The sequence below is a fragment of the Cytobacillus citreus genome (assembly GCF_018343665.1).
GTDB lineage: Bacteria > Bacillota > Bacilli > Bacillales > Cytobacillaceae > Cytobacillus > Cytobacillus citreus.
Window position 1 is genome coordinate 648,993 of the sequence record NZ_JAGYPM010000002.1, and the last position, 57,671, is coordinate 706,663.

43 protein-coding genes, 1 other RNA gene and 8 pseudogenes (2 of these 52 cut by a window edge) are annotated in these 57,671 nt (G+C 35.8%); 30 read left to right on the forward strand and 22 right to left on the reverse strand.

Going from position 1 to position 57,671, the window contains the following annotated elements; all coding sequences use genetic code 11:
* The 4 genes from KHA94_RS09220 to ssrA all read left to right on the forward strand — a co-directional run.
* A protein-coding gene (locus KHA94_RS09220) for an alpha/beta hydrolase (protein ID WP_213101837.1) crosses the window boundary here: on the forward strand, positions 1 to 421 show its 3' portion. 326 nt of this gene lie to the left of the window's left edge; 421 of the gene's 747 nt are visible here — the last part of the coding sequence; the start codon falls outside the window, past its left edge; it ends in the stop codon at positions 419 to 421.
* A 129-nt stretch (positions 422 to 550) separates the two neighbouring features.
* Positions 551 to 2,890, forward strand: coding sequence for a ribonuclease R (rnr, locus tag KHA94_RS09225; protein ID WP_213101838.1), 2,340 nt, complete (start codon positions 551 to 553; stop codon positions 2,888 to 2,890).
* Positions 2,891 to 3,416: 526 nt separating this feature from the next.
* Positions 3,417 to 3,884, forward strand: a complete 468-nt coding sequence (smpB, locus tag KHA94_RS09230) for an SsrA-binding protein SmpB (RefSeq protein ID WP_213101839.1) — start codon at positions 3,417 to 3,419, stop codon at positions 3,882 to 3,884.
* A 147-nt stretch (positions 3,885 to 4,031) separates the two neighbouring features.
* Positions 4,032 to 4,390: a transfer-messenger RNA gene (gene ssrA, locus KHA94_RS09235) on the forward strand.
* A 251-nt stretch (positions 4,391 to 4,641) separates the two neighbouring features.
* Here ssrA and KHA94_RS26485 read toward each other — a convergent pair.
* Together KHA94_RS26485 and KHA94_RS09245 are read right to left on the reverse strand one after the other, a co-directional pair.
* Positions 4,642 to 5,970: a sigma-E factor regulatory protein RseB domain-containing protein gene (locus tag KHA94_RS26485; RefSeq protein ID WP_213101840.1), complete on the reverse strand. Its 1,329-nt coding sequence runs from the start codon at positions 5,968 to 5,970 to the stop codon at positions 4,642 to 4,644.
* On the reverse strand, positions 5,960 to 6,520 hold the full coding sequence (locus tag KHA94_RS09245) for a sigma-70 family RNA polymerase sigma factor (protein WP_213101841.1): 561 nt from the start codon (positions 6,518 to 6,520) through the stop codon (positions 5,960 to 5,962). Before KHA94_RS09245 ends, KHA94_RS26485 begins: the two co-directional genes overlap by 11 nt.
* Positions 6,521 to 7,569: 1,049 nt before the next feature.
* Here KHA94_RS09245 and KHA94_RS09250 point away from each other — a divergent pair.
* From KHA94_RS09250 to KHA94_RS09260, 3 genes and pseudogenes are all read left to right on the forward strand, one after another.
* Positions 7,570 to 8,466, forward strand: a complete 897-nt coding sequence (locus tag KHA94_RS09250; RefSeq protein ID WP_213101842.1) for a DMT family transporter — start codon at positions 7,570 to 7,572, stop codon at positions 8,464 to 8,466.
* Between the two features lie 642 nt (positions 8,467 to 9,108).
* Positions 9,109 to 9,351 (forward strand): annotated as a pseudogene (locus tag KHA94_RS09255) (insertion element protein); the annotation flags it as partial.
* A gap of 146 nt (positions 9,352 to 9,497) precedes the next feature.
* Positions 9,498 to 9,977: a hypothetical protein gene (locus tag KHA94_RS09260; RefSeq protein WP_213101843.1), complete on the forward strand. Its 480-nt coding sequence runs from the start codon at positions 9,498 to 9,500 to the stop codon at positions 9,975 to 9,977.
* Positions 9,978 to 10,294: 317 nt separating this feature from the next.
* Here KHA94_RS09260 and KHA94_RS09265 read toward each other — a convergent pair whose 3' ends face one another.
* From KHA94_RS09265 to KHA94_RS09280, 4 genes are all read right to left on the reverse strand, one after another.
* Positions 10,295 to 10,990 carry a DUF3888 domain-containing protein gene (locus KHA94_RS09265; protein ID WP_213101844.1) on the reverse strand — a complete coding sequence of 232 codons (696 nt, stop codon included), beginning with the start codon at positions 10,988 to 10,990 and terminating at the stop codon, positions 10,295 to 10,297.
* A 293-nt stretch (positions 10,991 to 11,283) separates the two neighbouring features.
* The gene (istB, locus tag KHA94_RS09270; protein WP_213101845.1) at positions 11,284 to 12,048 is read right to left on the reverse strand and encodes an IS21-like element helper ATPase IstB; all 765 of its coding nucleotides are present in this window, start codon (positions 12,046 to 12,048) and stop codon (positions 11,284 to 11,286) included.
* Positions 12,045 to 13,631, reverse strand: coding sequence for an IS21 family transposase (istA, locus tag KHA94_RS09275; protein WP_213101846.1), 1,587 nt, complete (start codon positions 13,629 to 13,631; stop codon positions 12,045 to 12,047). The genes istB and istA overlap by 4 nt, the downstream gene beginning before the upstream one ends.
* A 373-nt stretch (positions 13,632 to 14,004) precedes the next feature.
* Positions 14,005 to 14,691: an ArsR/SmtB family transcription factor gene (locus KHA94_RS09280; RefSeq protein WP_213101847.1), complete on the reverse strand. Its 687-nt coding sequence runs from the start codon at positions 14,689 to 14,691 to the stop codon at positions 14,005 to 14,007.
* 90 nt (positions 14,692 to 14,781) lie between these two features.
* On the opposite strand from KHA94_RS09280, the gene KHA94_RS09285 reads away from it, so the two are divergent.
* Entirely contained in the window at positions 14,782 to 15,102 is a 321-nt protein-coding gene (locus KHA94_RS09285) for an antibiotic biosynthesis monooxygenase family protein (protein WP_213101848.1), read from the forward strand.
* A 996-nt stretch (positions 15,103 to 16,098) separates the two neighbouring features.
* Here KHA94_RS09285 and KHA94_RS09290 read toward each other — a convergent pair.
* Together KHA94_RS09290 and KHA94_RS09295 are read right to left on the reverse strand one after the other, a co-directional pair.
* Positions 16,099 to 16,794 (reverse strand): hypothetical protein, encoded by a 696-nt coding sequence (locus tag KHA94_RS09290; protein WP_213101849.1) that lies wholly within the window; start codon positions 16,792 to 16,794, stop codon positions 16,099 to 16,101.
* Positions 16,787 to 17,305: a sigma-70 family RNA polymerase sigma factor gene (locus KHA94_RS09295; RefSeq protein WP_249365409.1), complete on the reverse strand. Its 519-nt coding sequence runs from the start codon at positions 17,303 to 17,305 to the stop codon at positions 16,787 to 16,789. Before KHA94_RS09295 ends, KHA94_RS09290 begins: the two co-directional genes overlap by 8 nt.
* A gap of 639 nt (positions 17,306 to 17,944) precedes the next feature.
* On the opposite strand from KHA94_RS09295, the gene KHA94_RS09300 reads away from it, so the two are divergent.
* From KHA94_RS09300 to KHA94_RS09315, 4 genes are all read left to right on the forward strand, one after another.
* Entirely contained in the window at positions 17,945 to 18,766 is an 822-nt protein-coding gene (locus KHA94_RS09300; RefSeq protein ID WP_213101850.1) for a hypothetical protein, read from the forward strand.
* A gap of 223 nt (positions 18,767 to 18,989) precedes the next feature.
* Positions 18,990 to 21,305 (forward strand): xanthine dehydrogenase family protein molybdopterin-binding subunit, encoded by a 2,316-nt coding sequence (locus KHA94_RS09305; RefSeq protein ID WP_249365410.1) that lies wholly within the window; start codon positions 18,990 to 18,992, stop codon positions 21,303 to 21,305.
* Between the two features lie 887 nt (positions 21,306 to 22,192).
* Positions 22,193 to 23,248 (forward strand): Cfr family 23S rRNA (adenine(2503)-C(8))-methyltransferase, encoded by a 1,056-nt coding sequence (locus tag KHA94_RS09310; protein ID WP_213101851.1) that lies wholly within the window; start codon positions 22,193 to 22,195, stop codon positions 23,246 to 23,248.
* A 488-nt stretch (positions 23,249 to 23,736) separates the two neighbouring features.
* Entirely contained in the window at positions 23,737 to 25,215 is a 1,479-nt protein-coding gene (locus KHA94_RS09315) for an Lsa family ABC-F type ribosomal protection protein (RefSeq protein ID WP_213101852.1), read from the forward strand.
* A 553-nt stretch (positions 25,216 to 25,768) separates the two neighbouring features.
* Here KHA94_RS09315 and qoxD read toward each other — a convergent pair.
* The 4 genes from qoxD to qoxA form a co-directional block, all read right to left on the reverse strand.
* Complete coding sequence (qoxD, locus tag KHA94_RS09320) at positions 25,769 to 26,053, reverse strand: cytochrome aa3 quinol oxidase subunit IV (RefSeq protein ID WP_213101853.1); 285 nt, start codon at positions 26,051 to 26,053, stop codon at positions 25,769 to 25,771.
* A gap of 2 nt (positions 26,054 to 26,055) precedes the next feature.
* The gene (locus tag KHA94_RS09325; protein WP_213101854.1) at positions 26,056 to 26,652 is read right to left on the reverse strand and encodes a cytochrome (ubi)quinol oxidase subunit III; all 597 of its coding nucleotides are present in this window, start codon (positions 26,650 to 26,652) and stop codon (positions 26,056 to 26,058) included.
* 3 nt (positions 26,653 to 26,655) lie between these two features.
* Positions 26,656 to 28,596 carry a cytochrome aa3 quinol oxidase subunit I gene (qoxB, locus tag KHA94_RS09330; RefSeq protein WP_213101855.1) on the reverse strand — a complete coding sequence of 647 codons (1,941 nt, stop codon included), beginning with the start codon at positions 28,594 to 28,596 and terminating at the stop codon, positions 26,656 to 26,658.
* A 68-nt stretch (positions 28,597 to 28,664) separates the two neighbouring features.
* Positions 28,665 to 29,546 carry a cytochrome aa3 quinol oxidase subunit II gene (qoxA, locus tag KHA94_RS09335; protein ID WP_213101856.1) on the reverse strand — a complete coding sequence of 294 codons (882 nt, stop codon included), beginning with the start codon at positions 29,544 to 29,546 and terminating at the stop codon, positions 28,665 to 28,667.
* A 1,139-nt stretch (positions 29,547 to 30,685) separates the two neighbouring features.
* Here qoxA and deoC point away from each other — a divergent pair.
* Together deoC and KHA94_RS09345 are read left to right on the forward strand one after the other, a co-directional pair.
* Positions 30,686 to 31,333, forward strand: a pseudogene (gene deoC, locus KHA94_RS09340) (deoxyribose-phosphate aldolase).
* A 38-nt stretch (positions 31,334 to 31,371) separates the two neighbouring features.
* Positions 31,372 to 31,634, forward strand: a pseudogene (locus KHA94_RS09345) (nitrilase-related carbon-nitrogen hydrolase); the annotation flags it as partial.
* A 402-nt stretch (positions 31,635 to 32,036) separates the two neighbouring features.
* Here the strand turns inward: KHA94_RS09345 and KHA94_RS09350 are convergent.
* Complete coding sequence (locus KHA94_RS09350; protein WP_213101857.1) at positions 32,037 to 32,372, reverse strand: hypothetical protein; 336 nt, start codon at positions 32,370 to 32,372, stop codon at positions 32,037 to 32,039.
* Complete coding sequence (locus tag KHA94_RS09355; protein WP_213101858.1) at positions 32,353 to 32,955, reverse strand: SCO family protein; 603 nt, start codon at positions 32,953 to 32,955, stop codon at positions 32,353 to 32,355. Before KHA94_RS09355 ends, KHA94_RS09350 begins: the two co-directional genes overlap by 20 nt.
* 463 nt (positions 32,956 to 33,418) lie before the next feature.
* Between KHA94_RS09355 and KHA94_RS09360 the strand changes: the two genes are divergently transcribed.
* The 3 genes from KHA94_RS09360 (at position 33,419) to KHA94_RS09370 (ending at position 34,929) form a co-directional block, all read left to right on the forward strand.
* Complete coding sequence (locus KHA94_RS09360; protein WP_249365455.1) at positions 33,419 to 33,502, forward strand: MerR family DNA-binding transcriptional regulator; 84 nt, start codon at positions 33,419 to 33,421, stop codon at positions 33,500 to 33,502.
* Positions 33,496 to 34,071 carry an SDR family NAD(P)-dependent oxidoreductase gene (locus tag KHA94_RS09365; RefSeq protein WP_338030733.1) on the forward strand — a complete coding sequence of 192 codons (576 nt, stop codon included), beginning with the start codon at positions 33,496 to 33,498 and terminating at the stop codon, positions 34,069 to 34,071. The genes KHA94_RS09360 and KHA94_RS09365 overlap by 7 nt, the downstream gene beginning before the upstream one ends.
* Positions 34,072 to 34,221: 150 nt before the next feature.
* Positions 34,222 to 34,929, forward strand: coding sequence for a hypothetical protein (locus tag KHA94_RS09370; RefSeq protein ID WP_213101859.1), 708 nt, complete (start codon positions 34,222 to 34,224; stop codon positions 34,927 to 34,929).
* Between the two features lie 623 nt (positions 34,930 to 35,552).
* On the opposite strand, the pseudogene KHA94_RS26650 reads toward KHA94_RS09370, so the two are convergent.
* Positions 35,553 to 36,916 (reverse strand): annotated as a pseudogene (locus tag KHA94_RS26650) (IS4 family transposase).
* Between the two features lie 346 nt (positions 36,917 to 37,262).
* On the opposite strand from KHA94_RS26650, the pseudogene KHA94_RS26500 reads away from it, so the two are divergent.
* The 3 genes and pseudogenes from KHA94_RS26500 to KHA94_RS09385 form a co-directional block, all read left to right on the forward strand.
* Positions 37,263 to 37,361: pseudogene (locus KHA94_RS26500) on the forward strand (integrase); the annotation flags it as partial.
* 209 nt (positions 37,362 to 37,570) lie between these two features.
* The gene (locus tag KHA94_RS09380; RefSeq protein WP_213101860.1) at positions 37,571 to 38,323 is read left to right on the forward strand and encodes an SDR family NAD(P)-dependent oxidoreductase; all 753 of its coding nucleotides are present in this window, start codon (positions 37,571 to 37,573) and stop codon (positions 38,321 to 38,323) included.
* A 637-nt stretch (positions 38,324 to 38,960) separates the two neighbouring features.
* Positions 38,961 to 39,170, forward strand: coding sequence for a hypothetical protein (locus KHA94_RS09385; protein WP_249365411.1), 210 nt, complete (start codon positions 38,961 to 38,963; stop codon positions 39,168 to 39,170).
* Here KHA94_RS09385 and KHA94_RS26795 read toward each other — a convergent pair.
* The 4 genes and pseudogenes from KHA94_RS26795 to KHA94_RS09405 form a co-directional block, all read right to left on the reverse strand.
* Positions 39,099 to 39,341: a DUF8208 domain-containing protein gene (locus KHA94_RS26795; RefSeq protein WP_476695930.1), complete on the reverse strand. Its 243-nt coding sequence runs from the start codon at positions 39,339 to 39,341 to the stop codon at positions 39,099 to 39,101. The two genes, KHA94_RS09385 and KHA94_RS26795, sit on opposite strands and share 72 nt — an antisense overlap.
* Before the next feature lie 47 nt (positions 39,342 to 39,388).
* Complete coding sequence (locus tag KHA94_RS09390; RefSeq protein ID WP_213101861.1) at positions 39,389 to 40,291, reverse strand: pLS20_p028 family conjugation system transmembrane protein; 903 nt, start codon at positions 40,289 to 40,291, stop codon at positions 39,389 to 39,391.
* Positions 40,275 to 40,451 (reverse strand): hypothetical protein, encoded by a 177-nt coding sequence (locus KHA94_RS09395; protein ID WP_213101862.1) that lies wholly within the window; start codon positions 40,449 to 40,451, stop codon positions 40,275 to 40,277. The genes KHA94_RS09390 and KHA94_RS09395 overlap by 17 nt, the downstream gene beginning before the upstream one ends.
* Positions 40,452 to 41,423: 972 nt before the next feature.
* Positions 41,424 to 42,030, reverse strand: a pseudogene (locus KHA94_RS09405) (catalase); the annotation flags it as partial.
* A gap of 424 nt (positions 42,031 to 42,454) precedes the next feature.
* Between KHA94_RS09405 and KHA94_RS26505 the strand changes: the two are divergent.
* The 3 genes and pseudogenes from KHA94_RS26505 to KHA94_RS09415 form a co-directional block, all read left to right on the forward strand.
* A pseudogene (locus KHA94_RS26505) lies at positions 42,455 to 42,638 on the forward strand (nucleoside deaminase); the annotation flags it as partial.
* A 302-nt stretch (positions 42,639 to 42,940) separates the two neighbouring features.
* The gene (locus KHA94_RS09410) at positions 42,941 to 43,474 is read left to right on the forward strand and encodes a CueP family metal-binding protein (RefSeq protein ID WP_213101863.1); all 534 of its coding nucleotides are present in this window, start codon (positions 42,941 to 42,943) and stop codon (positions 43,472 to 43,474) included.
* A 474-nt stretch (positions 43,475 to 43,948) separates the two neighbouring features.
* Positions 43,949 to 44,779, forward strand: coding sequence for a glycerophosphodiester phosphodiesterase (locus KHA94_RS09415; protein WP_213101864.1), 831 nt, complete (start codon positions 43,949 to 43,951; stop codon positions 44,777 to 44,779).
* A gap of 86 nt (positions 44,780 to 44,865) precedes the next feature.
* Here the strand turns inward: KHA94_RS09415 and KHA94_RS09420 are convergent, their stop codons facing one another.
* Positions 44,866 to 45,594 carry an efflux RND transporter permease subunit gene (locus KHA94_RS09420; RefSeq protein ID WP_338030761.1) on the reverse strand — a complete coding sequence of 243 codons (729 nt, stop codon included), beginning with the start codon at positions 45,592 to 45,594 and terminating at the stop codon, positions 44,866 to 44,868.
* Positions 45,595 to 46,203: 609 nt separating this feature from the next.
* Between KHA94_RS09420 and pssA the strand changes: the two genes are divergently transcribed.
* The 3 genes and pseudogenes from pssA to KHA94_RS09435 all read left to right on the forward strand — a co-directional run bounded on the left by pssA (position 46,204) and on the right by KHA94_RS09435 (position 48,334).
* On the forward strand, positions 46,204 to 46,695 hold the full coding sequence (pssA, locus tag KHA94_RS09425) for a CDP-diacylglycerol--serine O-phosphatidyltransferase (protein WP_213101865.1): 492 nt from the start codon (positions 46,204 to 46,206) through the stop codon (positions 46,693 to 46,695).
* 253 nt (positions 46,696 to 46,948) lie between these two features.
* Positions 46,949 to 47,152: pseudogene (locus tag KHA94_RS09430) on the forward strand (ATP-binding protein); the annotation flags it as partial.
* A 255-nt stretch (positions 47,153 to 47,407) separates the two neighbouring features.
* Complete coding sequence (locus KHA94_RS09435) at positions 47,408 to 48,334, forward strand: MBL fold metallo-hydrolase (protein WP_213101866.1); 927 nt, start codon at positions 47,408 to 47,410, stop codon at positions 48,332 to 48,334.
* A 177-nt stretch (positions 48,335 to 48,511) separates the two neighbouring features.
* Here KHA94_RS09435 and KHA94_RS09440 read toward each other — a convergent pair whose 3' ends face one another.
* On the reverse strand, positions 48,512 to 49,069 hold the full coding sequence (locus KHA94_RS09440) for a cysteine hydrolase family protein (protein ID WP_213101867.1): 558 nt from the start codon (positions 49,067 to 49,069) through the stop codon (positions 48,512 to 48,514).
* 211 nt (positions 49,070 to 49,280) lie between these two features.
* Positions 49,281 to 49,499: a hypothetical protein gene (locus KHA94_RS09445; protein ID WP_213101868.1), complete on the reverse strand. Its 219-nt coding sequence runs from the start codon at positions 49,497 to 49,499 to the stop codon at positions 49,281 to 49,283.
* A 235-nt stretch (positions 49,500 to 49,734) separates the two neighbouring features.
* On the opposite strand from KHA94_RS09445, the gene KHA94_RS09450 reads away from it, so the two are divergent.
* The 4 genes from KHA94_RS09450 to KHA94_RS09465 form a co-directional block, all read left to right on the forward strand.
* Positions 49,735 to 51,540, forward strand: coding sequence for a LamG-like jellyroll fold domain-containing protein (locus KHA94_RS09450; RefSeq protein ID WP_249365412.1), 1,806 nt, complete (start codon positions 49,735 to 49,737; stop codon positions 51,538 to 51,540).
* An 844-nt stretch (positions 51,541 to 52,384) separates the two neighbouring features.
* A complete protein-coding gene (locus KHA94_RS09455; RefSeq protein WP_213101869.1) occupies positions 52,385 to 54,223 on the forward strand; it encodes a GAF domain-containing sensor histidine kinase in 1,839 nt (612 codons plus the stop codon).
* Positions 54,220 to 54,861, forward strand: a complete 642-nt coding sequence (locus tag KHA94_RS09460) for a response regulator (protein WP_213101870.1) — start codon at positions 54,220 to 54,222, stop codon at positions 54,859 to 54,861. Before KHA94_RS09455 ends, KHA94_RS09460 begins: the two co-directional genes overlap by 4 nt.
* Positions 54,862 to 55,040: 179 nt before the next feature.
* Positions 55,041 to 57,671, forward strand: the 5' portion of a protein-coding gene (locus KHA94_RS09465) for a S8 family serine peptidase (protein ID WP_213101871.1). Its footprint extends 903 nt past the window's final position; 2,631 of the gene's 3,534 nt are visible here — the first part of the coding sequence; it begins with the start codon at positions 55,041 to 55,043; the stop codon falls past the right edge of the window.

The window sequence follows — 57,671 nt, forward strand, 5'->3', positions numbered from 1 at the left end:
GGGGATTATTTCAATGTGTGCCCCTATGTATATTAAAAGCGAAGAAGTAATGTATGAGGGAATTTTGCAATATGCAAGTGATTATAAGAAGCTTGAAGGGAAAAGCGAAGAGGAAATCGAAAAAGAAATGATAGAATTCCGCAAGACGCCAATGAATACATTAAAGGCTCTTCAAGGTCTGATTGCAGATGTGCGAAAATCTGTAGATATGATTTATTCCCCGACCTTTGTCGTTCAGGCTCGTCACGATCATATGATTAATACGGATAGTGCCAATATTATTTATAACGAAGTAGAATCTGATTTGAAGGATTTAAAATGGTACGAAGAATCTGGCCATGTCATTACGCTTGATAAAGAGAGGGACCAGGTTTACGAAGATGTTTATCAATTTTTAGAGAAGCTTGATTGGGAAGTGTAATAGAATTTTTCGCAGATTACGTGGCGCTCTGAGCGTGATTAGTTCAATTAACAATAAGTGGGGGATGAAGGAACTCCCCACATACTGAGATTTTACAGAATAAACCTTCGAAAGGGAGGGAGATCGTTAATGGAAAATAATATTCAACAAATTATGGATAAGCTCCTCAATCATATGAAGGATGAGGCATACAAGCCCCTGACTGTACAGGAAATGGAGGAAGCATTCGGAATTGTGGATTCATCCGACTTTAAAGATTTTGTTAAAGCATTGGTTTTGATGGAGGAAAAAGGTCTTGTCGTGCGGACAAGAAGCAATCGTTATGGGTTGCCGGAAAAAATGAATTTAATCCGCGGAAAGCTATCAGGGCATGCAAAGGGATTTGCTTTTGTTATACCGGAAGAGCCAGGCATGGATGATATTTTTATTCCACCGAATGAAACAAATAACGCGATGCACGGAGATATCGTTCTCGCTCGCGTCAGCTCAGAAACCTCAGGTCAAAGAAGAGAGGGCACGATTGTCCGTATACTCGAGCGCGGCATCCAGCAGATTGTTGGAACATATACGGAGAGCAAGCATTTTGGCTTTGTCTTGCCAGATGATAAAAAATTCGCAAGCGACATTTTTATTCCGAAAAATGCATCCCTAGGTGCTGTTGAAGGGCATAAGGTAGTTGTGAAGCTGACGACTTATCCAGAAGGAAGAAAAAGTGCAGAAGGGGAAGTTATTCAAATCCTTGGTCATAAAAATGATCCTGGTGTGGATATCCTTTCTATTATACATAAGCATAGTCTGCCAATGGCTTTTCCAGATGAAGTGCTTGATCACGCAAATAACACACCTGAAACGATTGAAGAAAAGGATTTGGATAACCGCCGTGATTTACGAAATGAAACGATTGTCACGATTGATGGCGCAGATGCGAAGGATTTAGATGATGCCGTTACCGTTACAAAATTAGAAAACGGTAATTATAAGCTTGGTGTACATATTGCTGATGTAACACATTATGTTACTGAAGATTCACCGATTGATCGGGAAGCTTCTGATAGGGGAACGAGTGTGTATTTGGTTGACAGGGTGATTCCAATGATCCCTCACCGCCTGTCAAATGGCATTTGTTCATTAAATCCGAAAGTAGACAGGCTGACATTATCCTGTGAAATGGAGATTACCTCTACTGGAGAGGTCGTTTCTCATGAAATCTTCCAAAGTGTTATTAAGACAACTGAGCGGATGACGTATTCAGATGTGAATAAAATTTTAGAGGATCAGGATGAGGAGCTGCTAGTACGGTATGAGCCGCTTATACCGATGTTTCAACTAATGGGAGAACTTGCTCTGATTTTACGAGAAAAACGAATGAAACGCGGCGCGATTGATTTTGATTTTAAAGAAGCAAAAGTCATCGTGGATGAAGAAGGAAAACCAAGTGATATCGTGATTCGTGAGCGCTCTACAGCTGAAAGACTCATTGAAGAATTTATGCTTGCAGCTAATGAAACGGTTGCAGAGCATTTTCATTGGCTGGATGTTCCCTTCATCTATCGAATCCATGAAGATCCGAAGGAAGATAAGCTGAGAAGGTTTTTCGAATTTATTATTAACTTCGGTTATATCGTTAGAGGAACAGCTAATTCCGTGCATCCTCGCGCATTACAAGAAATTATTGAAGAGGTCCAAGGAAAGCCTGAAGAAATGGTAGTTTCAACCGTGATGCTGCGTTCGATGCAGCAGGCGAAATATTATCCAGAAAGCCTTGGTCACTTCGGACTTTCAACGGAATTCTATACGCATTTTACTTCGCCGATTCGTCGCTATCCAGACTTAATTGTCCATCGATTAATCCGGACTTACTTAATCGATGGGAAGCTTGATCCGGCAACACGCGAAAAATGGAATGCCCTTCTCCCTGATATTGCTGACCATTCCTCCAATATGGAGAGAAGAGCGGTTGATGCTGAGCGGGAAACAGATGAGCTGAAAAAAGCGGAATATATGGAAGACAAAATTGGGCAAGAATATGATGGAATTATTAGCTCTGTTACGAACTTTGGGATGTTTGTCGAGCTGCCGAATACGATTGAAGGCTTAATCCATGTTAGCTATATGACGGATGATTACTACCGTTATGATGAACGTCATTTAGCGATGATTGGGGAGCGTACAGGCAATGTCTTCCGAATCGGTGACGAAATTACGGTAAGGGTCGTAAAGGTAAATAAAGAAGAGCGCTCGATTGATTTTGAAATTGTCGGCATGAAAGGAACACCTCGCAGAAGAGAATCCAGAGAACTGCCGAAGATTATTCGCACAGGCAGCAGTGAGCGCAAGCCTCGAAAAGGAAAGACTGAACAAGGTCAAGGGAATAAAAAGAATGGCAACAGTTCAGGAAAAAGCCCGAGAAAGAAAAAGAAGTATTATGAAAATGCACCAAAAGCAAAGAGAAAAAATAAAAAGCGGTAGCTAAAATTTTCGGGAGCCTTTGTGGTCAAAGGCTCTCTTTTCAATCTGATGTGTTCTACTGAAATGTGGAATAAGACCATTTTTCGAGGAAAACTAAGTGTTGAGAGGTCAGATTAGTGAGGAAACAGACCACATTTCCAGAAAACCATGAGAGAAATGGTCAGATTAACTAGGAATCAGACCATATTTCATGAAAAACTAATGAGAAGTGGTCTAATTAACGAGGATTTAGAACTCTTCATTATAAAATTAGTTTTCTGTGAAATAGCAGAGATCATTTTTCTTGGCACTGCCTTAAGATTGAGAGTATGACGGCATTTTGCTAAAATAAAGCCAAGCTTCTTAATATGAGGTTACTAATAACTCTTTTTGCGATTTGGCCCCCAAAAGGTTTTTTCGCTAATAGAAAAGTTAATGTATTAATGTGATGTACGTCTTAAATCTAATATCTACAATTATAAGCAAATAAAACTACGGCATTCGCCGAGTTTTTCGAATCGCAGTAATGAGGCAAGGGGGAGTTACAATGCCAAAGGGTATGGGAAAAATGGTTGCCCAAAATAAAAAGGCTTATCATGATTATTCAATAGAAGAAACGTATGAAGCAGGGATTGTTCTTCAAGGAACAGAAATTAAATCGATTCGAGCAGGAAAAGTAAACCTAAAGGATTCTTATGCAAGAATTGAAAAAGGTGAAGTTTTTTTAATCGGAATGCATGTCAGCCCTTATGAGCAGGGAAATCGATATAACCATGATCCGTTGCGAACGAGAAAGCTGCTTCTCCATAATAAAGAAATTAGCAAGCTGATCGGTGAAACAAAGGAAATTGGCTATTCGATCGTACCATTAAAGCTTTATTTGAAAAATGGCTATGCGAAAGTCCTAATCGGCCTTGCAAGAGGAAAGAAGAAATACGATAAGCGTGAGGATTTAAAGAAGAAGGAAGCAAAGCGTGAGGTAGAGCGAGCCTTCCGAGAAAGACAAAAAATGTAATTACAAAAACTTACAATTGAAATTGTTGTTCAATATGTTATAATAATATCTGTCACGAGGTAGTGACATAAACTTAGCTCAGCTATACTTGAGCATTCCGCTAGTTGTCAGCGTGCTGAATAAGATTCGACGCAGACCTATTACAATGGGGACGCTACGGATTCGACAGGGATAGTTCGAGCTTAGGTCGCGAGTCGAGGGGATCGGCCTCGTTAAAACGTCAAAGCCTATAACTGGCAAACAACAAAACAACTTCGCTTTAGCTGCTTAATAGCGCTTAGCGGTTCCTCCCTCCATTGCCCATGTGGTAGGGTAAGGGACTCACTCTAAGTGGGCTACGCCGGATTCCACCGTCTGAGGATGAAGGAAGAGAACAACCAGACTAGCTGACCGGACGCCTGTCGATAGGCAAAAGGATCAGCGAAGCGCGAATATGTCGACTACACTCGTAGAAGCTTAAGTGCCGATATTTCTGGACGAGGGTTCGACTCCCTCCGTCTCCACCAAATACATATTTGGTGGTTTTTTATTTTTATGTGTGACGTAAAGCATAAAATTTCCGTTTGGAAACTTTATGCTTTATTTTTTTTTTAGGAAATTTTATGCTTGATTATTTATTATAAAGTTTAATTATTTCTTATTGAACTAAAGCTACCCGTTAGCTTAAGTACAATATTTCACAATCTGCTTTGTTCCTAAAAAATGCGATGCTTTAATTAGGCATTTAGTAAAAATCATATGGCTATGTTTTTAAAATTTATTCATAAACAATTTTCAGAGAGTCAACTTTATACCCCTCAGCAAGGGCATGGAAATTATGCTGTGATTTTTGTGCAGAGGTTTTCGCTAGATACAGTGTCCCTTCCTTGCCGTTAACTTCTATATAGTTTACAAGGTATCCTTTTTTTACATATATATACCAATTACCATTTAATTCGAGCACCGTTGTTTCATTTGTTTTCTTCCTTGCTTCCTCCCATTGTCCCTTTAACTCTTCAGGAATTAACTCATCAATATTACCAGTTCTTATCATAGGTCCTTCTTGGTGTAACATATTATTATTTTTATACCTTTCTAAATTCGGTGTAAATTTTTTACTGTCAATTGGCACATTAACCTCCAGTTTTGTGGGGTGTAAGTAATCTACAATATCGCCATTAGCGTTATAAGTCTCATACTTAACTAAAATCCCTGTATCCTTATCCACCCAAAAGCGGAATGATTGGAAATCTCTATGGTTTTTAGTCCCTTTTATCACAAGCGTGTTATGACCAAGTAATTCCTCATTTTGTTTTTCTATTTCCCATTTACTTAAATCTCGTGTATAGTTTGAGGCAATCTCATAAGGAAACAAGGTTTCATTTGCAGTCCCAAATGGGGGTCTTTCTCTATAATTGGTTAGGGGATTTCCATCAAAAGCCGTTGAAAATGCTTGATCTAATCTTAGTGTAGTTCCTCTTTGTTGGCTGCCTTCCATTACTCGTGATTCCATATAGGTTTTTGAGGATTCATTTAGCGACCATAGAATTCCATCTTTATAAAATTCTTGAGAAGAAATTTCACCAGTATCAAGTGTTCTTTTGCCATATCCTCCTGGCTCATGTTTTAAGCTAATAGCATATTCAACTATTTCATAACCTGGATTAAAGCTATAATGGATTTTATATTCGCCTCTAGCTGTTTCAAAATAATCTACCGTGTTGATCATTTTAGTTAAGATCTCTTCTTTAGTCATTTCATCATAATTTTCATCTTGCTTAGGTGGTATATATACCGTTTTCTGATTTAAAGGTTTATTTAATGATTCTTGCTTATTTTCCTTTTGCTCATTAGCTTGTTGAGCTTCTGGTCCATTAAATAAATTTAGCTGCGTTCCAACAAAATATGTGATACCTAAAAACATGATAGAAACGACTGAAATACTAAGCATAAAATTAAACTTATTTTTCAGTGTAGACACTTGTTTTTGAAATTTAGATTTTTTAATCGAGTTCAAAACTTGTTGATACTGCTTATCATCAAAATAAACATCTCTTAGAATGGTGTCATCCATTTTTTCTTTTAAATTTTCCAATTTATTTTCCACTAAGTGCCCACACTCCTTCATAACTTTCTTTTAATTTCTGGCGACCACGATGCAATCTAGTTTTAACAGTATTGGGATTAATCTTTAACATGTCCGATATTTCCTCAATTAAAAAACCCTGATAATAAAATAAAATAATGACCTCTCTTAATTTCACTGGCAGCTCTATTACCTGTTTTGATATTAATTCATTTTCCTCCCCACCCAAAAATTGATTTTCAAGAGAAATATTTGCTTGTTTAGGTCTAAAAAAGTCAGTAGAGTACAAATTCTTAAAGGACCAGCTTTTCAAAACATCTTTACATCTGTTCACAGTAATTCGTATTATCCATGTTTTATAAGATGATTCATTTCGAAAGGTATCCATTTTTTCATAGCACTTGATAAATACATCTTGTGCCACATCCTCAGCCAGTTGTTTTTGTTTCAAATAAGTATAAGCTATTCTAATAACATCATTGCCATAAGCCTCCATTAACCATTTGAGCTTTTCTTCTCGGTTTAATTTATTTATGAGTTCTGAATTTGAGTCATCTACTAGGTCGATCATTTTTCTCCTCCAATCCTTATTTTTATAATTAGACGATCCGATTTTTATAAAGGTTCTATTTTTGATTTTTCATTAAAAAATCTTAAGATAATCAATTTGTTATCACTTAAAAAAGCCACCAAAAATGGCAGCAGTTTAATTTGGTTCAATTCAATATTACCTTCTTGAGACTGTGTTTGGAATAATTTTCTTATTCAACTAAACTGCTCCGTTAGTACAATAACTTCAACAAAATAGGGGACTTCTCCTTCTTAAAGGAAAGCCCCCTTTACTATAAGTACAGATCTTCACAAACTTGTCTTTCAATTTGTTCATTTTCTGACTAGTGCTAAAATTAATGTATTAAGAATTGAGATATGGTGGGGGTAACTATGAAATTTCTGTTTGATTATGATGCGTTAGAAAAAAATACGAGGAAGAGGTTTTTAAAATTCAGGCTTATATGCAATCCCCTAATTATATGAAGGTTTTGCACAGTAAGGTCAACGAAAAAGGCGTTAATCCTTAATGGATTAACGCACACGAGTTTCACTGCTAAATAGAGAGAACTGCTCGGATTTTAATAAGGTCACTACTCATCTCATCAGTCCTTCTCTGGAATAAATATCGCTAAATGCAAACTCGATAATGTAGTTAACAGCGGCAACTGTTGACGATTGCATCCCTGACAACCCAAGGTGGAGTGGAGTCAGAACTTTATGCCCGTCTTCACGGGGCTCTTAATGTTGGTCTTATACAACAGGTAGCTTGCGTTGAATAATATTAATCTGAAAACAATCACTCTTTTTTATAATAACTAAGCTAGCATTTCTAGATAGAAGAAACTATTCTGATCAATCTTTTTTCAAAATAGTTTCTTTTTTTTGCTGCTAAATAAAGCTTTCTGCAATCCTTTTAATTAATCTTTATTTCAGAGCTACATAAATAGTCTTTACTTCTTGTTATATTTAATGTATCTACATTTGCATTCCATATTTCGATAACGGCTGAAGCATTCAGAATTTATAATGTTTACAGATTAGTCATTACGATATGTGAGGAGGTGAAAAATGAATACTTTCAAATTTACACTGTTACTACTCTTAACAACATTTTTAATGGGCTCTTCTTTTGCTATAGGTAAAATAGGTTTATCTTATTCATCCCCGTTGTTATTAGCAGCATTGCGTTTCACACTTGCCGGATTCATAATGGCAGCAATCGTTATCATGTTAAAAAGACCTCACCCAACATCTAAAGGACAGTGGATAAAGATGTTTATTATTGGTACTTTCCAAACAGCTGGTGTTATGGGGTGTATTTTCTTGAGTTTAGGAACCATTACAGCTAGTGAATCCTCAATTCTTACATTTACTAATCCTTTACTTGTTGTTGTATTCAGCACAATCTTTTTACAAGCACGCTATAAACTTTATCAATGGATTGGTGTTTTTTTAGGGTTAGTAGGGGTAGTTATTACAATGGGAGCACAAATTGAATTTAATATTGGCATTCTTTTTGGAATTCTTTCAGCTGTTTTTTGGGCAATTTCAACATTATTAGTTAAAACATGGGGAACGTCTTTCGATACTTGGGTTCTATCCGCTTATCAGATGTTTTTTGGTGGATTACTACTTTTACTTGCTAGCTTTATTCTAGAAAAGCCGTACTTCATTTTGACTGTTAATTCATTGTTCATTTTATTATGGTTAAGTATTATGTCTTCCATTGTTCAATTTGCTGTCTGGTATTACCTTCTACAAAAGGGGGATCCAGGAAAAACAAGTGCTTTTTTGTTTTTGGCACCTTTCTTCGGTGTATTATCTGGTTGGTTATTATTAGGGGAGAAGTTATACCCTTCAATTATAATTGGTGGCTTGTTTATAATTAGTGGTATCTATCTTGTAAATAGAAATTTTCAACAGAAAAATAATCTAGTTAAAAATACTTTACAAATAAATAAATAAATCAGTCTAAGCGTGAAATAAAAATTGACTGAAGGAGGTATATATATAACAACAATCCAATTGATTCTAAGGATTCAGGTGGAAATCTAAAATTTTTCAATTGTGATAATTGGAAACATTATGAAATTTATAAATATCGACCTTTATTTTCCCATAAGAAACTTTTTAAATCTCTTTTTAGGATTTTTAGAAAAAACAACGTTAGGGTTATTACTAGTTACCTATATCTTTGTGTGAAATGTTATTTCTTGTAAATAATGAAAGCTTTTTTGTAAATGAAAAACACCATCTTAATTTAGGATTTTTAATGTAAAGTGATAATAAAGTTATTTAATTTTGATCTAAAAATATAAGAGCCTCGCTACAAATCATATTGTAATAAGGCTCTTTAAAGTTGTTTAATTTCTAACCATTTAAATGTGTTTGTAGACAAAAATTAATAATAAAGTTGTTTAATTATTGTGCTTTATTTATATTTATTCACCAAGATATTGCTTTTTTTATATCTAAATTAAATACATCTAGGAATAATCCAAACAAATATTTACTTTGGTCTTCTCCACCACAAAATTCAGGTAATAAAGCAACAGTTACCATACCTCAATCCCACATATATTTCTTAATATGTTCTAACTCTCGTCGAGAAGGTTATCCATTTTAGAAAGACCATTAACCACAGCTCGTGGCGATGGGAAAAGTTATATCTATTCTATTTTTAATCCCAAATATGCTCAGATGGCTTTAACGATACTTCGAACGTACTACAACTTTTATTTCCCTTTTAAAACGAAAGATTGAAAACGCGAATTGATGGCTACACCAGCTCAACGTTTAGGAATTACGGAGAAGGTATTTGATTTAAAAGATATTATTTACCTAAGATAGTCTACCTTTAAATATTAGGTTTACTTTTACTGAGGTTTTTGTAATATTCTGTTAAAATATAGGTAATAGATAAATTCGATTGGTTATAAGGGTGTTTGGTGTTAATTGTAAATAAGGTAAATATATTTCTATGAGGAGGGTTAATAATGAAAGTTATAAGGATATTATTATCAACAATAATTAGTATTGTATTCTTGAGTGGTTGTGTAAACGAAGGAGAAATCAGTAAATCTACTGAAATTAATATACCATACGTTAATGACTATACTTTTTTAAATGTTCAAGGGGTTGAAGAAGGTGGAATAGCTTCTAATTCAACCAGTAAAATTATTAACGATGATAAAAAAATTAAAGAGTTCATTAGTAAGATAAATAAAATGGAGGTAATTAAACCTCCAAGTAAAGAATTGACTGAAAAAGTTAAAGAGTTAAATCTAATAGGAAATTACATTTTTACTTTATCAGACAAAGAAACAATGGATAATAAAGTGTATTCAATGAATTTTTTTAAGGATGGTAGTATTCAATTCCAACATCCTGATAAAAAGGAAATCGTATATCTCTCAAAAGAAAAACATCCTGAGTTGCTTAAAGAACTTAAAGAATTATTAGAATTAACGTACTAAAGAGCATCGAATTTGATGCTCTTTATCTTTTAATAAATAACAACAATATTAATTAACCTAGCTAATTGAAAAAGAAAAGATAAAGAAACGCTCTGATTTATTCGCTCAGAGCGTTTTTCTATGCTAATTATTATGTGATTTACCTAGTCAATTACCTGTTAAATCTGTTGCGATTTTATCTTCTAATTGTATTTTTGTACTTCAAAACCGAACCCGTTATTTTTATAATGCCTTTTTAAAATTTGTTTAATCAATAATAAAAACTGTTTTTTCAACTCTTGCACACCCTTTAGTTGAAAAACTTCTGTCTGTGAATATCAATGTGTTTCTAAAGGTATTTTATGAATGTCTGAAACATCTACATGTTCATATTTAAGCACTTTAAAGCTAGGAAGTTCTAAAGTGATTGTATCAAAACCAAATGGAATATCATGTGCACCTTCAAAAGTTACAATTTGAACAGTCATTTTGTATTTATCATATGATTCATCTTGGACAATATCAATAATCCTTTCGGAATAAAACAGCCTTCCTTGAGGGTAATAAGTTTTGGTTGCATTTAATATTTCTTTTCCGATTGCCCTCAAAAATGCTTTTTCAAGAATCACATTACTCCCGACAGTAGGAAGTTTCTTCTTTTCAATTTTAATGACGTTCCAGCGGTTATTTTCTTTTTTTAATGTATATAACAGATTTAATCCATCTAATTTGACTGCATGTATATAAGCAATGTTTTCTTTAACATAAATCCTTGGTTCTCTAACCCAAGTTCCAATATCCCCTTGTAATACAGATAATACTGTCCTTCCTAAAGGTGTAACCTGCCCTTTATCGTCATAAAAAGGGAATTCACGAAAGAAATATATATCTTTAACTTCAAGTCCTTTTAAATCAACATCAAAATAATACTTATTAACAAATTCTTGACTTGGTGTTACTGACTTTGCAAAAACATTGGTGTTATTTATAAAAAACAAAGTACAAAAAATCAGAAAGAGTTTATTTTTCACCACGAGGAACCACCTACTTATAAATTTGTAGGTATCTTGCCCAGAACCTTGTTCAACTATCCTGCTCCGTTAGTTCAATAAGAATTAAACAACTTTATTATTTTTTAAAGGACTTTATTGTAAATTAAACATCTTTATTATCTCTTAACATTTAAGGTGGTGTTTTGTTCTTACCCTATTATTTCGGTGCACTGTTTGTCTACAAAGGAGAGGGATTAGTTCTAATTTATCGCAGATTAACGGGCAGTAAGACCCCCACTTGTGACCGTCAAGTAAAATTGAACACATTTTGCTAATTAATTTTGAACACTTTCACTTCCAAAAATGGAAGTTCGATGCTTCATTCGGTAGCTATCATTATTTAAGTGAATAACTTCTGCTCGATGAATGATTCTATCCAAAATGGCAGTGGTAATACTTGCATCACCCATTAACTCTCCCCAATCACTAGGTGACTTATTTGAAGTAAGAATGATCGAAGCGTTGTTATATAAGTCGTTAATAAGATGGAAAAACAGATTCGCTTCGCGCTGATCCATCGCCATAAACATCAGATCATCTATCACAACTAAGTCTGAACTTCGAATCCTTTTCATCCTTGTCTGTGATTTACGAGTAATTTCTTCTGTTTTTAATGTGTGTATCAACTCTCCCATTGAAGTAAATACAACTTTAAAACCTTGTTTTATTGCCTCTATACCTAACCCAATTGCCAGGTGGGTTTTCCCCGCACCTGGCGGTCCAAGTAATATGATATTAAATAATTGTTCAATCCAAGTTAACTCTTTAAGTTGATTAAGTTGCTTTTTACTTAATGATTCCTGTTCACCTAGATTAAAGTCATTCAGTGTTTTATGATACGGAAACGTAGCCCATTTAAGGCGTTTTTCTATTTGTTTTTCTTCCCGACGTTTTTGCTCATACGTTAATATTTCTAAAAGAAAAGTAGTATAAGAATCTTCGTTTGTTTCTGCTGCTTTGATTAGTTTAGATATTTCATTGGATGTTTCCGTTAAACGCAATGTTTTTAATAACTGTTGTACCTGGTATAGCTGGCTCACCGTATTTCACCAGCCAATACTGAAACATATCCATCCATTCCTCGTGTTCCCGGCTTCGTTAACATTTTCGATTCATGAAAGCCATGGAGTGTTTTTATTGTTTCATCATTATCAGTAGGTGCTGTACTGTTCACTTGTCGTTGACGGTCTAGGTACCGAACCATATCGATAAAATCTGTTGCACAAAATAGTTTCTGATTCACACATTCTTTAAGTGCTTCATTTAATAAGGTATTTTCGTACTTCTTTATCTCTCTAGATATGAGTTGAAGCTGATCCCTAATGTAACGTGGGTATGCATTTTTTACTGACTCTAGAAAGGAAAGTGCGATATCGAGATTATCAAATTGTTCTGCGACTGTTTGAATATATACGTCTATTCCTTTTGTTCGATCTCGAGTATGTTGCCTGTCTTGAATCAGTTTACCTTTTTCTTGAGAAACACTATGCTTGGCCACTAATTCCCCAGTTTCAGGATCGCAGATTACTAAATAACCGTCGTCTGTCTCAGAAATTGCTACTTGTGGGTACTTTCCAAATGTTCCGAGAGGTACGGAATAGCGATTAGAGTTATACCGAATCGTATTGTCCTTTCGAACGGTTCTTGTTATACTAGAGTCGAATTGGTTTTTACTATCGATAGGGAATCTATTGGTAGATTCAGAGATGGGTCGTAAGTGTTGCTTTTCGAGGAGAAACACATCGACTGGTCTCTTTTTTGTTGTATTATGAATCTTATAGTTCCCTGTACGCTTAAGCCATGCCATTCCTTCTTCGTTCCACTTATCGATACCACGATAGATACGGTGTTTGGCAAAGTTATCTTTTACATAACCAACTACATTTTCTATTTTGCCTTTACTTTCTGGATCTGCTTTTCTACATACCCAAATCGTTAATTTACGTTCTTCTCTGTATGCTTGAAACTCTCTGGTAAGAATTAAATCCCCTCCATTTTCACTAACAACGATGAGTGCATCTTGGTCGTATACTAGTTCACTAGGAATACCTCCAAAGTATTGAAACGCATTTTCGTGAGCTCGTATAACGTCAGTAGTAGTGAAAGGTCTATCAAGCCACTCTTTGTACTTGTACCTTGAATGAGAAAGGACAAATGCTATAAAACGAAGTTTTACTTCCTTGCCACTCTCTGTACGCTGGACGGTTTGTCCAAAATCTACTTGTATTTGCTCTCCCATTGGTGGGTCAGGAACTGCCTCATATTCTCGGGGGCTAGCTTCTTTAGAAATATTATATTCTTTACGCAATTCCCTTACATATGCTCTGACTGTGCTCTCGGCAATATCTGTTACTTGCCGTTTTTCTTGTAACCAATCAAAAACTTGTGCAGCCGTCATATCAGGATAATTATACAACCATGAGAGTATCTTTCCCTTGTGAGTATCTAGCTTTTTCTTCCTGCTTTGTTGTTGAACAACCCACTCACTCATTTCCCCAGGAGACCTTTCTAAATAACGATAAACCGTCGTTCTAGAAACACCTAATTTCTTTGCAATTTTAGCCTTACTAAAGCCTCTCTTTAACAACTGATGAATTTCCATATACATTTGCCACTTATCCACCTTTTACTCCTCCACACTGATGTAAATTTCAAGATTCTATCATTTATCATACAGTGTCAGAGAACTATTTTTAATAATCGGGAGAGAAGGGACCATTTTCCATTGGAGGATCGTCCATAGGCCATCCCCCAATGAAAACCCAACACCCCCCACTGGAAAATAAGTGTTCATTCTTATCTAGCAGAAACTGTCTACTTTAGTTTATCAGTCACACCACTACAAGGTTGCGAGAGAATCAAAGAAACCTAAGAGGGGTTCAACTGCCCGTAAAGGCCCATAAAATGAACACAGACTAAAAGCGCCACATCGTGTGGCAACGTCGGCACTAGCACGTCCTGTGCGTCGAAAAACCCTCACTGATGGAAGTTTCACTTTATATATTCATGTTGAAATGTTGTTTAAAACCTACTTTTCCTTTATCTGTGACTTTTACAGCTCGAATAGATGGAACTTGAACTATCCAACTTAAATCCAAAAAGTGTTTCATCAGCTCATTTCCTAAAGCACCGGCAAGATGATGATGACGCTCACTCCAGTCTAAACATGCATGAGAAAATGATCGTCGCTTTCTTTTTAATTGACCTAAATCAATGCCGAAATCAGTAAAGAACTGTTCTCCTTTAGGTGTTACTACAAAGTTTCTTTCTTCTTTTTCCAAATAACCAGTATTCAACATTGATTCGGTTAAACCGACTCCTAATTTCCCTGCTAAGTGGTCATAGCAAGTTCTAGCTTCTCGAAGCAATTTTACTTGACTAGATTGTTTTAACGAACGCACTTCAGGAGGTGGAGAAATCGCAAGAAAAGATTCTAAAATGCGTGCGACTTCTTCATTAGCTAGCTGATAATAGCGATGGCGTCCTTGTTTATCAACGTTAACAAGGCTAGCTTCTATTAATTTAGAAAGATGAAAACTGGCTGTTTGAGGTGTTATTGCAGCCATATAAGCTAATTCACTGGCCGTATGAAACCGGCCATCCATTAAACTTATTAGAATTGTTGCCCGTGACTTTTCTCCAAGGAGAAAGGCAATTTCCGCCACATTTGGATTTATACTCATTTTCATCAACCTTTCTGCATTCTATATTTCGATAATAATTGAAGTGTTTGTCGCTTACAATGATTTATGACAACTCAAGGAGGTAACACAATGAATACCTATTATGCAGCTATATTTACTTCTCAAAGAACAGAGCACAATTCAGAAAGATATGAAAGTATGTCAGACAACTTGGCAGAACTAGTAAAAGCACAACCTGGATTTATTAGGATTGAGAGCGTAATAAATAACGAAGGGTATGGTATTACAATTTCTTATTGGGTATCCTTAGAAGCAATTCAAAAATGGAAAGCTAACACGACGCATCAATTAGCACAACAAAAAGGAAAAGAAACGTGGTACAGCCAATATAACGTGCAGATTTGTAAGGTGGTAAGAGAGTATTCTTTTAAAGGAATTGACCTGAGTTAGTAATTCACCTAAAGGTAACTTGCGTTTAAGGGAGCTTGTAATTAAGCGACCTTTTTTGCCCTAACGGCGCATTTGTACAAACAGTGGAAAAGAAAAATAATTAATGCTTTTTTATGAAAATAAACCTATCAATATTAAATAGTGACTTCGTTTTGATCAAACTTCATTGGGGTATTTTGAACAATTTCACCTAATAATTCTATGATGTCCGGCGAAATAATGAAAAGAATGCAGATGGATAAAGGGATGGCAACGATATGGGTAAACGATTGGCAAAATTATGCTTCAATAATAATAATATAAAAAGAAATTCATTTAACACCGTTTCTATTCAGAACGGTGTTTTGTGATTAAAGCATAAAAATGTCACCGTTTAAATAGATTAGATGATGAATTTCGAGACAATTTACTTCAGAAATTAAACGATATTGCATTAGATTTAGATTTATTTGCAAAAGTTTCCTCTTTTAATGTTACAACTAGAGCTGTATTAAGGGAATTAGAGAGGAAACAGTGCTTAGAAAGTTCAATAAATGAGTATTGCGGAATGAGCCAGCTGTGCGGTGTTTTGAGCCACTGTTTGCGGACATCTGAGCCAGTAAGTGCGGGAAAGAGATCCACTATCATAAAATTATATAATAAGAAACTTTGACAAACAATTTAACACACAGTATAAGGGCCGCTCTACTTTACCTAAGATAGTGCAAATTCGGTAGTCCGCCACCAATGACTTAAATATTAGTGGCTCTGGCTCTACCCCATGAATGAGTAATTCTATTAGTGGCTCTCTATTCCGCAAATGATGGCTCTTTTCTCCGCAATGAATGGCTCAAAACTCCGCATAAGTGGCTCAATTCATTCGCAATAATCATCTTTTAAGTGATTATTGCAGAGTATGGGAATCGAAATCCGTCGTTATGATGGATTTTTATTTTTATGGAGTAAAAAAACATTTATTAGGGAATATTACCACACTTCCTTCCTTGAGGTTTGAGTCTATTTCAAATTTTGTTCCACCTCTATGAAACCTGGATTTTCCATGAGTTCTGGACCAGCAAATCCTAGGTATAAATAAAGATCTCGGTTAGGAACGTCCGTTGTTGCCTTTAATATTTGATTCGTCTCCTTCGAGTAAATATAACGGTTATCATCATCCGTATTTGAAGATGGTGAAGTAAATTTAAATCCTTTATAATCAGCAAATAATTGGTCAAAGTACTTTTTATCTACTTTCATTAATACTATTTGGAATAATTTATCTTCTCTAAAATAATACCTCGCAACCCCATCATAATCCATGACAAAGTCCGCCCCGCTGCCATCCTCTTGCTCTATTGAATATTTTTCACCTAAAAGCTCTATTACGCTTTCTTGTGAGTCGCCTAAAGTAATTCCATGAATATTTAGGTTACCTTGTTTTAAAAAAAATGTGGGTTTTTTCAATTCTGAATACATTTCTGTTTGAGACTGTTGTTCTGTTGCAGTAATTTGTTCATTTCCAATCAACATTTCATTTAGGAATAAAAACATTATGCCTATTAAGCTTATCGCCAAAACGAGGGTTAACACGACGTTACGCCATTTATGTTTAGGCCTCTTTGATGTGTTTTCAAGTTCCTGTAGTACATTTTTCATTACACGCTCTTTACTCTCAGTTAAATTTTTTACTTCTCTAAAAAGATACTTATTCATTTAAAAACACCTCCCATTGTATCCCACTCAATTGATTTCTTAATAGTTCCCTTCCACGAATTAAACGGGTTTTTACTGTGCTCTCAGGTATGGATAAAATATTTGCAATATCTGGAATTGTCATTTCGTTGAAGTAATAATGAATAAGAACTTCCTGCTGTTTTAAGGGCAATCCGATGATAGCGTCTTCGACAATTGTTTGTTCGTCTTTTCTGATCAACTCATCTGCATACCTTTTTCCGGCAGGTGGAAAGAACTTATTTTGTATGAGGATCTTTTTGTAGGCCCAGCTCTTCAAATAATCCTTGCTCTTGTTAACAGTCATTTTTATAAGAAAGGCCTTTACCTCACCACGCTCTTCATAATTTTCCTGCTGATGATAGAACTTTATAAATACTTCCTGTACAATGTCCTCCGCAGCATGGAGATCCTTCACATAACCATAAGCTGTTCGAATCAGGAGTTCTGTATATTGAAACATTAATTCTTTTATGTTATGAATAGTAAACAAAATGACACCTCCTTTCTCTGTTTATTAAACGATTTTCAAACCATTAAAGTTTGAATTTATCAAAAATTAAAAATAAATGACTGTTAATCAAGATAACTGAGGGCTGCAAAAAGTTAAATGGTAAAAAATAGTTGTTACCTTTATAACACTGATAGCTCAGTGTGTGAACTGAACAGTGAATATGGCGTATCGAGGGAGAACCATCTACAAATACATTCGGTTTTGAGTTGAAAACAAAAGGAGTTATACCTCATAGAGGGGTCCCTGCAGAACCAAAAGAATCAAATATTAATTCAACTGATAACAACTAGCCACTATTCCTCCACTTGTCGAAGTAACTCTTGATTAAGGTTCGAAAAGTGCTATTATAACAGCTGTTTGGTGCTATTTACGGGTTGTTCTTATGATAACAAAGAAAAAGCTAACGTAATAATAAAAAAGTCAGTTCGTATCAGATAAAAACAATGAGATATTTCTCCTGAGTTTGAAACATCAACCGGAGATAAATTAGTTGGACAAAAAGATAAAGTAGGAATATGCAGATGAGGGAGGTCCAGTTCTTTTTCTTGCTGTACCAATAGGGACGTATGTTGCTGAGAGGAAAACTATTAATATGCAAGGAAAATGAGGGAATCCGCGATGACGAAAACAAAATGGGCCTTAATCCTGTTAGGTGTACTGGATTTAATGCTTATCATCATGTATCTAACAGACTATTTCATTCTTTTCTTGAAACCATCAGGTTATTTGATTCCTTTGGCGATTAATATTATTGTTTTATCCGTAATCGGCTTTCGGTCTTCTCGGTATCATAATTTATGGACCATCGCCGGATTGGTACTGAGTATTCCAATTTTGTTGATACATGGTTTTATGGTTTGGTTAATGGATTATAGCTACACAACGATTGATTCAACTTACAATCAGCAATCGCTCGTCATTGAATACCGGGACATTACGCTAGGTGAAACAACATATTTTTATGATTTTTATAAGACAACGTTCGGTATTGTTGGCAAGCGTCTCGATGATCAATCGATTGAAATGGTGATTCAAGGCACGGATCGTCCGGCTGGATTGGATGCGGAAGTTGCTTTAGGTTTGGGAGGAGAAAAATGGATTACCAAAGATATCGTTCGCTTTCCTACTTGGGAAGGAATGAAAGAGGTACATTTGAAGCCCTCATCAGTGAGAGCAGCAGATATCGAAGCTTTCATTGAAATGGCAAAGAATAAAGAGAGCGGTCAAACAATTACGGTAAATGGCAACCAGTTAGAAATACGCTATGATGAGTTATCCGGTCAAAGCTGGATTGAAGTGTCCAGTGATAATGACAAGGGGGCGATACCTAGACAACAGTGCTCCCGTATCGCACCAAATGAAGAACTTGGGTATTATATGTTGGAAGAATGTACACATCAATGGGAATACATTTTGTATTCAATGACAGAAAGTAGGTAACTTAGCTTATTAAACAATCGGGCGCTTTCCTTTAATAAGGAAAGCGCTCATTTTCCATATAAGGGCCATATTCTGGAAAAACATCTTTGAGATTGCGAATGTTTGTACTTAAATTACTCATATGGTTTATTTCTACGGAGCTGTATTTATCTCTATGTATACGAATATTAATGTATTGGGAATGGGAAGGTTTCATGAAAATCTAGGGTTAGGAGGGAATAACTTGGATGTAATTGGAAAAAGTGTCATTCGTAAAGACTCGTGGGATAAAGTGACAGGCCGGGCGAAATACACGGCTGATTACCAATCAGTTGGGATGCTTTCTTGTACAAAGGTCATCAGTCCATATGGGCACGCTAGGATCACTGCGATTGACACGACAGAAGCGCTAAAAATACCAGGTGTTAGGGCGATTATCGCAGGAGAATATTTTCCACTCACAGGTGAGGCCATCCGTGACCGCCCGCCGATTGCTGTTGATAAGGTCCGTTATCACGGAGAACCAGTTGCATTAGTTGTCGCTGATACCCCAGTACAGGCTAAGAGAGCAGCTTACCTGGTTAAGGTCAACTATGAATTATTGCCAGTAGTAAATTCACCTACACAGGCGTTCCAAAAGAATGCTCCCCTCGTCCATGAAAAGTTAGGTGAATACAAAAAGGAGGAAGATTCACACCCGGTTCCGGGAACAAACATTGCAAACCTTATTAAAATTCGCAAGGGCAATATTGAAAAAGGATGGTCTGACAGTGAGGTAACAGTAGAAGCGAGTTATTCCTTTGCACCTTCGGACCATGCCGCAATGGAAACGAGATGTTCAACTTGTGAGATTTTACCAGATGGAACAATCAATATAACGACCTCGTCTCAGGCGCCTTTTATGGTCAAAACGCTTATAGCTGATTACTTTGGTGAGGATATAGGGAAAATTGTTGTTCACACGCCGTTTGTTGGAGGAGCCTACGGTGGAAAAGCACCCGTTCAGCTTGAAATACTTGCCTACTTAGCATCGAAGGCTGTTGACGGCCGACCCGTAAAGGTTCTCAATACCCGTGAAGAGGATATTATTACATCTCCATGTCACATTGGTTTGGATGCAACAGTTAAAATTAGGGCCGACCGTAACGGGAAAATTAAGGCTATGGAAATCCTTTTTTTGTGGGATGGGGGTGCCTATTCCGATAAAGCCATTGATGTAACAAGATCAGGGGCAGTCGACTGCACAGGTCCCTACAATGTTGAGAATGTCTGGTGTGATTCATACTGTATGTATACCAATCATCCGTATGCATCCCCATATAGAGGGTTTTCTCATTCCGAGCTTTCTTTTGTGATTGAAAGAACATTGGACTTACTATCACAAAAACTGCAAATGGATCCGCTTGAACTCAGGTTTTTAAATGCCATTAGGCCAGGAAATACAACACCGACAAGGGTTCTTTTAAATAAAAGCAATTTAGGAGACTTACCACAGTGTATTGAGAAAGTAAGACATTTAATCAAGTGGGACGAAGGGGCGATTAAAGAGATAGATGAACGCTTTGTTAGAGTAAAAGGCGTAAGCTGTAGCTGGAAAACCTCAACGATTGATGCCAATTCTCCCTCAGGGGTTATTTTAACATTTAATCGGGATGGGAGTATCAATTTAATGTCAGGGATTATCGAAATTGGAACTGGGACTAAGACTGTGCTAGCTCAAATTCTTGCCCAGAGACTTAAAATGGATATCGATAAAATTCATGTTCGAATGGAAGTAGATACCCAGACAATGCCAGAACATTGGAAAACCGTTGCCAGCAGGGGAACATTTATGGCAGGTAGGGCTACCTTAAATGCCGCAGACGATGTGATTAACCAATTAAAAGAAGTGGCTTCATGTGTGTTAAGAGCACCAAAGGAAGATCTTGAAGTGGCAAATAGTCGAGTATTTTTGAGGGATGATCCATCCATTGGGCTTCATTTTAAAGATATTGGATATGGTTATAAGTATCCAAATGGTAACGCTATTGGCGGTCAAATCATTGGAAGAGGAAATTATATATTGCGTCATATAACGTATTTGGATCCAGAAACTGGAGCTGGGAAACCTGGTCCGGAGTGGTCTGTTGCGGCATATGGAGTAGAGGTAGAATTCGATCGTAGAGATTATACTTATCGACTTGTTAATGCTGCGACGGTAGTGGATGCTGGCAGGGTGATGAATGAAAAAGCAGCATTAGGTCAGGTTATGGGGGCAATGAGTATGGGGCTAGCATTCGCTGGGAGAGAAACATTTTATTTTGATCATTTAGGGAGGGTTTTAAATCCGCAGCTTCGGACGTATCGCCCGCTCCGCTATAGAGAGAATCCTAATTATTTGGTTGGTTTTGTTGAAAATCCGCAGATTGATGCACCATACGGAGCCCGTGGAATAGGAGAACTAGGGTTAATGGGAATGCCTGGGGCCCTCGGGAATGCATTGTCTGTGGCCGCTGGTGTTTCGCTTCATAATCTTCCCTTAATTCCAGAATTGATTTGGAAAGCAAAGGAGAGGCAATAATGTATATCCGGTGGAAAGAAGTAGAGCACCATTTGAAGGGCGAAGGGCGTCATTTGTGATGCCGTTATTTTTCTCATACTGACAATGAGCTGATAAACATTATGTCCTTCAGCACGATAAAGGAGATAAGAAAACTGGGCTTCAACAAAAATTGAATGAACAAGAAACGCCGTAGCCATGCGGCTTTTTTTGTTTGCATAATACATTCGGGAGGTGTTCTGGAACCAATGTATATACATATGAAGGAATAGGGATTTCTTCATCACTATTTAAGAGAGTGAATAATGATTCATAAAAATTCATGAACAATTACACTTAAAGTAAAGGGGGCATATCTTGAATAAGGTTAATCGCAATGATCTTCAACAATTGGGCGCTATCCTTGAACAAGGATAAGCACTCATTTTTCATTTTAGGGCCAGATTGTTGAATAAAAAGTAAAAATTGTATAGTGAAAATTGTGAAGAAATTCACTTAAACTAACGATGTAGGTCAGTTTTACAATAATTCTCGAATTACACTTTACTTATACTCACTTTTATGTTAGTTTACTCAATAATAAATTTGACAAAGGGAGGTGCAAGCGATGTTAACTATTTTTAGAATTTTGTTTGGGAAAAATGCAAAAATTGGTAATTACTTAGCGGACAAAGGGAGTAGTCTGTCCTTTTTTATGCTATACAACCATATAAAAAACAGTTATCGGAGCTTTGCACCTATGACAAAATACAAATAAATGACTTTATTTATTTGTGCATATTTTGATATTAATGTCTAGCACCGATAATTTTATAGGTGCTTTTTGTGTTCTTTTTTAACTTAAAGGATAGATAAACTCCCTTCTATTTACTCAAAAAAATTAGAGAGTCCTATGGAAGGTGAGAAACATGCAATTAAGACAAATTAATAAATATAGAAGAATAAAAGAATTCTTAAGGGAACATAATTACCCTAATTTTAGAATGAAACAAATCTTTAATGCTATTTTTAAAGAAAGAATAGATAAATTCAATGAAATTAATGTACTTCCAAAATCGTTAAGAGAAATTTTAGTTAAGGAATTTGGAGAGTCTATTATAGATATTGTTCCTTTAACGGAACAACATTCTGAGCAAGTCACTAAAGTCTTATTTGAAATTTCAGGAAATGAAAAAATAGAAACGGTAAATATGAAATATAAAGCTGGGTGGGAATCATTTTGTATATCTTCTCAGTGCGGATGTAATTTTGGGTGTAAATTTTGTGCAACAGGTGACATTGGATTAAAAAGAAATTTGACATCAGATGAAATAACTGACCAAATCCTCCATTTTTACTTACAAGGTCACTCAATTGATAGTATTTCTTTTATGGGGATGGGGGAAGCGTTAGCCAATGTACAAGTTTTTGATGCCTTGGATGTATTCACTGATCCTACGCTGTTTGCTTTAAGTCCTCGTAGGTTATCTATTTCAACTATTGGGATTATACCAAGTATAAAAAAAATGACTCTGAATTATCCGCAAGTCAATTTGACGTTTTCGTTACATTCTCCTTTTAATGAACAACGAAGTAAGTTGATGCCGATTAATGATATGTATCCATTATTAGATGTAATGGACACATTGGATGAGCATATACGAATAACATCAAGAAAAGTATATATTGCTTATATAATGTTACCTGGTGTGAATGATTCTATTGACCATGCTAAAGAAGTAGTAAGTCTATTAAAAGGTCGATATAAAGAAGGACGTTTATATCATGTGAATTTAATCAGATATAACCCAACCGTCAGTTCTCCTTTAAGGTTCGGTGAAGTTGATGAAGGACATGTTGTTAATTTTTACAAAAAATTAAAATCATCAGGTATTAATGTGACCATTAGAAGTCAATTTGGAATTGATATAGATGCTGCTTGTGGTCAATTGTATGGAAATTATCAAAAGAGCAACAAGCAGTAATTTGAGGTGAAGATGATGTTGAATTGTATTCCATAAAAAAATTTGTTAATATAAAAATACAATTATGAGAGGACTGATGGATGGACAATGATTAACTAATCTATATTTTTATTTGAAATGAATAACTTCAAACTACAAAATATAGGGTTAGTCTATCCATTTTTATAAATCAGTTTACACTTTATTTGTCATGATTCCAATGGCAAAAAAGAACTTATTTAATACAAGTGAAAGACTAATCCTTCCAATTACAAATGGGAGGATTTTTTATTCTCTCATAGAAAAGATTGATATTTTTTTATCTGTAACTTTAATCTAATAAATAAAGGAGAGAGAGAAATGAGCAATTCAGACACTATTGTTACGCATGTAATACTCCGTATAAGTCGTTAATATCCATCAAACTTATACGGAGAAATTTAGAATAGATGGATGTGCCGACTTTGTATAAAAAGTAAAAAGTGTTGATATACAAAGGAGGAATTATCATGTCAATGATACAAGTTCAAGACTTATCTTTTTCTTATCCAGGCAGCTTTGACAATATTTTTGAAGGTGTAAACTTTCAAATAGATACGGATTGGAAACTTGGATTTATCGGTAGAAATGGACGAGGTAAAACAACATTCTTTAATTTATTATTAGGCAATTATGAGTATAGTGGGAAAATCATTTCTTCGGTAGAATTTAATTATTTCCCTTATCCAGTTTCAGATAAAAACAAGTATACTCATGAAATTTTTGAAGAAATTTGCCCCCGAGCAGAGGATTGGGAATTTCTTCGTGAAATATCCTATCTGAATATTGATGCCGAGGTCATGTACCGACCATTTAAAACATTATCAAATGGAGAACAAACCAAGGTGTTGCTAGCTGCACTTTTTTTGACTGAGGGTCAATTTCTATTAATTGATGAGCCAACCAATCATCTAGACACTGATGCACGAAAGATTGTCTCTGATTATCTAAGAAAGAAAAAAGGGTTTATTTTAATTTCACATGACAGAATGTTTTTAGATGGATGCGTTGACCATATCTTATCTATAAATAGGGCAAATATTGAAGTGCAAAGTGGTAACTATTCTTCTTGGAAGTTAAATTTTGATAGACAGCAGGAATACGAAGAGGCAACGAATCAGCGTCTACAAAAAGACATTGGAAGATTAAAACAGTCTTCAAAGCGTTCAGCAGGTTGGTCTAGTCAAGTGGAAGCTTCCAAAAACGGGACAACAAATTCGGGTTCTAAATTGGATAAGGGTTTTGTAGGACATAAAGCGGCAAAGATGATGAAGAGAGCAAAGAACCTTGAATCTAGGCAACAAAAAGCTATTGAGGAAAAGTCTATGCTGCTAAAGAATGTGGAAAAAACCGAGTCATTAAAATTAGAACCATTGGAATTTCAGTCAAATGAATTGATTGTTTTGGCTGATGTGTCTGTTAAGTACGATGACCAAATAGTGAATAAGCCAATTACCTTTAAAGTTGAACAAGGTGACCGTATTGTACTTGATGGAAAGAATGGAAGCGGAAAAAGTAGTATCCTAAAATTAATTCTAGGAAATCCGATACAGCATACAGGTTCAATGAATTTAGGTTCAGGCCTCATCATTTCCTATGTTCAACAAGATACTTCTCATTTGAAGGGACTGTTATCGGACTTTATTGAAGAGCATGAGATTGATGAAACGTTATTTAAATCCATTCTACGTAAGCTGGATTTTGACCGAATTCAATTTGAGAAAGATATATCTCATTATTCTGGTGGACAAAAGAAAAAGCTGCTTATAGCCAAAAGTTTATGTGAAAAAGCTCATTTATATATTTGGGATGAACCGTTAAATTTTATTGATATTTATTCGCGCATGCAGATTGAAGAGCTTATTCAAAAATTTAATCCCACAATGGTTATTGTTGAGCATGATCAGGCATTTCAACAAACAGTTGCAACAAAAACTATATCTATGTAGTTAAATAAGAAGAATTGAAGATATAATCAGTAAATCAGATTATTAAATTATAGGGTGCGTTTCTTAATAAGGTCTTTGAAATGTTCTTTACGTAAAACAGGGACAATGGAGAAAGAAAGTTACTAATGTCTTTTAAGATTATCTTGAAATCGAGTCTTCTGTTAAAGGGCGCGTTTAATTAGGAACGCGTCTTTTTTATTTAAAAGGCCATCTTATGATTTGAATTAATTATAGGTTAAAAGGGAGCAAAATCAGGTTCAACTAAAAAGCAACGAATGTCGGAGTTTATACTTTTTCTTGATTTTTTGCACATCCGGTAAAAGTTCCACCAGAACATGCAAAATCAAGAAAAACATCTAACAAAAGAAGCGTCTCAAAAGACGCTTCAAAACAATTAAATTATCGCAGATTAACGGGCTGTAAGACCCCCACTTCAAGAAGTTGAATAAAACAAAAATTTCTAAGTAGGGGATCAACAGCCCGTAAAGGCCCGATTGGTTCAACTAACAATCAGTGGGGGATGAAAGAACCCCCCACTGATTGAAGTTTCACTTTATACATAACCCCATATCATACAAAGTAGTGTACCAAAAACGGTAACTAGTGCTATGAAAATGGCGTAATATAGGTTCGTGTAGATAGACCCTCTATCTCCAGTTTCACCAGCGTGCATAAATACAACTAGCTGAAGAGCTGCTTGTATAAAGGCAGTAATAAGAAGAATTGTCATGCCTACTGAAAATGACATGTCAGAGAAGTAAACCATAAGAGCTACTATCGTAAGGATTAGTGAAAATACAAAACCCATGACTTGTTTACGCGGAAATAATTCACTCATGTTTACATCAATCCTTTCAGGTAGATGAAGCTAAAGATGAAGATCCATACAACATCTAGGAAATGCCAATAAAGTGAGAAAATAAATGATTTATTAGCAGTCTCGGGAGTCAATCCACGTTTCCGAATTTGTAGGATAATCGCTGTACCCCAAAGTAATCCAAATGTAACGTGCCCTCCATGAGTTCCTAATGTTGTTAATAGGATCGCTGTAAATGCACTAGTTTGTAGTCCGGCGCCAACGTGATAAAAGTGATTAAACTCAAAAATCTCGACGCTTAAGAATACTAGACCAAGCAGAAGGGTGATCCCCAAAAATGCCATCATAGCCTTCTGTTTTCCGAGACGCATGGCATGAATTGCTAATCCAATCGTAAAGCTGCTGGTTAACAGTACAAATGTTTCAATCAGTAGTGGTGCTATTTCAAAAATATCTGCTCCAGTTGGACCGTTACCTGTACGATCCACTAATGTAAAATATGCTGCAAAAAGTGTACCGAAAAGCATAATTTCGGCACCTATAAAAATCCAAAATCCTAATATATTTGCTTGATTTTGCCCTGTGCTATATTCAAGAGGCAGCGAGTTATCTATTTTCATAATTTAAGCACCTCGCGATGTTTCAGTTTTTTGAATCTCATTTACAGAGATGTAACGACCGTGATCGTTCTCAAATGAACGATAAGCCATACAAGCAAAAATTCCAATTGTTGTTACGATGGCAGGAATCCACATTCCGAATATAAATGAGAATCCCCATGCAAAGAAAATACAGCCTAAAATAAAAGGAACACCGCTGTTATTTGGCATATGAATTTTTTCATAATAACCAGTGAATAATTCATGTCCACGTTTCTTAGCATCCCAGAAAGGTTCAAGTGAATTAACTTGAGGTGTCATTGCAAAGTTATACTCTGGTACTGGACTATGAGTAGCCCACTCTAGTGTACGTGCATTCCATGGGTCTGAACCGACATCTCTTGAAGCGTAACGAGTACTGTAGTAAACGTTATAAACGATTAAACAGAAACCGATAGCAAGACCAACGGCCCCGACCATTGAAATCATATTATAAATTCCAAAACCAGTAGATTCAGAGTAAGTGTACATACGACGTGCTTGACCGTCTAATCCAGAGAAAAACATTGGCATAAATGCTAAAAGAGTACTCATGGAAATAACCCATGCTTCCACTTTACCAATTTTGTCATTCAATTTGAAACCGAACATTTTTGGCCAATAGTAATGGAGACCAGCAAGCATACCAAACACGACACCAGGAATAATAACCATGTGGAAGTGAGCGACTAAGAACATCGTATTATGGTATTGGTAGTCGGCGGCTGACATTCCAAGCATAACTCCAGTAACCCCACCGATTGTGAAAATCGGAATGAACAATAATGAATAAAGCATTGGAGTGGTAATGACGATCTTACCTTTCCAAAGTGTAAATAACCAGTTGAATATCTTAACTCCTGTTGGAACAGCAATCGCCATTGTTGTGATCGAAAAGATACTGTTCGTTAGAGCCCCTTGCCCCATTGTAAAGAAATGGTGTGTCCAAACCAAGAATGATAATAGAGAGATTATAACCATTGAGCCAACCATTGATTTATAGCCATATAGATTGCGGCGTGAAAAGGTTGAGATAATCTCACTATAAATACCAAATGCCGGTAGAATTAAGATGTACACTTCAGGATGTCCCCAAACCCAGAAGAAGTTCGCCCAAAGCATATCCATACCGCCATTTGCTGTAGTAAAGAAGTTTGTTGCAAATAAACGGTCCATTGTTCCCATAAGGAGTGCCACTGTTAATACTGGGAAAGCGAATACGATAATTATATTTGCCACTAAGGAAGACCATGTGAACATTGGCATTTTCATTAAAGTCATACCAGGTGCTCTCATTTTGAGAATGGTGGTAATCATATTAATACCAGTCATTAATGTACCAAGTCCGGAAATCTGAAGAGCAAACATATAATAGTTTGTTCCTACTGATTCACTAAATTCGTTACTTGCAAGCGGGAAATAAGAAGTCCAACCTGCATCGGGAGATCCACCAACGACGAAAGAGATGTTTAATAACATCGCTCCCATAAAAAATAACCAAAAGCTCAGCGCGTTTAGTCTTGGGAAAGCTACGTCACGAGCACCAATTTGTAATGGAACGACGAAGTTCATGAAGGCCATAATGAAGGGCATGGCCATAAAGATGATCATAACGATCCCATGTGTAGTGAATATTTCATTATAGTGCTGAGCATCTAACAGCGTGTTTTCAGGCGCCGCTAGTTGAGCACGCATCATAATTGCATCTGCCCCACCCCTGAAAAGCATTAATAGAGCAGATATTAAATACATAATCCCAATTCGTTTGTGGTCAACAGTGGTTAACCATTCACGCCACAGATATCCCCATTTTTTAAAATAGGTTAATCCTGCGAAAATTGCTATAACAGTTAGCCCAATGGCAACCATCGATGCATAAATAGCAGGACTTGGATGCGGTACGGCAAATCGATCAAAGTAATCCATACATTTGTGACTCCTTTCAGGAATGCTTCTTATATGAAACTAGCTTTTGTTTTTAGATTTAGATAAATTTAATATTTGTTGTGTTCAGAATGTTCTGAGTTAGATGCCCTATTAGTATGTTTATTATGTTTCTTTGGAGGCGGTAAGAATTCTAAATGAGTTCCAGTAAACGTGGACTGCCCAACGATACTTGGTTTTAATAATTCAACGAATTTTTCTTCAGTAAGAGGTTCCGCTGATTCTTTTACTTCCTCTACCCATTCATCGAATTCTGCTTGAGGTATTGCTGTGACATTGAATGTATTTTCAGCAAATCCTTTTCCACTAAAGCTAGCATTTCGACCCATATATTCACCTGGAGCGTCTGCAGCCAAGTGCAAAGTGGTTAACATGTCAGCCATTGCGTATTTTTGTCCTCCAAGTTGTGGAATCCAGAAACTTGTGATTGGTCCATATGAATAAAGTTTAAATTCAAGTGCACGATCTGTTGGGATATATAAGTAATTAACTGTTTCAATATTCTCTTCTGGATAACTAAAATGCCACTTCCAATTTGATGTAGAAGCATATACAATTAATGGCTCTTTATCTTCATACCCTTTCGGTGCTGACTCGACGATATTGTTACTTTGAACGGATACAAAGGAAAGGTAAGCGACAATTAAAACTGGAATCCCCACACAAATCACTTCAACCCATATATTTCCTTCAATGTGGGGTGGTTCATAATCTTCACGTTGTTTTGAAGCACGATATTTTACCAGCATAATAATTAAAATAACGAAAACAACAAGGACAATTACCGACATAATTCCAATCGATAACATAATGTCACTTGCTTGCCTTTCAGCTTGGGGCCCTTTAGGATCCAAAACCAATAGTGGTTCACATCCTGTTAACATGATGACAATAGTAAAAATGATGGTTAGAAAAGACCATTTTTTTTTCATAGTGAAACTCCTTTGCTTTTTTAAGTTCTAGTGAAAAATGAAATGGTTTTAATAGGTTACCTGATTCACAATTGATTTTTATATTAATGACCCTAATTTTTAAATGCAATTAAATGTGAGATATTTCACCAATTGTTCAAATTAGAAAAAATTTTTTTAAAGGGATATTTAGCTATTCAAAAATCATAAAATACCTTGGTAAAAGGGCTTTTAATATGAGTTAAAGATGAAGGGAAATGGTGTAATAAAATAAAGTGGATGGTGGAATTTCTTGAAAAATGGACGGATACAAGCATTGCTATTTATTTTATAGTGATAATTTTGATGAAATAATATATTTGGGCATTTTTGATAGACTGTTTTATAAAGTAAAGAGGTGGCCTATGATGGGATCCCAAAATTGTTATGCACGATTCACTTTTGCTAGAGAGAATGAAGATACCATAAATGAAGGAGTACAAAGGTTTACGGATGCACTAAACTCAACCAGATAAAGATAGAGAATCATGATTTCATTCATGAATCTCTTTTTTTAAAAAATAAGTATAACTTTTCTTGAGTTTGAGAATTGTCTAGTTCCAGCGCCTACCCCCGACGTACAGGACGTACTAGTGTCGACAATGCGACAGGACAAGGAAAGCATCGTCAGCGATACATCGCACGACCAAAAGGGAGCTTTTGGGAGGACGTCGCGCTTTTGTCGACCTCGAGGTCATTAGTCAGTCCGCCAAGAAAGTTAAAGAACAACTTTCCCGTCGGCCTGTCTTATGCTTGTCGGGGGTGAGCACAAAGGAAAGCTTCCTTGAATAAACTTCGCAGAAACAATTTGATCTGTAATTGTTTCGAAGGCGCTTGCGCTTTTCTTATGTTCTAAGAATAAAAGGATGGGGAAAAAAGTATTGAAGTGGATGATTGAAAAATATTTAAATTCATTATGATAGTAGAGTAGGTTACCGACAAATCACATTAACCCTAAAAAAATGGTTGGGTACGTGAGATGATTCACAATTATTTTGTTTAGTTTTTTATTAGTAACTTTTTATTGCAGATTCACGTGCAGTAAGACTCCTACTTCAAAACTTTAGATGAATCGAAGAAGTTTAGGAGGGAGATCAAAAACAATAAGGGAGGCGGAGTAGATGAACTTTGCAAAATTAATAGATCTCTCTCACCTTTTTCCAACAATAAAGAAATCATTATTTTGTGTCAAGAAGCACAATAATATAGCTTTACATCTGTATGTGTAAATCCTACATGGTAAGTCTTTCAGCAGAACTTTTGCGAGATTCAGAGGTAAACGTGTGTACGGTTATAGGATTTCCGTTAGGTGCGAACATTCAAGAAACAAAGGTATTTAAAACAGAAAATGCCATTAAAAATGGAGCTGCAGAAGTAGATACAGTAATAAATATCGGGGCAGAAATACGATCAGTTGTGGATGCTGCAGAATGAAAAACTCTAGTTAAAGTTATTATTGAGGCCTGTCTATTAACTAATGAAGAAAAAGTACGAGTATGTGAATTGTCTATAAAAGCTGGGGCAGATTATGTCAAGATTTCAACAGGTTATTCTTTGTACGGAGCTACTGTAGAAGATGTTGCGATAATGAGAAAGCAGTTGGACCAAATGTTGGGGTTAAAGCATCAGGGGGAGTTCGTAACAAGGTTGATATAAAATCAATGGTTGATGCAGGTGCATCCAGGATAGGTACTAGTTCTGCCATAAAGATATTGGGACTATACTTAGATAGATTCTTTCAATCTACCGAAAAAATTAATCAAGTATAATGATTAAAGACTCTGTATCTAAATGGAGGCCATTATATATGGCGAATGTGAATCAAAGTGTAAGGGTTGCGGTTATTCAAGCTGCATCAATTATTATGGATCGTGATGCCACCATAGATAAAGCAGTTAGTTTAATAAAAAAAGCAGGAGAAAAAGGTGCTCAAATTGTTGTTTTCCAGAGGCTTTTATTCCAGCATATCCTAGAGGATTATCTTTTGGCACTGTAATAGGAAGCCGTATGGACGATGGAAGGAAAGATTGGTATCCACATTGGGAGAACTCGATTCCTGTTCCTGGTGAATATTTGAATTATTAAAAAGTAAGTATAATTTCTTATCGACAAAAGTAAAGAAACCCTTCGCTCTATTTAGAATTGAAGCGAAGGGTATTTAGATTTAACCTTACAGAACCTAGTAAATCAATGTTTCAGAAGTAAGAGGCAGTTCCCAGAAGCGAAGAGAACTTTTGGTGGTCACTGGAGAATTCCAACGCACTATTTTAATATCACATTAGAAAAGACAAGAGCAAGAAAACTTGTTATAAAAGATATTGATGAAAGAACAACTCGCGCTGTAGATGATATCTGTGATAAGATTAATCCTTTACAATAAGAGTTTACTATTAAAGAAACTTAATAAAGAAATATATTGAGGGTTGACCAGAAGTCAGTAAATAACTGCCTTTTGATCAACCCCCATTTACTTTACCAATTATTCCGCTTTTTCCCTATGATCCCTATTTCCTTTAATATGCTTTCGAAAAGGGAATCATTTTCAGCTTTTAAAGCATCCTCCGTACAAGAAGAATGTGGTTTATAGTCTAAATCTTGTGCGCTCTGTAGAGTAGATTCTTCAAGAAAATTTGTTGCATTTGATGTTTCAAAACATAAAGGGGCAATGTAAGTTTTATAAGTATGTTCCAGAATAACCCTTGTTTCTCCAGATGGTTTAGTTGTCCATGGTATAAAAAAACTGGCAATAACAACTATACAAATGAATACAATCATCCAAATGAATAATCTATTTTTCTTTTTTTTCATAAGTTGACCCCTTTGAGATTAGTATACTAGCATCTTTGATGATGTCATCAAAGGGAACAGTGATCCCATTATAATCTTTTACTACTTTACCCTCTTGATCTATAAGATAAAAAGAGGTACCGTGTATGACTTGGGTATCTGTATCTGGTTTTTGTACAATGGTCTTAAAATTCTTTAAGGCATAATCTTCAATAAAATCTTGTGAGTACCCCGTTAATAAGTGCCAGTTTGATAAGTCAGCATTAAATTTTAAAGCATACTCTTTTAGCCTCTCAGGTGTATCAACAGCTGGGTCAACACTGAATGAAACGATTTCTACTTCTAATCCTTTTTCTTTTAAAAGCCCTTGAAGTTTGGTCATATTCGCAGTCATAGGTGGACAAACTGTTGCGCAATTCGTAAAGATAAAATCAGCAATCCGTACTTTCCCTTTTAAATCATCCAACCCCATTTCTTTACCCTCTTCAGTAACAGCTGATAAATCCTCTATTTTCCAATTAAGAGGATCTTTAATTCCTTGCCCACAACCGACAAGTACGAGGCTAAGGAGTAAAACTGAAGTACACAAGAAATTCCCTCTCATATGTTAGCCTCCTTTTTTATTAGTCATTTTTTAAAGTCATTAGGTAATAAACTACTAAAATCAAGAACATATACAATGAATAGAATGGACTCCATAATGAACGGAATTCAAACAAATAAAAAATAGGCATACCCTAACCACTCCCCCTGCTTACTATCATAATTAAAATTTATTAGAAATAACCATCCAATCCTTAACTACTTTACTCGTCCACTTTTTGAAACGTACGAATCTGAAAAACGGTTTCTTGGAGAAAGGCATTAGCTGCCATAAAGGTTCATGGGTCTTTCATGCGATCTAAAAAATGTGATGCAAGATTCACTTTTGCTAGAGAGAATGAAGAGACCATAAATGAAGGATCAATTACCGGACAGTTAGTGGAATAAATAATATTGACCTTCACATGATGTGATGGTTTATAGTTAAACCAAGATAAGAAAAAATTTTAAAGAGGTGCTTATAAATGCATATTAGTGAATTAGCTCGAAGAACGGGAGTAAGCCTTCGCTCTTTACGATATTATGAAGAAAAGGATACCATGTGCTGATTGGATGTAGGGATGCAGAAAAAGGGGAAAAGACTGTTACAGAAATGTATAAAAATGGACTGATTGTTGATCTACAAGTAGTCGATGCAAATGATGCAGACAGCATCGAACAGATGATTAAACTAGTAAAAAATGAGTATGGTAGACTAGATGTACTTGTGAATAATGCTGGAATTATCCTTGACAGGGGAGTTTCTATTTTAAAAGTAGAAGAGTCAATGGTAAAAGAGACCTTTGAAACGAATTTCTTTGGAGGCCTAAGGTTGATTCAAGCAAGTGTTCCTTTAATGAAAGAACAAGGTTATGGGAGGATAGTAAATCTTTCCTCTGGTTTAGGGGCATTTGAATTTCTTCAGGGATTTGGGGGGTTGAAAGGATCATCGGGAGCATACCGTATATCCAAAACAATGTTAAACGCTTTAACATGTCTAGTTGCACAAGAATTATCCGAACCAAATATCAAAGTAAATGCAGTTTGCCCAGGACGTGTTCGTACCGATACGGGAGGCCAAGATGCCCTAGTTCTGTCGTTGAAGGTGCGGATACTGCTTAATTTCTGTATGTCCTAAACGCTGATGAGGCTCTTTTACTCTTACACCAGCTTCAACTAAAAATCAAGAAAAGGGCAATCTGCTCTTTCTTTGTCTCGTATCGCTGGGCGATATAGCTTGCAAATAAATCTAAAAACCTTCACAATTTAATAGAAAAGGAGGTCCGATATGCGAAGCGATATACAAACGAATGAACGAGCTTTTTCTTCTAAGGAAGTGGCAGAAGAAGTGGGGATTGCAACACCCACTGTTCGAAAGTATGGCCAAATCTTGGAGCGGAATGGATATGAGTTTTTAAAAAATGGAGATCGGCGTATTTTTGTTCAATCAGACATCGGAGCGCTAATAGCGTTACGCGATACGGACAAGCCACTAGACGATACAGCTAAAGGCCTTGTGGATCAACAAAAGGAAAGATTAGAAGAATCCAATAAAACAGAGGTTGCGATACCCGATAAATATGAAAATTTACCCCAAGACCCCAATCAATTAAAAGAGATTTTAATGTTTTTAGTCAATGAACTCGCAGCCACGCGTGAAATGAATGTCCAACTGACAAATGATATGTCTGAGCTTAAAATAACGGTTTCCCGGCTCCAGCAAGATCATCATGTTATAAGTTCTAGTATTGGAAATTCAACTAAAAAAACACATGCTAAAATTGAAAAATTAACAGAACAACAAAATACCAATTACGAAACATTACTGCAACTAGAAAAACAAAAAAGTGAATTCTTACAAAAGGAAATACAAAATATGCGGGACGAACAGAAAAAAGAATGGAGTTCACAAAATGATTTTAATAAACGATTAGAAGAAGAGATACAAAAACCTAAAGAAAAATGGGGAAGGCTTTTCTCTATATTCCGAAAATAGGAGGTTGAGATCCTCAATCCAAAACAAGAGTCATCCTTTACAGAGTATCACAAGAAAGGGGGGTACCAACCCTTTTTTTGATTCGTATCGGTTGGCGATATAACTTACAAATAAATCCCCAAAACCATCATCTTTAAGAAAGGGGATAAGCGATATGATATATATCGGAATGAACGAGCATTCTTTTACAAGGAAGTGAGAAAAAGAGTAGGGACTGGAACACCGCTGTCCGAGAGTTCGGACGAAGTGGATATGAGTTTTAAAAGATGAAGATTGGCTTATCATTGTTAAATCAGATATCGAAGCACTTATAGCGTTACGCAATACGGACAAGCCACTAGACGATTCACTAAAAACCTTGTGTTTCTACAAAAAGAAAGATTAGAAGTACCAATGAAACAGAGATTGCGATACCCGATATAAATATACCCCTCGATTCTATTCCCTATCTTTACGATATTTAAGTAGTAAATTAGAGTTAATGATTATTTAACCAAATAAAAAGGAGAAATTCCTTTGTTCTGAATATTAGGATTCACTATTTTGCAAGTTTCAACAAATTCCCGGGAAATATCTACAAATTATGAGTAGATATCGACAAAAATTAGAAGCATTTAAATAACTCAACTTTCGCACATAGAAAAATCTAATGAGCCCTTGATATAACTTGGCAAAGTCTCAAACCATTGTGCTAATTGACTGTTTAAAGTTTTCGTGCTCAAAGAAACACTGTCTTTCGACATTGTTTTAAATAATTCTAGTAACTGTTGTAAAGCTGTAAGCATATCTAGATCTTTTATATCATCGCACATCAAGAAAAAAAGATGCCCTATTGTCTTTGGATCCTGTTCATTTCTTCTGTTCCATTCAAGAAGGATATAACGTGTAAAAACCAGTGTTGTATGACCAATCATGGTGTCGTAAGATCTTCCTTGAAATTCTTTCGCTAACTTTAATAATGATTTTGTGCATTTAAAGAAGGTTTTAATGTCCCAACGCATCCCATAAATTCTAACGACTTCTTCATCCGAAAGAGCAGTATCAGTCGTAAGAATCGCCAGCCATTCGCTCTTCTTATTGCGATTTCTAACAAAAACAATCTTAACCGGAGTCCGGTTGTCGGTATGAAGACATACTTGAATAGAACCTAAAATATCCTTCTTTTGAAGAGTAGGTCGAACTAATTTGAATAAATCTTCTAGTTTCAAAAGTTTATCGTTATATTGATAGCGTTGCTTCATTTGTTTGACCATGCCAATCACGAATAAGCCTTTTTCAAAGATAGATTCGATTAAAGGTGCATGTGTAAACCATGTGTCCATTAAAACATAGTCAGCAACTAACCCTTTGTCTAAGGCGTTTTGAATTAGTGTTGCCGCAACTTCAGGCTTAGGTCGAATGGCTTCCTTACGACGTTTGAATCCTGAAGTTCTTTTGTCAATAGATGAATCAAGTTCACAATAACGGTTTGATTTATTCGCCGAACTTAGCAATGCAAAATCAACTGGTATGAAGAGCCGTCTGACCAACCTAGTGTTAACATGGAGAACCCTTTAATGAACTTATGACTCACATGATCATGAACACGTGATAGTAGCTCAACACATTTACTACGATTACGTGAAAAGACCGAATCATCAACGATAAAGACAGATATTCTCTCTGATTAAGTGAGTTTTTGAAAACGCTGAGTGACATCAGACGAAAGGGACGATAAAAACTTACGCCAATTGAATGTTGGTACTTTTAAAAATCGATAAATCACATCTTTTCCGGGTAGATCGGCTGCTTGTTTACTTAAACCAGCTTGGTACCAGGTACGATGTTCAAAAACTAAAAGAAACAAAAGTTGAAAAATAGAAAGACATGAAAAACCAAGTCTTTTTGTAATCCCGGCACTACGCAAGTGATTACCAATATTTAGTTCCGAAAAACTGCTTTTCATAGCTTGTGAGAGATGGACAAAAGCCGATTTCTTAGATAACATATTTGGTGACACCTTTCTTTGGTTAATTGGTTTGGTCACCATTATTTTACCAAAAGAAACGGTGTCTTTCTTTTTATCTGTACACAAAATGCAGTGAAAAACAAATTGATATTATTTTAGGCAATAGAGAAGATATCATACAGCTTTAAGACTAAAATTCAACTGCGAAAGTTGAGTAAATAACTATAAACTCAGATTCATTTTTTGTGAAATTGCAAATGGTGTCAGGTGATTATATAGGTAACTATAAAAAAAAGAAACAAATAGTCCTTCTCTATTCCATTAAAGGGCCATATAATGGTGCGAAACGCTTCTAACCTAACTTGGGAGTGGTCACATTACCTAGATACAGAGTCTCCTGGGGCATGAAAAGAGTGAAACAACAATACTCTATGCTCATCTCAGTGGGAAATTAAGACAGGATTTATATGGCAAGTATTTTTGAATCGGGACAAATTGTGGAGCAACCACGAATACGGTAAATGATGTCAAAGTAGGATTATAATAAATAACTCAACTTTCGCAGCTCGGCCCGTTCAATACTCTTGATACAGAAAGTTTGCACACAAATTCCAGTGAATTGCAAGACGTGAAATAAAGTAATTATAATTTTATAATTACTATTGATTACATTTAAGGAGTGGAGGTATATTTATGGAGCCATTAAAAAATAAAGTAGTAATAGTAACCGGCAGTAGTAGAGGGATTGGTGCAGCTACGGCTGTTTTACTAGCACAAGCAGGAGCCGATGTTGTAGTTAACTATCATAGTTCTGAAAAAGAAGCTTTAAAGGTTCTTGCTGAAGTAGAAACAACAGGGCGAAAAGGGAAGGTTATACAAGCTGATGTTAGAACGACGGAAGGTGTAAAGGCTCTAGTTGATGAGACCATTCGTGAATTTGGGAAGGTTGACATTCTTATAAACAATGCAAATATTGACTTTGCGATCAAGCCTTTCACGGAAATGAGTTGGGAAGAATTCTCCTATAAGTTAAATAATGAAATGGGCTCAGCTTTTCAACTATGCCAAGAAGTAGTTCCCCATATGGAAAAGCAAGGAGGAGGAAAAATTGTATTAATATCCAGTTCTCTATCCCGGACTCCTTCACAGGAATTCATTGCTCATGGTACAGCCAAAGCAGCCATTACTACATTTGCCAAATACTTAGCACAAGAACTAGGACCTAAAAATATTGTAACCAATGTTATTTCTCCTGGTTTAGTCTTAACGGATGCAACAAAAGACGGATCTTCAGAAATGCATGAGATGCTTAGAAACTTAACACCATTACAACGTGTGGCAAAACCGGAAGATATCGCCGGAGCTATTTTAAGTTTGGTAGCTAACTGGAATGGGCATATAAATGGTGCTTATATTCCGGTTAATGGTGGAATTGACATGAGTTAATGTAAAAACAAGAAAACGAAACAGAAAAAGAAGAGACTTCAACATTTAAGGAAAACTGGATATTAATCCAACTTCCGATAACGGGATTTATATAAATAAAATGAGTTTAAAGTATGAATCAGTTTCATTATTAAGTATGATTTAAAAATTCCCTTTTTTGTTATTATTTAATTAATATTTAACAAATGGGGGATGGAATATAAAGCTTAAGGTTCAAGGGGTTTCTGAACTGGTTTTGCAGGTAGAATCAATGGCTAGAGCAATGGGAATTATTTGTATCCTTAGTAGTCAAAGAGAAAACAGTAAGAGAGTTAATACCAAAAAATTAATGAAAGTTTTCAAAAATGCGGCGGGGCAGAAAAAGCTCTAGAAGCTATTGATGCTTTTGTGCAAAACAAAAAATGAGGAGTAGAGTAAGAAACTGATATAAAAGGGATAGCTTACGCTATCTCTTTTACTTTCAGTTCCTCCTAGTCAAACCGTACGTGAGGTTTTCCCTTATACGGCTTTCCGACGTGTTTCATCTTTAATAAAGTTGTTGATTTGAAATAAAGTCGCGATGTTTATAAAAAAGATGCGAAGCTTTACCCCTTTGGATATTATTGATTTATCAATAATTTTTGTAAGAGGTGATTTCATGAAATTAAATCATTTAAATTTGATTGCCAATTACGTTGAAGCTTTATGGGCGTTCTTAGAAACATATTTTAATATGAGGTGTGTTGGTAGCCGTGGAAAAGGATTTGCTGCTATGTTTGATGATGATCAATTTGTATTAACTTTGATGAAAGGAAAAGATGTTCAGTATCCTAAGACATTTCATTCCCGAGACCTGAAACCATTTTGACACCACATATGCCCCTACTAGAACGCCCCAACCGTTTTTTAACCCTGCATCAATGCCGAACAGTCTTTCAACAATATTCGGTCCATCAACAACGGCGAGGGAAAAGGCAATCAAAGCTATTAAGTACGGGAAGGTAGACAATGTGTTTTCCAAATAAACCATTCCGATCATGTCACTTTCATTGATAGAAAAATTAGGATGGTAGCAATGAACGTATTCTAAATGGCTTGAAGTATCTTCTTTGTTTTCTGTCCATCATGGACGTCAGCAGGCGCCACTATCAGCGCCAATATATAGTTAAATGTTAGCTCGAAAAATAACTTTGCAAGCTTTAACGCAATTGAGAAGAGCATAAAGGCGATAATCCCGAGCGTGACGAAAATTGTAAACCAATTGATCGAGTAACGGAAATAATACTCGTTATTCCACTCTAGTCCAGATTGATCTAATTTTTCGGCACGGTATTCACCGATGTTATTAAGGGGAAGCATATATTTTGAAATCTCTTGTCCTTCACTGGAAATGCCTTCTGTATCTATTCCATATTTCTCACGGACATTGATATTCGCAATTTTGCTAGGCGGTGTACTGTTTGGAACAGTCAAGTCCGTTGTAGACCAATTGTTTTTATCAATTTCCGTCAAGTCGTTGACGTTTCGTTGAATAGAGCCACTTAGTGTTGATTCATCGTTTGGATACAGTGCATCCACTTTTACAGCGTCAATCGCTGTGTCTGTAAATTCATTTGCCTTGTCCATTCTACTGTTCAGCAGAAGTACGATGATACGGGCAATAAAAATGTTTATTGCGAATCCTTCACGGTCGAATTTCTTGTTGAAAATCAGTAAATATCCTGTATAAAGAAGGGAAAAGGCTAACAAAATGTACAGGAATGGTCTGATGGAATCAAAAAATGCCACAATCTCAGGATTGTTAAAAAAGGACTTAATCAATAAAATGTCATCGGTTAGGTTTTCAAGCATGTCCACAATCCATGCCAGCCCTTGAACCAATACCCAAGCGATCCATCTGATAATGTCTGTGAAAATGTTCGAAACGCTAAGGTAATCCTGGAACTCTTCAAGTTTAAGAGCAATTTCTTCATTACTTATTAGAATCACCTGTAGAGTTTGACATCATTTTAATAAAGAGAGCCAATTCTTCTTGTTGCCGAATGCCTTCATATCTTTCTAAATCGAATTCGTCATATACAGTTCCGTCTTTGATAAAGTAGAGTGTGTTTACACATGGCATTTCAGAACGAAATGGGTTTTTACTCAAAAATGAGGCCCCTTTACTCTTACACCAGCTTCAACTAAAAATCAAGAAAAGGGCAATCTGCTCTTTCTTTGTCTCGTATCGGTTGGCGATATAACTTGCAAATAAATCCCCAAAACCATCATCTTTAAGAAAGGGGATAAGCGATATGATATACATCGGAATGAACGAGCATTCTTTTACAAGGAAGTGGAAAAAAGAGTAGGGACTGGAACACCGCTGTCCGAGAGTTCGGACGAAATGGATATGAGTTTTAAAAGATGAAGATTGGCTTATCATTGTTAAATAAGATATCGAAGCGCTTATAGCGTTACGCAATACGGACAAGCCACTAGACGATTCACTAAAAACCTTGTGTTTCTACAAAAAGAAAGATTAGAAGTACCTTAGGAAACCAAATAAAAAGGAGAAATTCCTTTGTTCTGAATATTAGGATTCACTATTTTTCAAATTTCAACAAATTCCCGGGAAATATCTACAAATTATGAGTAGATATCGACAAAAATTAGAAGCATTTAAATAACTATAAACTCAGTTTTATTTATTAATAATAAGTTCATGGGCGTAAATATTCCTGGTAGTGTTAATTTCTGTATGTCCTTGCTGAGGCTCCTTTACTCCTACACCAGCTTCAACTAAAAATAGAATTCCTCAAGAAAGGGGAATCTGCTCTTTCTTTGTCTCGTATCGCTGGGCGATATAGCTTGCAAATAAATCTAAAAACCTTCACAATTTAATAGAAAAGGAGGTCCGATATGCGAAGCGATATACAAACGAATGAACGAGCTTTTTCTTCTAAGGAAGTGGCAGAAGAAGTGGGGATTGCAACACCCACTGTTCGAAAGTATGGCCAAATCTTGGAGCGGAATGGATATGAGTTTTTAAAAGATGGAGATCGGCGTATTTTTGTTCAATCAGACATCGGAGCGCTAATAGCATCACGCGATACGGACAAGCCGCTAGACGATACAGCTAAAGGCCATGTCCTGGAATGTGGCGAAAACTTTTTACCGTACCAGCATCAGAGTATAAACGTACAACAAAATGAATCGATTCAGGTGCTCTTGCTACAAAGCTCCAAAACCTATCAGGATCAATAAGGTGAGCTTGCTTTAATAAATTCCGGAAATCGTATCGCATCACGAACAGCAAAAACAGGAATGTGATTACATAAAAGGTCAAAAACACCTTCTTCTGTATAAAATTTTGTAGCTAAACCACGTACATTTCTAGATGTATCAGGTGTTCCTTTCACACCGACGGCTAACGAGAAGCGAACCATAACAGGAACATTCAGATTAGAATGTTGCAAAAAGCTCAGTTTTGTATGTTCGGACATCGAATAGATCGTTTGAAAATAACCAAATGCACCAGATCCTTTTACATGAACAGGTCTTTCTAAAATCTTTTCATGAATAAATTCTTGTAAGGTTTCGTGTAGTACACTATCTTGTTCCAGTACAGGTCCACGAGAGCCGATCGTCTGGGAATGAAGTTTAGCTGACCCATTGGTGAGGTCTCGATTCTCATAATGGCTTTCCTCTAATGAAGTTTGCCTCTGTTTATGATGTTTTTCATTCATTATTATAGCCTCCAAAAACTAATTTCCATCAATTGTTACTAAATATGATTTTTAAGGCTCGAATATGTATCTTCTTCTTTTATTTTCAACATTCATTAGAAATATAGTTTCTTAAAGTCAGAAGCATTTTTCAGGAAATTGCAATTTAAGTGAATTTGAACCGATATGTGAATAGACCGCTAGTTAAAGAAAACTCCTATGCAGCGGACCTTTTTGAACATGTAGAATTATGAAAAGATGAATATGAAGAAGGAAAAGCTTTTTTAAATAGAAGCATATTTTTGTGTGATAAAAGGAACAGAACTTTTTTAAGCCTTTCAAATAAACGTAAGAGGTTAAGTTACATCCTGAATTTATTTTCAGAACTTAGATTGCCAGACAATATAGGTTTTGCACTTGACTTTCTTAAGATGATAAAAGAGCAGGTGGAATTTTGTTTGCAAATATTATAAAGGTAGTTTGGTTGCTGAATGATGACTTAGGGTTTGGTGGGTATAGAAAAATAAAAGATGCAAACGTTTGATGAACGATTTAATGAGATTGAACTAATTGAAGAACTATATAGCGACTTAAAGAAAAAACAACAGGTACTTATGGATAATCACTAAAGTTCTGCATAATTTCTGCACTTTTATTTTGTATATTAAATAGAGGGCTTAATAAGTAGGATTATAGCAGCAACGATAAAACAGAAGAACAAGAAAATGAAGCAACAGAATCTAGTCAGCCATTAAACAATAAAAATAAAAGAGGGGAATAGATGTAAATTTGTCTCTAATAAATTTTATCAGTTTACTAAGTCATTAAACTATAATTGGTAGAATTTTTGTGAATTAATACAAACTTAAGCTTCGAAACAAAGAAAAAAGGTATAATGGTTAAAAATAATAAGGGGAGGAATGAATCTTAAATGAAAATAAAAGGATTAATCATTACTTTGATAACGGCAGTTATACTAACTGCTTGCGGCAGCACAGATAAAGATGAAGCAAAGCTTGTAAAAGAAACAGATGACATTAAGGCCTTGGTAAATGATTATAGTTTAGGGAATAAAACGGCACAAAATGCCTCCATTACGTCACAAGAACTCATTGTGACTGAAAATGATGGAAATAAAACTTCTTATGATTTACCTAAAGGTGAGTTTTTTGTTTCGATTGCACCTTACGTGAATGAAACCCATCCATGAACGAATCATAGCTTGACAGGTTGTCAAGCTGAACTTGCAAATAAAGAGTTTAATTTATACATTGAAGACGAGGATGGCAATGTTATCCGAGATGAAATGATCACCTCCCCATCTAATGGATTTATTGATTTGTGGCTCCCGCGGGATAAAACCTTTCAGATCAAAATAGAGCACGATGGAAAAATAGCAGAGTCAAAGCTATCTACATTTGAAGGTGACCCAACCTGTATTACAACGATGAAGTTGATGCAGTAAAATAAATGATGCAAGAGGACAAGTCCTCTTGCATCATTTTTGTTTTCAAAAGTGAATAAGATTTGTCTGTCAGATTAATTCTAAGGGGTTTAGCCCACAGGTACAGACGCTCTATCCCGGCTACCGTTAAAATAAAACCATATAAAAAATGATCAACCAGAAATATCTGGCGGATCTCATAATACGAAGGGTGCGCTACTAAAAGAAGGATTACTGCTGGAAAAACTCACTTAATTGAGAGGTTTTATATATTTTATATCACATTTACTGTCATCAAAAGTCGTAGGTAAAATGAAGTAGTAGAGGTATTTCTATACTATTAATTCCATTAGTAGATTTGTAAAAAAACGTAAGGAAAAAGATCGAATTTTGTTAACACAATCTTTATTAAACTATAAATATATCTACATACTGGTTCAATATTCCTCTCATAGAATATATTTGAATACATATTTTAGATAGGAGATGAAGAAAATGAGCAAAAAATTACTATTAAGTGCAGGGATAGCCTTTTCGTTGTTTTTCAGCCCATTCAGTCAGGCGTTTGCTGCAGAACCAACAGTAGGCGAAAGAAAACAAGTGGAAAATATAGCACACCGTGGTGCAGCAGGTTATGCACCTGAAAATACGATTGCTGCTTTTGATCTAGCAGTTGAGATGAAAGCCGATTATATTGAAATCGATGTTCAAAGAAGTAAAGATGGTGAATTAGTAGTGATCCATGATACAACAGTGGATCGTACAACAGATGGAACGGGAAAAGTAGGAGATTTAACATTTGAACAACTTAGAAATCTTGATGCAGGTAGTTGGAAAGGGGAACAATTTGCAGGAGAACTAATTCCAACATTTGAAGAGGTTCTTGATCGTTACCATGGAAAAGCTGGAATTTTAATAGAATTAAAGGCTCCAGAGCTTTACCCTGGTATTGAAGAACAAGTGGCAGAAGCATTAAAAGAACGAAATCTGGATAAGCCGCAAAATGAAAAAATCATTATACAATCTTTTAACTTTGAATCAATTAAAAAAATGGACCAGCTTCTTCCTAAAGTTCCAATCGGTGTATTAACTTCTAACCCTAAAGATACAACACCGGAAGCTTTACAAGAATTTTCAACCTATGCGGATTGGTTTAACCCAAGCTATGGAATTGTGACAGAAGAATTAGTAAATCAAATCCACTCTCTTGGCATGAAAATTGGATCTTGGACAGTGCGTAGTCAGGAAGCAGCAGACTTTCTATTTGAAATGAAGGTGGACGCAATCATTTCTGATTATCCGGATTATGTAGATCCTAGAAAGTAAATTAATATTCTTAGAAAAAGGCTGACCCTAAAAAGTCGTAAAAATCGACCTTTTGGGTCAGCCTCTTCTAGAATTATAGGTTAATGTTACCCCTTAGCTGATACTTCTATATTTTGTTTGGATAGCTGATTTTTATGCAACCATTCATAAATGATCGGAATAATAATTAAGCTGTTGATGTTTGAAGTTATCATTCCGCCAATTACCACAATACCGAGCGTTTGAGAAATGACCGTATCCGCATTATGTGAAAAGGCAAGTGGTAATAAAGTAAGGATTGTTGCTGCTGCTGTCATTAAAATCGGTCTAATCCTTGAAAGAGTACCACTTAAAACTGCCTCTTTAATTGGCATTCCTTCTTTTCGATTTCTTTCAATTTTGTCAATTAACACAATACCATTTGTTACTACAATACAAGTAAGCATCAGAACACCAATTAATGCTGCTAAATTCCATTCACCTTGGAATAGAATTAATGCTATTACAACACCACTTAAAGCAAGGGGAATGCTTAAAAGTACTGATAATGGTGCTATCCATCCTTTGAAGATAAAAGAAGTAATGAGTAATACTAAAAGTATAGAAAATGAAACGGCAATGGACATATCGAAAATCATTTGTTTAACTTGTTCAGAGATTCCTCCCAATGAATACGTTACATCATTTGGAAGTTTCATGTTGCTTAGGGTTTGGTCCACCTGATTTGAAACTTTACTAATATCATTTGATGTAATTTGTGCTGTAACAAGGGAGAATGGTTGACCATCTCTTTCGCTAATAGTTGAAGGAGATTGATCTTTTGCAAACTTAGGTATTTGATCAAACTAATCTCCTCATATCCGAGCATCCCCAATCACTTATTTAAAATAAACCCAAATGGTCTTATCGTTCTCTGCAGCAAATTCAAGAATAATACTCCTATCAAGTTGGGCATGCTAAGTATATAAAATGCACTTGTACGTTCCCTTAATAAAAGATTAATAATCCATTAAAATGAAAAATAAATACAAAATTCGCTTCATAGAATTAGAACTAAAAGTAAAGGAATAGCGTATTTTTACCAATTTTTATCGCAGATTAACGGGCAGTAAGACCCCCACTTCAAGGTTGCGAGAGAATTAAAGAAACCTAAGTGGGGTATCAACTGCCCGTAAAGGCCCATAAAATGAACACAGACTAAAAGCGCCACATCGTGTGGCAACGTCTGCGTGACCCACTTCCTGTGGGCCGCAACTAACCATCAGTGGGGGATGAAAGCCGACTAAGTACGCCACGTCCTGTGGCAACGTCGGCACTAGCACGTCCTGTGCGTCGAAAAACCCCCACTGATGGAAGTTTCACTTTATTTAGAATCTTTAAGGATAGAAAGTGAATAAATAGAAATACTATTTAAATGCAGAGGGTAACGTAAGGGGGGAGCTGTCTTGTTCAATCAGATAATAAAAGTTGTTCCCAATTTATTTACGATCGGAAATTTATTATGCGGTGTAATCTCAATTACCTTTAATATGAGTGGATTTTTGGAAGTATCCTCCATTTTTATTTTCTTATCAGCTGTTCTAGATCTTCTTGATGGAAGGATTGCGAGAAAATTAAAAGTGAACAGTGAGTTTGGCGTAGAATTAGATTCCTTAGCTGATATTGTTAGTTTCGGAGTTGCTCCAGCACTTCTATTTCATTCGATAGCATCTCCATCAATTTTAACTTCTTTAGCATTTATCCTTTTTCCAACGATGGGGGCATTAAGATTAGCGAAGTTTAGTGTTAAACCAACTATTGGGTATTTTAAAGGATTACCAATTCCAGCTGCTGGATTGACATTAGCGGGTATGGGATTTTTTTTATTTAGTAATGCATGGATTACCTTAATCCTCGCACTCTTAATGGTAAGTCCAATTAGGGTTAAAAAACTATAATTATGATCTTTCATTGAAAAAAGCTAGAGTAACCTTTGTAAAGGACATTTTAAAAGGGTATAGCTTTTTTATTTTATCCATAAACCTTTTGGTTATCTTAATAAATGATTAAGAATTCATTAAGATGATATTTTTTAATTTCTTGCTTGTTGATTGAAATGTTACAACTTATATTAGAAAAGTATTCTATTTGAAAATGGGGAAATTATATAAAAGATACTTTCAGGCTAGTTAGAAGGGATGAGTTTGAAGTTATGGTATAGGAATTCCACAGGGAGAAATAGAAAATACATTTGAGCGTTTTTACCGAGTAGACAAGGCGAGGAGCAGAGAAACAGGAGGCTCTGGTTTAGGACTTCATATTGCAAAAAGTATTATGAAATTGCACAAAGGCGAAATTAAAATTATAAGTAAAGAAGGGGTAGATACAGAAGTAAGGTTATTCTTCCCCATATAAAAAGCTGACGAGACCTCGTACTAGTGGGTTTGTCTATATTAAAAATAATAAATTTTTTTCTTGGTTTATTTATTATTATGTTGAATGCTCAGCTTGTCTTCCACGCAAACCAGGAGCAATTTATGAAAATAACAAATAAGGCTGCATAAGTCTGACAGGCCGTGACTTTTTATCTCATTGCCCGTCAGGCTTTTTTGTATCTCCTCGGCCAATTATGTGATATAACAAATCTTAAAGAGGGGGGCCATCACATTCATGGCTAAAATAAGATACGAAAATTACGATAATGTTAGTACTACTAAAAGTTTTAGTGATATGCTGCTCTGGTCAAAAGAAAGGCGAGCTAAAAAGAAGGACTTAACGGTTCAAATTCCTCAACATGATGCAAAGGAAATTAAGAGACTTTACGAAAATCGTACTGAGTCTTCAATCACTTGGATTGGACATTCGACATTTCTTATTCAGTTGAATGGTGTCAACATATTGACCGATCCTGTATGGGCTAGGCGGATGGGATTTCAAAAACGAATGACAGAGCCTGGTATTCCTATCGATGAGTTGCCTAATATCGATGTAGTATTTATCTCGCATGGTCATTACGATCATCTTGATTTTGGCACGATTAAGAAGTTAAAAGGCAATCCAGCTTTTTATGTTCCGATTGGTTTGAAGTCAGCTTTTACACAACGTGGATATCTAAATGTAACCGAAGCAAGCTGGTGGGATGAATTTAGTTTTCGTTCATTGAACATGATATTCGTTCCGGCACAGCATTGGACAAAAAGAAGCTTAACAGATACAAATACCTCTCATTGGGGCGGCTGGGTACTTGTAGATAGAATATCTGACGAGCGAATTTATTTTGTGGGTGATACAGGATATTTCCGGGGATTTAAAGAAATTGGTGAAAAATTTGACCTTGATATTGTCTTAATGCCAATTGGTGCGTATGAACCTGAGTGGTTTATGAAAGACTCTCATATTAATCCAGAGGATGCGATCAAAGCATTTTTAGAATTAGAAGGAAAAACATTTATACCGATGCATTATGGGGCTTACCGACTAGCTAATGATACTGGGCCAGAGGCACTTGAACGGATGTATAAAGAATGGGATAGGCTAGAGCTAACAAAAGAAGCATTAACCGTTTTAAAATTGGGTGAAACGTTGTGGTTAAAATAATGACCCTTCATTTCATGGGGTGTTCTTGATTTGTGTGACTTGGTCTATGAAAACGTTACCATTACCCAATAAACAAAAAGATCAGGAATAATGAAGTATCTCCTGATCTATTAATTCAACATTATTTATACTTAAAGGTTAATAATACAACCTTCCCCATGACTTGAAACTTTATTTTTATCTATAATTGTTATGGATCGGCTGGAATAAATCCTCTTCTGTTTTTCTAACTACTGAAAAATGGTCAACATTGTAATGACCATGTAGGATTTTATTATGATGTTTTATAATTTGTTCAGCTGATAATGTTAAGCTACTAGTTGTGGAATGTCCATCTTCAACAAGTGTAACATCAAATCCACTTACGGTAGCAGCTCTTACAGCCGTATCAATGCAGTACTCTGTTTTGCATCCCATTATGATTAGATGTTCGATTTGGTTATCATGAAGTACCTCTAATAATGGTGTTCCATAGAATGAATTCGTCGCTTTTTTATTAAATATCTTGGCAGAAGTAGGTACTTGGATTTCTTTATGAATTTCAAATCCATCTCCTTTGCCCTCTGCAACATCTAGGTCTCGTATGAATAATACTAAGTGGCCCATCTCCGTCGCTTTTTCTATAACTGCATTAATATTGTTGAGAAGATCATCTTTATTGAATACACATTGCTCACCATCTTTACCTTCAATAAGTTCTTGTTGTGCATCAATAACCAATAATGCTTGGTTCAATAAAAAAACCCCTTTACATTAAAATAAAAAACCGTACCACCATCTCCTTATTTTTATTTGCATAAAAACCGCCCCCTTTACATGTTCTAATAAAAGATATTCGCATTTGAATCATAAAGTCCTGCATGCAATAAATTTTTGTGAGCAATTTTTCCATTCCAGTGAATCAGCGTTAGTACTATCATGAAATGAACCATTTTGGGCACGAATCTCACTTATTCGTTACCGCTAATCTGTTAATTTCTTTAGTATCAATTGTATACAATGGAGTATCCTTATTGATTATTACTTTCCCTATATGTCCTTCCTTGAGAGTAATTTTCCCCCATTTAACAATTATTTTTTTCGCATGGGCACTTTCCAATGGTGAAAATAGAGTCCCGATCAAAAGTAGCACTGTCAATAAGCTAACAATCCTTTTTAAAATCAAAACCTCCTAATATTTACATATAATGAAAATTTTACTATTAATATCTTAATATTTCTAAATATTAACAGAAAAATATTGTGAATTATTTGTATAAATAACATAAATAACTTTTTTCACGCTATACACATAAGAACGATTAACAGGTGATTTACAAAACATTAGCCTAATTAAAAAACGAAATTAATAAGTTGCTGATACACTATTGTTGCCTTAATTAAAAAGGAGGGAACGGTTTATGGGAATGAAAAATGCAATAATAGGTTTATCGATCATTTGTATGATGATTCCAAGTTTTGTTGCACCTACAGAGGCTTCGGGTTCTGTAACCCAGAAAGAAAAGGATAGTATTGTAGCAGATTGGAAATTTTCAAAAGAACATGTGAAAGCCGGCTCAATTGAAAACGGGAATTTAATTATTGAAGATGCAAGTAAAAATGGGAATGATTTAGAGTTAGTGACGATTGGAGATAAATCATCACCAGAATTAGACAATATGATGAAGTGGTCTGAAGAAGATTATTATGATCAAGAAAATGTTGACAGCTTACAATTTGCTAATTATAAAAATGCTCCTGTAGGAAGATATTTCAAAACGATTAATGATGCACCTATTAATACGGAACAATTTAAAATTGGATTTACAATAGAAACTATTTTTAAATTACCAAGTAATTTCGATTATCGTTTACATAGCTGGATGGGAATGCTAACTAGACAAGGGCAGGCTGCTGACCTTGGCAAGATAGAAGGCGAGAAAGAAATACTTACTACATTATCTATATCTAACGCTCAAGAAGTCCAATGGACAAGCCATTCAACTAATCTAGACTATAATGTGACTAACTGGTCTCGTTCTTTAAATAGTGATGAATGGTACCATTTGGCGGTAGTTAATGACGGGCAAACGACGACTTTAACAGTGAATAGTGTCAGCGATTACGGAAAATCAGAAGTAGTGAAAGGCATTGCATCTGTAGAGGGTAAAGGCTGGAACATTGGTGCTTCTGAGTGGGCAAATGAATTAGATTCACTTTTTGCAGGCAACATCCAAGAAATAAGAATTGCTAATGAGGCATTGAATGAAAAAGAATGGCTTATTCAAGATGCTCGTGATGATCAACCAGTTGAAGGAACAAACGATAAAATTCCATTCCTAACAGATAAAAATAATTATAATTTTCTTTTTGTTCCAGATACGCAGAAATACTCAAATCTCAATCCGGAGATTTTTAACAGCCAAATGAAATGGATTGCTAATAACAGCAAAAAGAATCAAATTGTAATGAACGCATTTGTCGGAGACATTGTTGATTGGGATACAGAAATACAATGGAAAAATTCTCTCGAAGCCATTTCCTATTTAGATAAAAAAGACACTCCATATATGATTGCTGCAGGGAATCATGATTATGCGAGTGGGGACCCTTTCTTAACATATTATGGACCAGAACGATTTAAGAATAAAGAGTACTATAAAGGAAGTTCTCCTTCTGGATATGGGTCTTATGCAATAGTTAAGGCGGGGAGCTACGAATATTTATTCTTAATGGTGGATATGAAAAACTTAGAAAATGACTTAGAATGGTCAAAAAGTGTTTTGAATCAACATAAAAATAGACCGACTATTATCGTTTCCCACGATATTATATATCCTGACTATGAAAATAATAAACCTATTGCCGAAGACTCGGATAACGGTCGCCTGATTTGGGATGAACTTGTAAATGATCACAATCAAGTGTTTATGACAGTTAACGGACATTATACAGGTGCAGTTCACAGAGTTAAACAGAACGCTGCAGGAAACGATGTCATTCAAATGCTTGTCGATTACCAGGGAAGTTACAGAGGAGGAAATGGCTGGCTCAGACTTGTGGAATTTGATGAAAAGAAAAACAAAATGTTTTTCCGTACTTACTCTCCATTTATAGATGAAATGTCAAACAAAGAAAGAACGTATGCTGATTTCAAATATTTAACTGATAAACAAAATCTATTTGAATTGGATTTCAATTTTAAACAGAGATTTAACATGAATTAACAAAAAAGATTAAGCAGGTTCCACCAGCCTCACTCAGCCTTTAATAGTCGATCGGGCGCAATCGCTGTACAAGGAGCAGTAGCTTTTTTACTAGGATTGAATGTAAATAATTAAGAAACCCAGCTAATCTTCTTATGTAATGAAGGTAGCTGGGTTTTTAAAACTTGGATGTGCAAAATAACACTTATAATATACGCAAATTATCAGTCAAAGTAACAACCCGGAACCGTGCATGATATGGGATATTTATCTATTTCAAAAAATAAGAAAGTATCTTTTTCTTTTGCATATATCGCATTAGCAGCACTATTTTTGGCGGAAGGCATGAGTAGATATATATTTTTTGTGTTAGGATCTTAGGTTCATAAAGGAATAACTTCTGATGTGGAAAATGGATTCGTTTCAAGGATTTTTTGGAACGAATCCTTTTTGTTTACACGTTAAGAAAGCATAAATTGTCAGCGCAGAAGATGATTCGACCCAGTTTCCAATTTTAGGAATTAAGTGTAAGTGCAACTACGCCTCTGACTTCGCCTTTCCAAGGCTCGCCAATCGGCGAGTTTTCTTTAGAAAATTGCAGCTAGCTTAATGGGATGTTGTTGTAATTTATATATCTTTTGTACTATGCAAACTAGTGCAAAAGGAGGTGTTAATTACAACGTTTGATGAACAGGCAAATAAAGAAATATGCATTATACTAGTAATGTAGCTTGCTATTTTAAGGTAAGCGTACAGCCGGTGATTGGCTAGTGGGTATTTTTCCATTTTGCCAGTGCCGGTTTTTTGTTGGATAATAATAGATGATAGATTCTTCGGAATATTCCAAATAAAGGGAGGTGCCGTTTTGAAAAGGATAGACTCTATTACCATAAGGGAAAAAATAGTGAGTTTTTATCTTTATTCTATTTCTTTTCTTGGTATGATTGCTGTTTTCATTTCCATTTTTAAGAGTGAAATGCCTTCTGAAGCCATAATCCTGTTGTTGTTAGCTGTGTTTATGGGAATTATCGAGTATTTTCCTATCCGTATTGGGAGAGGAGGGGTTACACTCAGCCTTACGCTTATTTATCCAATGAATTGGGAGTTTGGAATACATATAACTGTTGTTGCTTGTGTATGTGTGATGGTGTTTACCCATTCCCTTCGCCGTTTACCAATGCAAAGAACGTTATTTAATTGTTCTCAACTTGCTCTAAGTATCATTCTAGCAGAATGGTTGTCCAACCAATGTATTTCTTTTTTTATTATGGAGATGAATCCGTCTGTTTTATATGAAGGATTAATAAGCTTGCTTTTATTTACCGTATTCTTTTGCTTGATCAACACCCTTTTTTATGATCTTCTAATGGTGCTTCTTCCTCAGCCATATCTGCTCGACCAGTGGTATAAGAAAAATATTTTAGTATTTTTGAGTGGAAGTTTTTGTTTTATCTACGCCTCTCTTATCTATATCTTAGAGCATCGATATAGTGGTGAGATGGATAGAATTAATGTTTTGTTCTTCTTTTTCCCGCTTGTAGCCATCTGCATCATCAGCTCATTCTTTCGGCAAATACGGATTGAAAAAGAACGTTTATATAACCTGTTTTCTATTACGACGGAGCTAAGTCAAGGGCTGTCTGCCGGAAACTTACATCAGATGAAACAATCACTTAAAGGCTTCTTGGGGATACAGGCTTATGCTTTATGGACAAAAGATGAAGGAAACTGGGCGCTTCTGCTAAAGGATGGAAAAGTACACTCCAATCGTTCAAGTTCCTCTGATCTCCATCTGAATTTTGAAGAGATATCCCAAACCTTTGTTGTTAGCGATTGGAAAAAAGGTATGGCTCCAGGAGATGAGGTTTTTGAAGATGTCATTCGTTCTCTTGTCTACCTACCTCTTAAGGTAAACCATGAATTGGTAGGGATGTTTGTTGCAGGTAAAAGCAGGGGGGCGAGTTTTATTACCGAAGATATACAGTCCTTATCTACGTTTGCGAATCAATTAGGCAGCTTGCTTAAGACTAGGTCACTCGTCTCCGAACAGGAGAAACGAATCATTCTTGAAGAAAGAAATCGACTAGCACGTGAGATCCATGATGGAATCGCACAAGTATTAGCTGGGGTCATATTTCAGCTGGAATCGGCTCAAAAGCAGCACGTAGATCAATCAGGAACCATGAAGCAAGTGGTAGACACAAGCATAAAAAAATTACGGAAGAGTTTGGGTGAAGTTCGCTATTCTATCTATGCTTTAAAGCCATACCCTACAGAAAGGCTAGGGCTAAAACAAGCAATTGCAAATAAAATTCAATCTATCAAACAAGAATATAATCTATCGATTAAATATCATGAAAGGGGCCGTACTCGAACACTTAGTTTTTCAAAAGAACGGGTCATCTTTGATACTTTACAGGAAAGCTTGCAGAATATTGTAAAGCATGCAAAAGCGGACGAAGTTGACATTCTCCTAAGCTATAAACGTGAACATGTGCTCTTAAAGGTGAAAGACAACGGGGTTGGTTTTTCCCTTTTTGAATCTATGATTAAAACAAAGCATGAGCCTCATTATGGCATTTTGCACATGAATGAACAAGCTGAACAACTGGGTGCTACCCTTCAGATTGATAGTTCAGCAGGAAAAGGCACAGAAATTACATTACTAATTCCAGATTCGGAAACAAGGGAGGGAGTATCATGATTGAAATATTATTAGTAGATGATCATACGGTCTTACGTGATGGAATTCGGAGTATATTGGATCTCGAATCCGACATCCGAGTTGTAGGAGAAGCCGTTTCCGGGGATGAGGTATTGAAGAAAGTAGAAGAGTATCGACCTGATTGTATTTTGATGGACATCAATCTCCCTGGAAAAAATGGCATTGAGGTCACGTCACTCGTGAAAAGCCAGTATCCAAATTGCCGTGTTCTCGTCCTGACGATGTATGAACATGATGAATACTTGATGGAGGCGCTTAGGGCCGGTGCGGATGGCTATTTATTGAAGGATTCATCATCGGAACAAGTAGTAGCAGCCATTCGAATGGTATCACAAGGAGATTCTGTGATTCATCCTCGCATGACCAAAAAACTGATAACCTATCATCACCAGCAAACGAAATCAGAACCGAATGAAAATATGCTGACAGAGCGTGAAAAAGAAATATTGTTTGAATTGGTCAAAGGCCATAGTAACAAAGAAATTGCTGAAGCCTTATTTATCAGTGACAAGACCGTCAAAATTCACATCAATAAAATTTTCAAAAAGCTGAATGTAAAAAGCCGTTCACAAGCGGTCATTTATGCCGTTCGAAATCAACTTGTTCCTTTTTCTTAAAGAACTATCCTGCGCCTTCCTAAGGTGCGGATAGTTCTTTTGTTTTATTCTGGTATAGAACCAATAACAGTAAAAGTTACTTCTTATGATTAATTTTCAGAAAGTTAGAAATATTAGATAATAAAGATAGAATCATAGTTTACTAGTTTCATTATTTTAAAAGGAGAGGTGAGATGTTTATGAAAAAAAGAAAGACGAAAGCATGGAAAGTAATGACCACAGCCGCGATGACATCCTTATTATTTGCATCACTTACTGTTTTTGCAGAAAGTGATGATATGCCAGCTGAGTCGCAAATGGTTGAAGAAGGAGGACAATTATTTTTTAATAAGGATAAGATAGAAACCGATCAGGATGATTCACTATATAAAGAAGTTAAAAAAGAAGGTTTGACAGAAGCATATAAACCGAATGATACTGTCCGCTTAATCGTAGAAGTTGAACAACCAACAGAAATGGAGCAAATAACCAAGAGTAAAAAAGATTTTTATAAACAAAAGCAAGATAAAGTAATCGAACAAATCTCAAAAGAAAAAAATTCGAAATCAAATGATCCTATTAAAGTGAAGCATCGTTTTTTCGAAGGTTTTAACGGATTCAGTGTAGAAACAGAGTTCCAAAATATAAAAGATATCCAGTCTATTCCTGGGGTTGTAAATGTCCATATTGCTAGAACATTCCACGAATCAATGGCTGCAAGTAAAGAATTAGTACAAGCTCAAAAAGTATGGGAACAATATAGTTATAAAGGTGAGGGATTAGTAGTCGCGGTCGTAGATTCAGGGATTGATTATACGCACAAAGATATGAAACTATCAGATGAAGCGGAAGAGAAGCAAAAATGGACTCAGGATAAGATCAATGAAAAATTTGCAGAGACAGAAGTAAATGAAGTTTGGTATTCCGATAAAGTCCCAACGGGCTATGATTGGGCTGACAATGATACTAATGTCATTCCTGCAGGAAATGGAAGTTCGCATGGTACACACGTTGCTGGAACAATTGGAGCAAATGGGGACGAAACGAATGGCGGAGTCGAGGGTATTGCACCAGGTGTTCAACTACTAGCCGAGAAGGTATTCTCCGATAAAGGTGGAGGTGCATATGAGGATGATATTATCGCAGGGATTGAACATGCCGTAACAATGGATGCAGATGTTATCAACATGAGTTTAGGTATTGATGCAGGCTATGTAGATGAAGAATTTGATCCGATTCAAAAAACAATTCGAGTTGCGACTGAACAAGGCACCATTGTTGTAGTGGCAGCTGGTAATTCAGCCTACAGTACGAAAAATAATATCATACCCTCTTCATTAAGACCATATGCAGAAAATCCTGATATTGGAACAGTTGGTGCACCGGGTGTAAGTCCATATGCGTTATCGGTTGCTTCCTATGAAAATACGAAACTTCATTTAAATGCATTGGCAGATGCAAGTGGCTTTTCGGTGCCGTTCAAAGACCAAACGCAATTTCCAGCATCGTATAATTTTAAAGTCTCTAAGGTTCTTTCACCAGATGTACCTTATGACTTGGTATATGTAGGGGAAGGAAAGAATGTAGCAGATTATCCTAAAGGAAAAACTGACTACATTGCAGTAGTTAAACTATTAAACTCATATAGTACTGTTTCATCCATTCAGTGGGAAGCTAAGCGTGCTGGAGCAAAGGCGATTATTATGATACCACCTGCAAATTGGTCAGATTATACTACGCTACCAGTAACGCCAACTGCAGCACCAACGGCGTCAACAAGTAAAGCTGTAGGTGAAGCATTATTAAGTAAAATGAGTAGTCTGCCAAACGGTCAATATTTAAGTATGAAATATACAGGAGATACTTTCGTTGACAACCCAGCGAAAGATAGTATGTCTAGTTTTTCATCGATGGGTACACCACATACACTAGATTTTAAACCAGAAATTTCGGCTCCTGGAGGAAATATTTATTCTACAATACCAGGTAATGATTATGAAGTGATGAGCGGTACATCGATGGCAGCACCTCATGTTGCAGGTGGTTCAGCTTTGTTACTTCAGGCGCTATATCAAAAAGGATTACCTCATTCAGAAGATACTGTTTTAAAAGCAAAACTAGCTTTAATGAATACGGCTAATGTTGAAAAGGATCCAAGAACAAATGGAGAAGTTCCATATTCACCACGTGTACAAGGATCAGGGGTAATGCAAATTCAAAATGCCATTAATACACCAGTCATTGTAACAAGTAGAAATACGCCTTTAGAACAAGCAGGGGCGGTTGCTTTAAAAGAAATAGGTCAAAATACAAGTTTTAAATTGAATATGGAAGCATTTGACGCTCCAAAAGGTAAAAATAATAGTGATGATATTGAATACAAAGTTTATGTCGATGTATTAAAAGATAAGATAGAAATGAAGGAATTTGATTTAGATAGTGATGGGCAATTGGATTTAAAAGAGTATTTAACATTAACAAGTGAACGAATTGATGGAGCTAAGGTTACTGTAAATGATAAAACAGTTACAGAAACAGAAGGAGCGTTAGTTAAAATCAAACCTGGCCAAACAAAAATGCTGACTGTTAATATATCATTACCAGATTCCTTAAATAAAAACAGTTTTGTAGAAGGGTTTGTTCGTCTTGTCCCGGTTGCTAAAGACCAGGATAAAGCAGTTCCTTTAACTATTCCTTATATGGGCTTCTATGGGAAATGGGATGAGCCACGAAATATCGATGCACCTGCATGGGAGAAGGATGCATTTGTAGGATATACAGCCCTTTGGGATGAGAATTCAGAAAGATATCCATTGGGATATAATCCATAT

Coding starts and splice junctions, on each gene's coding strand:
- rnr (WP_213101838.1), top strand. CDS start 551: ATGGAAAATAATATTCAACAAATTATGGATAAGCTCCTCAATCATATG.
- smpB (WP_213101839.1), top strand. CDS start 3,417: ATGCCAAAGGGTATGGGAAAAATGGTTGCCCAAAATAAAAAGGCTTAT.
- KHA94_RS09245 (WP_213101841.1), bottom strand. CDS start 6,520: ATGATCGACCTAGTAGATGACTCAAATTCAGAACTCATAAATAAATTA.
- KHA94_RS09250 (WP_213101842.1), top strand. CDS start 7,570: ATGAATACTTTCAAATTTACACTGTTACTACTCTTAACAACATTTTTA.
- KHA94_RS09260 (WP_213101843.1), top strand. CDS start 9,498: ATGAAAGTTATAAGGATATTATTATCAACAATAATTAGTATTGTATTC.
- KHA94_RS09280 (WP_213101847.1), bottom strand. CDS start 14,691: ATGAGTATAAATCCAAATGTGGCGGAAATTGCCTTTCTCCTTGGAGAA.
- KHA94_RS09285 (WP_213101848.1), top strand. CDS start 14,782: ATGAATACCTATTATGCAGCTATATTTACTTCTCAAAGAACAGAGCAC.
- KHA94_RS09290 (WP_213101849.1), bottom strand. CDS start 16,794: ATGAATAAGTATCTTTTTAGAGAAGTAAAAAATTTAACTGAGAGTAAA.
- KHA94_RS09300 (WP_213101850.1), top strand. CDS start 17,945: ATGACGAAAACAAAATGGGCCTTAATCCTGTTAGGTGTACTGGATTTA.
- KHA94_RS09310 (WP_213101851.1), top strand. CDS start 22,193: ATGCAATTAAGACAAATTAATAAATATAGAAGAATAAAAGAATTCTTA.
- KHA94_RS09315 (WP_213101852.1), top strand. CDS start 23,737: ATGTCAATGATACAAGTTCAAGACTTATCTTTTTCTTATCCAGGCAGC.
- qoxD (WP_213101853.1), bottom strand. CDS start 26,053: ATGAGTGAATTATTTCCGCGTAAACAAGTCATGGGTTTTGTATTTTCA.
- KHA94_RS09325 (WP_213101854.1), bottom strand. CDS start 26,652: ATGAAAATAGATAACTCGCTGCCTCTTGAATATAGCACAGGGCAAAAT.
- qoxB (WP_213101855.1), bottom strand. CDS start 28,596: ATGGATTACTTTGATCGATTTGCCGTACCGCATCCAAGTCCTGCTATT.
- qoxA (WP_213101856.1), bottom strand. CDS start 29,546: ATGAAAAAAAAATGGTCTTTTCTAACCATCATTTTTACTATTGTCATC.
- KHA94_RS09350 (WP_213101857.1), bottom strand. CDS start 32,372: ATGAAAAAAAAGAAAAATAGATTATTCATTTGGATGATTGTATTCATT.
- KHA94_RS09355 (WP_213101858.1), bottom strand. CDS start 32,955: ATGAGAGGGAATTTCTTGTGTACTTCAGTTTTACTCCTTAGCCTCGTA.
- KHA94_RS09360 (WP_249365455.1), top strand. CDS start 33,419: ATGCATATTAGTGAATTAGCTCGAAGAACGGGAGTAAGCCTTCGCTCT.
- KHA94_RS09370 (WP_213101859.1), top strand. CDS start 34,222: ATGCGAAGCGATATACAAACGAATGAACGAGCTTTTTCTTCTAAGGAA.
- KHA94_RS09380 (WP_213101860.1), top strand. CDS start 37,571: ATGGAGCCATTAAAAAATAAAGTAGTAATAGTAACCGGCAGTAGTAGA.
- KHA94_RS09385 (WP_249365411.1), top strand. CDS start 38,961: ATGAAATTAAATCATTTAAATTTGATTGCCAATTACGTTGAAGCTTTA.
- KHA94_RS26795 (WP_476695930.1), bottom strand. CDS start 39,341: ATGATCGGAATGGTTTATTTGGAAAACACATTGTCTACCTTCCCGTAC.
- KHA94_RS09415 (WP_213101864.1), top strand. CDS start 43,949: ATGAGCAAAAAATTACTATTAAGTGCAGGGATAGCCTTTTCGTTGTTT.
- KHA94_RS09435 (WP_213101866.1), top strand. CDS start 47,408: ATGGCTAAAATAAGATACGAAAATTACGATAATGTTAGTACTACTAAA.
- KHA94_RS09450 (WP_249365412.1), top strand. CDS start 49,735: ATGGGAATGAAAAATGCAATAATAGGTTTATCGATCATTTGTATGATG.
- KHA94_RS09460 (WP_213101870.1), top strand. CDS start 54,220: ATGATTGAAATATTATTAGTAGATGATCATACGGTCTTACGTGATGGA.